We start from the raw sequence: 55,713 nt of genomic DNA on the forward strand, positions 1-55,713 counted from the left end.
CCCGCTCCAAGCCCGACGGGAAACTTGAAATTCAGGCCGACCCGGCCCGCCTTGGGCAGATCGACAGCGTAGTAGTCGTAATCCTCCGAGCCTGCACTCAACGCCGAACCCGAAACCGTGGACCCCAGCGGCACCACCGTCGCCGTCGCCATGGTGCCGTTGGGCTCAGCCTCCGCCGTCGCAGCCAGGGAGGGCGCAGCGGTTAGAAGTGATAGAAGCACCGCAAAGAGTGCTATGAGTGCTGTGCGTGCCGGACTGAAAATCCAACGTATGGCGCCGACCCTATTTGATGCCAATTAGTCCCCCTGAATTGTTTGTTCGCTCTGGTGCAGTCGACAAAGTACGTGAAAAATGTTGGCCCAAGATAATGAAAGCCCCCGAAGTGTCAAGCAGAATTGTTCTAACTGACCGGCCTCGTCGAGTCGAAACGGAATTTGTCAAGGCGCTTGAGGCACGGCTTGTTGGCTAGGTGTGTGCGGGGACCTAGCTCTTCTGGGGTCGGGCATCGCTATTCTTGGGGAGAAATGACGTCGTGGCATGCCGTTGGATGCGCTGCTTGCCACGACGCAACGGTAGGTTTTTAACCTGTACCTTTTCTTGGATTTCCCGTCGAGACCCGAGTGCTTTCTCGCACGATGGAGCGCCTGCGCAGAGAATGGCGTGGCGGCAACTCCGCCCTCCGCGAATTGGATAGCATCGATTTCAATCATCGACATCACTTCCAATTCAGCATCCTGCGAGTCTTCTCGCCCAGTGCACCCGCAGCTCAGGTGGATGCTGCCGAAGCCCACTTCAAGAAGGCTCTGCCCACTCGATCTCACCCTTGCGTCGGATGAGCTCCTGGCACTGGGGGTAGGGCGGCGCGGGCTGCGGATGAGCAGGGGCTGTAAGTCAGCCCGGGCTGCCGTCCGGCGCGGGGCCACGCGCCGCTTCTTCGCCGGCCCGGACGGTGGCCTCGATCATGGAGTTCATGAACCGGGTGACAATCTCCAGTTCCTCCGGCGTGAAGTTTTCGATCGCCGCGCCCATGTGGCGGGCCAGCGGAAGGAACATGGCGCCGCCGTCCCGGTAGGCCTTGGGCGTCATGCGCAGCTGCACCTGCCGACGGTCCGCGCCCTCGCGTTCGCGGACCACATGGCCGGAGCTGTGGAGCCGGTCGATCAGTGCGGTGGTGGCGGGCGAGCTGAGGTTCAGCTCCTTCCGGAGCACGCCCGGGGTAACGATCTGGTCCCGTGCCGTGTGCTGCATGATGACGGCCAGGGCGTTCAGATCAGTCCTGTGCATGTCGTTGCGGTCGCTGGCGGAGTCCACGTAGCGGTTGGCTTCGAGGTTGAATTCCTGCAGGAGCCGGACGAGCGGCGGCGGCCCGGCTGTTTCGGGCGGCCCTGCGTCTTCGGATGGGCCCCGGGATTCGACTGGCACGGCGGACCTCCTCTGTCTCTTGATGTGGCGTCCATTGGCGTGGCGTCCCTGAATGCGGCCGCGGCGGTCTGACCTCGGCCGGTCGGCGTCGTCGACGGCGCCTTCCGGAGCATACTGCAGTGCTTACCGCAGCGGCACGGCGACGGCTGCCCTTCCATTCTCCACCGGCACTGGGCGTTGTGGATTTATCTCCATCATAGAGATAGTCTACTATGGAGTTGATTCCTCGCCCCCTCCGAATCGCACCCTAGAAGGACACATGAAAACGACTTCGCCCCCGACGACGCGCGTACCGTTCTGGCTGCGTTGGCTGATTCCCGCGGTACTTGTCGTGGCCTGGCTGGCGATCGCCGGCGTCGGCGGTCCGACATTCGGCCGCTTGGGTGAGGTGTCATCCAACGACCAGGCATCGTTCCTTCCCGCCGGGGCGGAGGCCACCAAGGTCCAGGACTGGCAGGCCAAGTTCCGGGACTCCAGGGAGATCCCCGCCGTGATCGTGGTGGAGAGCGACTCCGCCTTCACGCCGGTCCAGCTCGGCGAGGCCGCGGCCCTCAAGGCCAAGCTGGAGGCCCTGCAGGCCGGGGTCACCGTGATTGGCCCCACCCCCTCCCAGGACGCGAAGGCAGTCCAGTTCGTGGTGCCCATTCCTTCCTCGGCGGAGGTGAAAGAGGTAGTCAAGGAACTGCGCAGCGAGGTCCAGGCGTCTGCGCCGGCGGGGATGCGGACCTTCGTGACCGGACCGGCCGGGCTGGCAGCGGACCTGGCAGGTGCCTTTGCGGGAATTGATGGCATCCTGCTGCTTGTGGCCCTCGGCGCCGTGTTCCTGATCCTGCTGATCGTCTACCGTTCCCTGCTGCTGCCCGTCATGGTCCTGTTCACCTCCGTGTTCGCGCTGTGCGCCGCGATCCTGCTGGTCTTCGGCATGGCCAAGGCCGGCTGGATCCAGCTGAACGGCCAAAGCCAGGGCATCCTGTCCATCCTGGTGATCGGCGCCGCCACCGACTACGCCCTGCTTTACGTGGCCCGTTTCCGCGAAGCCCTGACCCACACCACCGACCGGACGGCCGCCGCGCTCACTGCGTGGAAGGCGGCCTGGGAACCGATCCTGGCCTCCGGCGCCACCGTGATCATCGCGCTGCTTTGCCTGCTCTTCTCCGATCTGAACTCCAACAAGGCCCTCGGCCCCGTTGCGGCAGCGGGCATCCTCTGCGCGCTCTTCGCGGCACTGACCCTGCTGCCTGCCCTGATGGCGCTGCTGGGCCGGGCGGCGTTCTGGCCGTTCCGGCCCAGGCTGCTCCCGGAATCCCAGCGGGAACCGGAGCTGATGACCGGGCTGGAAGGCCAGAAGGGACTGTGGCGGGCCACCGGTTCCCTCGTTGCCCGCCGGCCGCGGACCGTCTGGGTCGCCTCGGTCCTGCTGCTCCTAGTGGCCGGTTCCGGCATCCTGCAGCTCAGGGCCAACGGTGTTGCCCAGACGGATGTCATCCTCACCGCCTCCAACGCCGTCGACGGCCAGGATGCCCTGGGCCGGCACTTCGATGCCGGCTCCGGCAGCCCGGCAGTGATCGTGGCCAGCGCGGCAAAGGCCGAAGAGGTGCTGGAGCGGGTCAAGGCGGGCAGCGGCGTCGGGGACGCCTACCTGCTGGCCGACGGCGGCGTCCCAATCAGGGCCGGCGCCGCGGCCAACCCTGGCGCCCCTGCCGCTCCGGCGGCCGGCCCCGCCGTCCGGGACGGGAAAGTCCTGATCAACGCGACGCTGGACTACGCCGCGGACTCCGGTGAAGCCGAAAACGTCGTGGTTGCCCTCCGGCAGGAACTGAAGAAGATTGACGACGGCGCACTCGTCGGCGGCGTCACGGCAACGGCGCTGGATACCAACACCACCGCCCAGCGCGACCTGGTCACCATCATCCCGGTGGTCCTGGGGGTGATCCTGGTGATCCTCATGCTGCTGCTGCGCTCGGTCCTCGCGCCGGTCCTGCTGGTCGCCTCGGTGGTCCTGTCCTACGGGGCGGCGATGGGTGTCTCCGCCGTCGTGTTCAACAACATTTTCGGCTTCCCCGGAGCGGACGCAACCGTGCCGCTGTTCGGCTTCGTCTTCCTTGTTGCCCTGGGCGTTGACTACAACATCTTCCTCATGAGCCGGGTCCGGGAGGAATCCCTCAAGCACGGCACGCGGCCCGGCATCCTGCGCGGCCTGAGCGTGACGGGCGGGGTCATTACCTCCGCCGGGGTGGTCCTCGCCGCCACTTTCGCGGCCCTGGGAGTCATTCCGATTATGTTCCTGGTGCAGCTGGCCTTCATCGTCGCCTTCGGTGTCCTGCTGGACACCGTGCTGGTCCGCTCGTTGCTGGTGCCCGCGCTGGCCTACGACCTTGGCCCGCGGCTCTGGTGGCCCGGCAAGGCCGGCCGTCCAGAGAACGACGCCGCGGCCCGCTTGCCGTCCTCCCGGCCGGCGGAAAATGAGGATGCCGGCGTCCGCTAGGCGGAACCAAAGGCGGCAGCCGCCGTCACCTCATCCCTGGTCCCCCCACCAGGCGACGGTGGCGGCGGCTGCTTCGTGCAGCGGGGTCGGCGTCAGCCCCAGGGCGGCCTGACTTGCTGCRGACTCCATCACGAACGGGCGCTGGAACTGGTACAGCGTTTCGGCGATTTCGCGCATGTCGGGGGAAAACACCCCCATCGCCTTCAGCGCCCAGCCGGGTACAGCCGTGACACGCGGGGCCCGGGCGCCGGCTGCCGTGGCGAAAGCCCCGGCGAGCTCGCGCTGGGTCGGGGCCGGCCCGGTGGGTGCGTGCCACACCCTGTTCCACAGCTGCGGCCTGTCTGCGGCCGCGATCATGGCGGCCGCGAGGTCCGGAACGTAGGTAAAGGAATGCGGCTGGTCGGCCCGTCCGACTACCTGCATTGGCCTGCCCGCCGTGACGGGGCGGAGCATGCGCTCGCCGGCGTGCGAAGTCCGGACCCGGGGCCCGAAGAAATCGCCGGCCACCACGCTGACTGTGGCCGTAGCGGAGGCCGCGCGGGCTGCGAGCAGTGCTGTCCGGACGCCACGTTTGCCGCCGTGCGCCTCCCGCGGCCCCTCCTCGGTCATTGGCCGTTCCGGCGCGCTGTAGGAATACAAGCTTTCGGGAAAGATAACGACGGCGCCGGCAGTGCCCGCCGCGGCCAGCACATTCTGCTCGGCGGCGGGAAGTTCCCTTGCCCAGACGTCGGCGTTGTACCGCGAGCCGTGGATGCAGTGGAAGACCGCGGTGGCGCCGCGGAAGGCATTGCCCAGCCGGGTGGGGTCCGAAACGTCGATGGATATTTTCTCGACCAGCGGGTGGTCCGGTCCGCTCCCGGACCTCGTGAGGATACGCACGCGGTGGCCCGCCGCTGCAAGCTGTTCCGCGACGGTCCAGCCCACCGGGCCGGCACCCGTGACGACGTAGAGCCGGGATGATTCGGGCCCAGGGGCCACAGGTTCGGACATTTCGATCTCCTTGTCAGATTGCGAGAGCAGTGCTCTCCAATTCAGGATGCAACCGAGGCCGGAGATTGTCAAGAGCAGTGCTCACATTTGTTGACAGTGCTCTTGATTGTGAAATGCTGGACCCATGCCAGAGGACAGGATCGAACCCGACGTAGACGCCGGCGGTGCAGGCGGGGCGACGGCGGGAGCCAGCCGCGGTGCCCACCGGCCCCGCACCCCGCGCGAGCGTGCCCGGGCCCAGACCGTTGCTGACATCCTCCGGCTGGGCCGGCAACACCTGGCGGTCCACGGGGCCGCCGCCCTGTCGCTCCGTGCCGTGGCACGCGATCTCGGCGTCGTCTCCTCCGCGGTCTACCGCTACGTGGAGAGCCGCGAGGAGCTGCTGACCCTTCTGCTGATCGACGCCTACAACGAGCTAGGCGACGAGGTGGATGCCACCGTCGGGGCGCTGCCGGAAGCCGACTTCGCTGGCCGCTTCGCGGCGCTGGGCCGCGCCGTGCGGGACTGGGCGCTGCGCGAACCCGCCCGCTACGCCCTGCTGTTCGGCAGCCCGGTGCCCGGCTACCAGGCCCCGGCCGAGCGGACCACCGGCCCCGGGACCAGGGTGATCACCAAGCTGATAGGAATCCTCGACGGCGCCTTCCGGGCAGGCAAGCTTTCCGCGGCCGGACGGCCGGGTCCCACCGTCGCCGCCGGCCTGGCCGGGGACCTGGCGAAAATCCGGGCGGAGTTCGGCCTGGCGGTACCGGATGACCTGTTGGCCCGCGGCACGCTGGCCTGGACCTCGCTGTTCGGAGCCATCAGTTTCGAAGTGTTCGGCCAGTACGGCGCCGAAACGTTCACTGCGCGCGAGGAGCTCTTTGCCCACCACCTCGCGGTGCTCGCCGACGTCGCCGGGCTTCCGGCGGCGGGCGCTGCCTCCTGATCCAGGCCCCTCTGTCGCCCCGCCGTGGCGCTCGATAGACTGCCCCTGCGCCCGCACGGGCGTACCCGATGCGTCCAAGGAAGGATCCATCCAATGTCCGAAGAAAACAGGCCTGAAGCGAATGTCCCTGCGGAAAACAGGGCCGACCGGGACCGGCCCGGAAGCGCGGCGCCCGAGAACGTTGACGCCGTCCCCGCGGAAAGCGAGCCGGAAGCCGGTGAGGCTGAGGGGCAGTACGTCGAGGGCGACTACGGCTCCGCCGGCGAGACGGGCGAGGTCCCGCCCACGGCCGTCGAGGGGGAGTACGCGACCGGGGACTACGGCGAGGCCGGCCTCGCCGGAGCGGCCGCCGTCGGAGAGGTTGAAGGCGACTATCCCGAAGGTGACTACGGCGAGGGGGGAGTTGCCGCCGAGCCGGCCGCCGTCGTCGAGGAGGCCGAGTATCCCGAGGGCGACTACGGGACCGCCGGGACGTCCCGTCCCGAATAACCCCCGCGGCGCCGACATGGCGGCGCGGACCCAACTGCACGGGCCTGGTGGCAGGTTCGCGCAGGGCGAAACGCTGCCCGGGAGTCGCTGGAGGGGCTGAAATCCGGGGAATTTCCGTGGACTGGGCCGACCGAGGATTGAACTTGAGGCCAAAGTTGAGTCGAGTGCGCTCAACTTGGATTGACTAATTTCCGGGTCTAGGTAAAGTTGAGTGTAGATCGCTCAATAACGGTCGGCCCGGCGGCTAGAGCCGCTGTGGTCCGCGGCCATCTCCGCAAGATTCCAAGGAAAGTAAGGAAACAATCCATGTCACGTGCAGTAGGTATTGACCTCGGAACCACCAACTCCGTCGTCTCCGTTCTCGAAGGTGGCGAGCCCACCGTCATTGCCAACGCCGAGGGTGGCCGCACCACGCCGTCGGTTGTTGCCTTCTCCAAGTCCGGCGAGGTCCTCGTCGGCGAGATCGCCAAGCGCCAGGCCGTCAACAACATTGACCGCACCATCGCTTCCGTCAAGCGCCACATGGGCACTGACTGGTCCGTCGCGATCGACGACAAGAAGTACACGGCGCAGGAAATTTCCGCCCGTATCCTCATGAAGCTCAAGAACGACGCCGAGTCCTACTTGGGCGAAAAGGTCACCGACGCCGTCGTCACCGTCCCGGCCTACTTCAACGACGCCCAGCGCCAGGCCACCAAGGAAGCCGGCGAAATCGCCGGCCTGAACGTCCTGCGCATCGTCAACGAGCCCACCGCGGCCGCCCTGGCCTACGGCCTGGACAAGGGCAAGGAAGACGAACTCATCCTGGTCTTCGACCTCGGCGGCGGAACCTTCGACGTCTCGCTCCTGGAAGTCGGCAAGGACGAGGACAACTTCTCCACCATCCAGGTCCGCGCCACCGCCGGTGACAACCACCTCGGCGGCGACGACTGGGACCAGCGCGTCGTGGAGTACCTGCTGAACCAGCTCAAGGTCAAGGGCATCGACCTGACCAAGGACAAGATCGCCCTGCAGCGTCTCCGCGAAGCCGCGGAGCAGGCCAAGAAGGAACTCTCCTCCTCCTCCAGCACCAACGTCTCCCTCCAGTACCTCTCCGTCACCCCCGACGGCCCGGTCCACCTGGACGAGCAGCTGACCCGCGCCAAGTTCCAGGACCTCACCAAGGACCTGCTGGACCGCACCAAGAAGCCGTTCCAGGACGTCATCAAGGAAGCCGGCATCAAGCTCTCCGAGATCGACCACATCGTGCTCGTCGGCGGTTCCACCCGCATGCCGGCCGTCTACGACCTCGTCAAGGAACTGGCCGGCGGCAAGGAGCCCAACAAGGGCGTCAACCCCGATGAGGTCGTCGCCGTCGGCGCCGCCCTGCAGGCCGGCGTCCTCAAGGGCGAACGCAAGGACGTGCTGCTGATCGACGTCACCCCGTTGTCCCTTGGCATCGAAACCAAGGGCGGCATCATGACGCACCTGATCGAACGCAACACCGCCATCCCCACCAAGCGCAGCGAGACCTTCACCACCGCGGATGACAACCAGCCGTCCGTGGCGATCCAGGTCTTCCAGGGCGAGCGTGAGTTCACCCGCGACAACAAGCCGCTGGGCACGTTCGAACTGACCGGCATCGCTCCGGCACCGCGCGGCGTCCCGCAGGTCGAGGTCACCTTCGACATCGACGCCAACGGCATCGTGCACGTCTCGGCGAAGGACAAGGGCACCGGCAAGGAACAGTCCATGACCATCACCGGCGGCACCGCGCTGTCCAAGGAAGACATCGACCGCATGGTCCACGACGCCGAGGAGCACGCAGCCGAGGACAAGGCCCGCCGCGAGGCTGCCGACACCCGCAACACGGCCGAGCAGCTCGCGTACTCCGTGGACAAGCTGATCGCCGACAACGCCGACAAGCTGCCCGAAGAGGTCAAGACCGAGGTCAAGGCCGACGTCGACGCCCTCAAGAAGGCGCTCGAAGGCACCGATGACGCGGCCGTGAAGACCGCGTTCGAGAAGCTGCAGGCGTCCCAGTCCAAGCTCGGCGAGGCCATCTACGCCCACGCCGGATCGCCCGACGGCGCCACCGGCGCGCACGGTGCCCCCGAAGGCGAGCAGGCAGCCGGCTCCGACGAGGACATCGTCGACGCCGAAATCGTTGACGAAGACGAGAAGAAGTAATCATGCCGCACCACGGTAACGAAGAAGAGCACGGTTCTTCCGCGGACCGGAGCCAGGGCGACGGGCAGGAGAACGATCCGCAGAAGCCGGTCATCCACGACAACCGCAAGGTTGACCCGAAGACCGGCCAGGCCCGCCACCCGGACCAGGAGCACACCGGCTCCCGGGACTCCGGTTCCGGGGACGCCCTGTCCCAGGCAGAGGACATCCTCAACAGCGTCGAGGTGCCGGCCGAGGAATCAGTGGCGCAGGGCGTTGACGCGGCCGCGGCGGAGGAGCTCAGGAATGACCTCCGCCGGCTGCAGGCCGAGTACGTCAACTACCGCAAGCGGGTCGAACGCGACCGCGCCGTGGCAGGGGAGATGGCCGTCATCGGCGTCCTGAACTCCCTGCTCCCGGTGCTGGACGACGTCGACGCCGCCCGCCAGCACGGCGACCTCGCGGACGGCCCCTTCGCCGCGATCGCCGCCAAGCTGGAGGCCGCGCTGAAGACGTATGGACTGGTCCGCATCGATGAGACCGGCGTGGAGTTCGATCCGACCATCCACGAGGCCCTCATCCAGCAGCCCGGCGAAGTCGAGCTCGACACGGTCAGCCAGGTCCTGCGCTCGGGCTACAAGACCGGCGACCGCGTCCTCCGCGCGGCCCAGGTGATTGTGGCTGTTCCGGCGTAGAGTTTCGCCCACGCCTTCGCGGATGAGGGGGCCCCGCCCCTACGCGTGGCGGCTCAGGTCCTGCGGACCATAGCCGCCACGCTCCGGCAGGCCCGATGCCACTCCCGGGCCCCCTCATTCGCTTCGGCGTTCCGCGGTAATCTCGCCTTAACTCTTTGTACTTTTGAAAGGAAACGCCATTGGCTAGCCAGGACTGGGTGGACAAGGACTTCTATAAGATCCTTGGTGTCGCCAAGGACGCTTCCGACGCCGATATCAAGAAGGCTTACCGGAAGCTTGCTCGGCAGCACCACCCGGATACGAATGCCGGTGACGCGGCGGCGGAGAAGAAGTTCAAGGACATCTCCGAGGCCTATTCGGTGCTCTCCGATCCGGACGAGCGCCAGCAGTACGACGCCATCCGTGCCATGGGCGGCGGCGCACGCTTTGCCCCCGGCGGTGCCGGCGGGACTGCCGGCGGCGCAGGATTCGAGGACCTCTTCGGCGGGCTCTTTACCGGCGGCGGAGGTCGCCACTCCGGTGGTTACAGCACATCCGGCGGCATTCCGCCCGAGTTCGCAGATCTCTTCGGCGGCGGCGGCGGATTCGGTGGCGGGGGCCAGACCTTCCAGCGGACTCCGCAGAAGGGCACGGACCGCACCGCGTCCACCTCGATCTCCTTTGCCGGGTCAATCCGCGGCACCACGATCGGCCTGCGCGAACCGGACGGCGAGGTGATCGACGTCCGCATCCCGGCCGGAATCAAGGACGGGCAAAAGGTCCGCGTCCGCGGCAAAGGCCAGTACGGCCCCGCCGGCAACGGTGACCTCATGGTCACCGTCTCCGTGAAGCCCCACGATTTCTACGTCCGCGACGGCGACAACCTCCGGATCCACGTTCCGGTCTCCTTCCCGGAGGCGGCACTGGGAGCGGATATCGAGGTCCCCACCATCGACGGCGACAAGGTCAAAGTCAGGGTTCCCGCCGGCACGCCCTCGGGCCGGACGCTGCGCGTCAAGGGCCGCGGCGTCAAGCACACGAAGGCCACCGGCGATCTGCTGGTGACAATCGACGTCGCCGTTCCCCGGAGGCTGAGCAAGGAAGCGGAGGAGGCCGTGAAGGCCTTCGCCACCGCAACTGCGGATGAGGACGTCCGCGCGGGCCTGGCAGCCAAGGCCCGGCTCTAGGAACGGAATCCAGCCATGGCCATCGACTTCGATCAGCCGATCTTCGTCATCTCCGTTGCCGCGGAACTCGCGGACATGCACCCGCAGACCCTGCGCCAGTACGACCGGATGGGCATCGTCTCGCCCAGCCGTGCCCCGGGCAAGTCGAGGCGCTATTCGCAGCGGGATGTGAACATGCTCCGCGAGGTCCAGCGGCTCTCCCAGGAGGGGGTCTCGCTGGAGGGCATCAAGCGGATCCTGCAGCTGGAGAACCAGGTGGCCGCGCTGCAGCGCCGGGTCGGCGAACTGACTGAGGAGCTGGGACGGCGCCGCCAGGGCGCCGACTCGCGGATCTTCGCCGCCGGAACGGCCGGCGACGTCGTCAGCCTGGCCCGCGGCAAGCGCCCCCAGGCGAGGTCGCAGGCGCTGGTCATATGGCGGCCGCGGGGCATCGACTAGGACAATCGGCCTGACAAATGGCTGTGCCCGGGACCAATTGGTCCCGGGCACTGTTGTTGTTGCGTGCGGGTTGCGTGCTGCCTTTGTGTCTACTTGCCGGCGGCGATGACCTTGTCGACGGCGGCGCGTTCGCGCCGGCCCCAGGTTTCCCGCGTGACGAGGGCCGCGATGAGCCCGATCGCCCGGCAAGTAGCCGCCGGAACAAACTGAGTACACCGGAACCCCGGCAGGTAACCGGCCATCCGATAGTCGGGTACCTGATTTGCGTGACTTCAGGCCGGTGCCGCGCGTTGAATTGGAATGTCAGAAAAGGCTGGCAGGACACGCTCACAGCTCCCCTTGGAAGCCCGGGCGCGGAGCCAGCGAAGCAGCGTAGACGCCGGGGGGCATCGCATGCATGATCCAGCCAAGTTTGATCCGTCCACTGCCGATTCTTCGCGGCTCGCAACGTTGGCGGGCACGCTGTGAGCCCGGGAATCCAGGCGGCCGTCCTGTTTGCCGGCTCCCTGCCGGGGCACATCCTGATGTCCCTGGGGCAGGCCCTCGTGGTCGTCTGCCTGTGCTTCGACTTCCTCCGGGCGGTGTCCGTTCCGCGATCCCACCGGCGGTACGTGGCCAACACCATGTTCCGCACACTGGCGCTGCCGTCGATCCTGATCATGGCGTTCAGTGTGCTCATGGATGCCGCTGCCGGTTCCTGGCAGGACGTCGGCGCCGGGGTCTTCATCCTGGTTGCCGTCATCTTCCGCTGGCACCATGGGGCCGACGAAGACAACTGGTGGAAGGGCAAAGGCAAGGCCCTTGGCCGATGGCTCCGGGACCGGGCGGCATCCGGGTCCATGGTTGCTCCGGCCGCGGCGTGAAAAAGCCCTTGCTGTCCGGGCGTCCCAGGGTGTCCAATCCTTACAAAGGGCCCTGCAAGGCTCGAGTGGATGCGACGCCAGGAGGTTTCCATGCCGTCGAAAGACGCCAAGACTCCGTCAAGGGGCCAGTCCAGGGGCCCGGCCCGGGGCACCTCTGACCTCCGGAGGCCAGATGCCAACGGCGCGCCACCGCCGAAGCAGCCGGACAGAATCCGCAACGTGGCGCTGGTGGGGCATTCCGGTTCCGGAAAAACGATGCTCACCGAGGCCCTGCTGGCCGCCACCGGAGCCATCACGCGCAAAGGTTCGATCGCGGAGGGCACCACGGTGGGAGACTCGGATCCCTCGGCCATCGCGCAGCAGCGTTCCGTGGCGCTGGCGGTGGTGCCGGTGACGGCCGGGGAGATCAAGATCAACCTGCTGGACACTCCGGGCTACACGGATTTCATCGGCGAGCTGCGTGCCGGGCTGCGTGCTGCGGATGCCGTACTGTTTGTCGTCTCGGCCACCGACGACATCGACGCCGCCACCACAGCCCTCTGGAGCGAGTGCCAACGGCTCGGCATGCCGCGGGCCGTGGCGATCAGCCGGCTGGACCACCCGCGCGCGGATTTCGACTCCGCCGTCGCCCGCTGCCATCTGGCTTTCGGTGACGCCATCCTGCCGCTCTACCTGCCGGTCCGCACTGGCGGTGCCATCACCGGGTTGCTGGGCCTGCTGACCGGGACGGTGTCCGAGTACGGCCCGGCCGAACCGGCGCCGTCCACGCGCGCCGCGACCGACGGCGAACTTGCCGCGGCGGAGTCCGCGCGGGGCGCGCTGATCGAAGGGATCATCGCCGAGAGCGAGGACGAGAGCCTGATGGACCGCTACCTCGAGGGTGACGACATCGCTCCCGAGGTCCTTATCGCCGATCTGGAGACGGCCGTGGCGCGCGGCTCATTCCACCCGGTGCTGCCCACCTCAGCCGAGTCCGGGCTCGGCCTCGCGGAACTGCTGGATGTCCTGGTGCGCGCCTTTCCCACGCCCGCGGAGCATGACGTCCCGGCGGCGACGGATCTCGACGGCGTGCCCGCCGGCCCGCTGGAGTGCGACCCCGACGGCCCGCTGCTCGGCGAGGTGGTCCGCACGACAATCGACCCGTTCCTCGGCAGGGTCTGCCTGGTCCGCGTCTTCTCCGGCGCAGTGCGTGAGGACGCCGCGATCCATGTGGGCGGCCGCGGAATGGCGGACCGCGGCCACGAGGACCACGACAGCGACGAGCGGGTCACCCACCTGTACTCGCCGCTAGGATCGGGGTTGCGGCCGGTGCCGTTCTGCGTGGCCGGGGATATCTGCGCACTGACCAAACTGGGCTCCGCCGAGACCGGCGACACGATTTCTGCCAAGGAGTTCCCGCTGCTGGTGGCCCCCTGGGATATGCCGGATCCGCTCATGCCGGTTGCCATCGAAGCGGCTACGCACGGTGATGAGGACGCCCTGGCCAGGAACCTCGGGAAGGTTACCGCCGGAGACCCGACGTTGCGGGTGGAGCGCAACGGCGAAACCCACCAGCTGATCCTGTGGTGCATGGGCGAGGCCCATGCCGACGTCGTCCTGGGCAGGCTGCGCGACCAGGGCGTGAACCTGCAGACCGTCCCGGTGGTCACACCGCTGCGCGAAACGTTTGCCGCGCCGGCGGCCGGACATGGACGGTATGTCAAACAATCCGGCGGCCATGGCCAGTACGCCGTGTGCGACATCGAGGTGGAACCCCTGGACCGCGGCACCGGGTTCGAGTTCGTCGACAAGACAGTGGGCGGAGTGATTCCCGGGCCGTTCATCACCTCGGTCGAGAAGGGCGTGCGGGCCCAGATGCAGAAGGGCGTCTCCGCGGGTTTCCCGGTGGTGGACATCAAGGTCACGCTGATCGGCGGCAAGACCCACAGTGTGGATTCCTCCGACGCTGCCTTCCAGGCGGCCGGCGCACTGGCCCTCCGGGAAGCGGCGGCAGCCACCCGCATTCAGTTCCTGGAACCCGTCTCGGCCGTGACCATCAGCGTCTCGGAGGACCACGTGGGCGCCGTGATGAGCGACCTGTCCTCCCGACGGGCGCGCCTGACCGGAACCACCTCCGCCGGGGCTGAGGGGACCGAGATCCTTGCCGAGGTTCCGGACCAGGAACTGTTGCGGTACTCGGTGGAGTTGCGGGCCCTGACCGCCGGCAGCGGCCGGTTCCGGCGCAGCTACCTGCGGCACGAACCCGTGCCGCAGGCGCTGCACTGATGACCCCTGGTGGGGGGGAGGGTCAGCCGTTGATGATTTGCGGGACGCCGAGGGCTTTGAGGCCTTCGGTGCCGAATTCGAGGCCGTAGCCGGATTGCTTGGCTCCGCCGAAGGGGATGCGGGGGTCCACGGCGCCGTGCTTGTTGATCCAGACGGTGCCGGCCTCGAGCCGGGCAGCGACCTTGCGGGCTTGTTCGGGGTTCGCGGACCAGACGGAGGCCCCGAGTCCGACGTCGAGCGCGTTCGCGTATCCGATGGCCTCATCGATGGTGCTGTAGCGGATGATCGGCAGGGCGGGGCCGAATTGTTCCTCGGCCACCAGCGGGTTGTCGTTGTCGATGTCGGCCACGAGGGTGGCGGGGTAGAAGTGGCCGGGCTGGTCCGGGTCCGGGTTTCCGCCGAGCAGGATCCGGGCACCGGAGTCCTTGGCCGCCTGCACCAGGGAGGCGACGATCTCGTACTGGGCCCTGTTCTGAAGCGGGCCGAGGACGTTGTTCTCGTCCAGGCCGTTGCCCATCGGCATGGCGGCGGCGACCTTGGTGAGTTCTTCGCAGACGTCGTCGTAGATGTCCTCGTGCACGTAGAGTCGCTTGAGCGCCGCGCAGGTCTGGCCTGTGTTGATGAAGGCCCCCCAGAAGAGGTCCTCGGCGATCGCCTTGGGGTCGGCGTCGGGCAGGACGATGCCGGCGTCGTTGCCGCCGAGTTCCAGGGTGAGGCGCTTGATGGTGTCCGCGGAGGATTTGATGATGGCCTTGCCGGTGGCGGTGGAGCCGGTGAACATGACCTTGCCGATTCCGGGGTGTTCGGCCAGCCGTGCACCGACCTCGCGGCCGCCGGAGACCACGGTCAACAGGCCTTCGGGGAGTTCCTGGTTGAGGATTTCGACCAGGGCCAGGACGGAGAGCGGGGTGTATTCGGAGGGTTTGACCACCACGGCGTTGCCCATCCGCAGGGCCGGGGCGAGCTGCCAGACGGTGATCATCATGGGCCAGTTCCACGGGCCGATCGCGCCGACGACGCCGATGGGCTTGTAGTGCAGTTCGGCGTAGGTTTCGCCGTCGTCCACCACGGTTTCCGCCTCCAGGGGTGTGGCGGCGGCGGTGCGGAGCCAGGCGGCGCAGGCGCCGACCTCGAAGCGGGCGTTGGGGCCGTTCAGGGGCTTGCCCTGCTCGCGGGAGAGCAGCCGGGCGAGTTCCTCGGCGGAGCGTTCGACGGCGTCGGCGGCCTTCAGCAGTGCGGCGGACCGGGCGTCGTGGCCCAGCGCGGCCCAGGCCGGCTGCGCTGCGGCTGCGGCGGTGATGGCGTGCTCGAGGTCCTCGATCCCGTGGACCGGGGCTTCACCGACCGGCTCGCCGGTGGCCGGGTCCAGGATGGTCCGGGTCGGGCCGGACGCCGGGGTGATCGAGGCAAGAAGGGCGTCGTAGGTTTCCATGGTTACTCCACATCGAGTAGTTGAGGCACTAAGAGGCTTGTGCACGGGCAGCTCTGTCATGTCCGAGTTTCCTCCGGCGCCGGACGCGCAGTCTTGTCTTTGCGCGAACTGCACTTGACCCAGTGCGAATGATCACCGCGGTCCCGGATGCCGCTGCGCCGGATGCCGCTGGCCTGGATGCCACTGCGCTGTGGAACAACAACCGGTCACTGATCGACAAAAGGGTGACGGGCATCACCTGCCATGCTGGTTTGCACGGTGCAAGGCACCTCCCATTTCACGGGCGCTTTTCCCAGACTGTTTTCCCCAGACTGTTTTTCCCAGACCGCAGGTCCCAGATCGCCATTTCCCAGCACTCATGACCGTTAAGAAGGATCCGATGAGTATTTCAAATTCCGAGTCCCGGACCGCGGAGGCCCGTCCCCGCGCGGAGCATTCCACTGCGCTGCGCGCCGGCAGCGTCGGCGTCATGGGCATTCTCTTTTTTGTCTTGTCCGCCCAGGCGCCATTGACCGGCATCGTCGGAGCGTCACCGCTGGCCGCGGCCCTCGGGAACGGGGCCGGGGCGCCCGGGGCATATCTGGTGGTGGGCATCGTCATCGTGATCTTCGCCGTCGGATTCGTCGCCATGAGCCGCAAGATCCAGGCCAATGGCGCCTTCTACGCCTACGTCACCGCCGCATTTGGGCGGAAGATTGGGGCAGGAGCTGCGTGGCTGGCGCTCCTCGCGTACAGCACGGTCCAGGCCGCGATGTACGGGCTGTACGGCGCCGCGTTCTCGGGTGTCCTGGGAACCGCCGGCATTGAGGTCCCCTGGTGGCTGCTGGCCGTGATCACCATGGCGGGAGTGCAGGTGCTGGGATCCCTCAACATCGAACTCGGGGCGCGGGTCCTGGCGGTGCTCGTGGGCCTGGAAGTCGCCATCCTGCTCATGTTCGGGTTGACAGTGCTGTTGCGCGGCGGTGGGCCGGAAGGAATCAGCCTGGCGGCATCCTTCTCTCCCGCGGCGATCGGCGCCGGGGCCCCGGGGGTGGCCATCATGTTCGCTGTCGCCTCGATGTTCGGCTTTGAATCCACGGCCATCTACTCGGCCGAAGCCAAGGATGCGCACCGCACGGTGGCCCGCGCCACGTATCTGTCGGTGGGGGTGATCTCGGTGTTCTTCTCCTTCATTTCCTGGATGCTGGTCAGCTACTACGGCCCCTCGCACGTCATTGATGCCGCGGGCGCGGCTCTCGAATCGGGCGATTCCACCGCCTTTGTGCTGACACCGATGGTGGAGCTGTTCGGGCCATGGGCCGGAACCGTCACCGGCATCCTGCTGGTGACGTCCCTGCTCGCCGGCATCATCGCCTTCCACAACGGCATCAACCGCTACCTCCACTCGCTGGCGCTGCGCGGATCGATGCCCGCCGCCTTGGCCCGGACCAACCGGCACAAGGCCCCCGCCGTCGCTGCCCGGATCCAGACCGTCATCGCGCTCCTGCTGGTGGCGCCGTTCGCCCTGCTATCCCTGGATCCCGTCCTGACCCTCTTTTCCTGGTTCAGCGGGCTGGCCGTGGCGGCGCTGCTGGTGCTGTACATGCTCTGCTCCCTGGCCGTCGTCGCGTACTTTCGGCGCGAACGGGAAGCCGGCCAGATCTGGCAGACTGCGGTGGCGCCCGTGCTCGCCACCCTGCTGCTTGGCTGGGTCCTGTTCCTCGTGATCAGCAACTTCACCGCGCTGATCGGCGGCAGTGCTGAAACGGCCGTGGGCCTGCTGATGACAGTCCCCGTTGTGTTTGCGGCCGGCGTGCTGGTGGAAATCGGCGTGGAACGCCGGGCAGCGAGGGCAGGGATCGCGGCGTAGCGAGGGGCCCTGCCCTAGGGCAGGGCCCCTGGCCCGCTCTGGATGTCTTATTTCGACACGTTTATCCTCGTAGCTGGAACTCGTTCCGTAACATTGGAGCAAATACAGGCCTCGGCTTGCCAAGCTAGCGCTAAAGGACTAATGCATTGTCACTCGAATCACTGCCCGTCCTGGACTTCTCCCGATTGACTGCAGGACCGGAGGAGGCCTCCCAGTTTCGGGACGACCTGCGTAACGCCATGCATGAAGTCGGGTTCCTCTATCTGGCCGGCCATGGCATTCCGCAGGAGCTCACTGACGCCATGCTCGAGGTCTCACGCCGCTTCTTCGAACTGCCCGAGGAGCAGAAACTCGCCATCGAGAACGTCCACAGCCCGCAGTTCCGCGGCTATACCCGCGTCGGCGGCGAACTCACGGACGGAGCTGTTGACTGGCGCGAGCAGATTGACATCGGCGTCGAGCGTGACGCGGTGAAGCCGGGCGCCGGTGTCGCCGACTACTGGCGCCTGGAAGGGCCCAACCTGTGGCCGGAGGCGCTGCCTGAAATGCGGGCGATTGTCTCTGAATGGACCGAGCGGCTGAGCGCCATCTCCCTCACCCTCCTGCGGGCCCTGGCCGTGTCCCTCGGAGCACCCGAGGACACCTTCGACGCGGCCTTTGCCGCACGGGCTTTCCCGCTGCTCAAGATTGTGCGCTATCCCGGGGAATCCAACCCGGAGCCGAAGCAGGGCGTCGGTTCCCACCGCGACGGCGGCGTCCTGACGCTCCTGCTGGTGGAACCCGGAAAGGGCGGCCTCCAGGTCGAGTACCAGGGGAAGTGGATCGACGCACCCCAGGTGCCCGGAACATTCGTGGTCAACATCGGCGAGATGCTCGAGCTGGCCACGAACGGCTACCTCAAGGCCACCCTGCACCGCGTGATCTCGCCCCTGCGCGGCACGGACAGGATCTCCCTGCCGTTCTTCTACAACCCCGCGCTGGACGCGACCATGCCCAAGCTTGCGGTGAGCCCGGAGTTTCAGGCCAAAGCCCGTGGGCTCTCCGTTGACCCGACCAACAGCCCGATTCTGGAAACCTACGGCGATAACGCCCTTCGCTACCGGCTCCGGGCCCACCCGAACGTTGCCGCAGACCACCATGCGGATCTGATCACGAGCTGACGTCCCCGCGGCCCTGGCGACGGCGGGTGCATTCGGCCGCCGGCGGCGGCGGGCAACGAAGGTCCTGCTCAGGCGCCGCGGCGCCAGTCGCTGGGGGATTCGCCGAAGGCATCGCGGAAGGACCGGCTGAAGTGGGCGGCATCCAGGAAGCCCCAGCGCCCGGCCACGGCCCCCACCGGCATCCCGGCCAGGAGCGGATCCCGCAGCTCGCGTCGGGCCCCTTCCAGCCGCTGGGTCCGGATCCAGCTCGCCACGGTGGTCCCGGACTCGTGGAAGACGTTGTGCAGGTGCCTGGTGGAGATGAAATGGGCCGCCGCGATGGAGGCTGGCGAGAGCAGCGGATCGGCCAGGTGGGCGTCGATGTACTCGCGGACAGAGGCCGCCAGGAGGGCCTGCGGCCGCATCCGGTCCGCGGACATGTCCAGCTCCGAATGCAGCATCGTGGAGACGAGATCGAGGGCATTCGTGGCCAGGCGGGACCCGCTCGGGCCGCCCAGCGCGTCCAGGTTCTCGGCAAGATGGGCGATGAAAGGCCCGACGATCGCGGCGAGGCCGCCGTCGGCGGCCATCCGCACGGCCGAGAGCTGGGCGATGCAGTCCGGCGGCAGGGACAGGGCGTCCCAGGGGAACATCACCACCATGAGCCGGGCGTCCTCCTCGAAGGCAAGCGTGTACGGGCGGCTGGTGTCGTAGATGGAGAGGTCGCCCGGGCGCAGGACGGCCTCGCGGTTGTCCTGGATGAGGAGACCGGTGCCCTGGAGCTGGAGATTGAGCTTGAAATAGCGCTGGTTGGACTGGGCGATCAGCGCCGGCGTGCGGTGCACTTCATGGCTTGTCGACGAGACTTCGACGATCGCCACCCGGTCCAGCTTGCGGGCCCGCATGCGGCCACGGAAATGGTCCGCATCGGCGCACGAGGCAGCCAGCGGAACGAAGGACTCCGCGACGAGGTGCCTCCAGTGCTCAAACGAGGCCGCTGTGCTGGTGTGGACGTCCTGTCCGGCGGCGATGGCGGCAATGGCGTCGCTGGCGGCACTGTGGGTTGGGCGGACTGCAACTGCGGTCATCGAAGATCCTGACGCCGTCGGAGGTGAAGGGACTGCACCGTTTCCGGGAACTGTGTCGTGGGACACAGTCCTTTCAGGGTAGCGGCGCGGCGCGCAGCTGTCATCTTTTTTCGACGTTCGGCGAAAAAAGATCTCCGGTCATCAAAGATAATCGGGTGCCTTTTCCAGTCCGAAGTAATCCTCCAGGGCGGCAATGCCGGTGTCTTTCATGTCCTGGGCGACGGCCCGTCCGACATAACGCATATGCCATGGCTCGTAGGTGTAGCCGGTAGTGCCCTCGGCGCCGGCCGGATATCGGATGATGAACCCGTACTCCCAGCCGTGCGTGGCCGCCCACTTCCCCGCGGGGGTATTTGCGAAGCAGGCCTGCAGGGCGCAGGTTCCGCTGGCATTGCCGATGTCCATGGCCAGGCCGGTCTGGTGTTCACTGTAGCCGGGCCTGGCGGCAAGCGTGTCCGCCGTCGCCTGTCCGTACTGGCGGACGTAGCTGTCGTAAAGGCTGGCCTGCTGGCTGAACGAGCGGTAGCCACTGATTGGCAGGATATTCACGCCGGCCGACTTGGCGGCTCTGGCAAACTGCTTGTAGGCGTCCGCGGCCTGCGCGCGCAAACGTTCCCCCTGGACTGCGACCAGCGACCCCGGCACGTACCCGGTCGGGTTCAGCTGCCGGTGCTTGTTGACTACCACCTGAAGGCTGGAGGCCGTGTCGAGGTCGTAACCCGCCGAGGCCACTGCCGTCACCGGCGGTGCGATCATGCCGAGCGAAAGCACCAGACCCGCCACGGCACCTGTCATCCTGCTGATTCTTCTAAGCATGATTGCCCCCAAGAAGTGTCCGGAACAAGATGGGGGAACAGTACCCGTCTGCAGGTGCGCCGTCGAGAGGGTCGCGGTCAAGAGCCGGCGGAGAGGGCAGTCGAGCGGGTGCCGCCGGACGGTACGCTCACGCGAGACTCATCCGCGCGGCACCCGCGCGCAGGGAAGGGGCCGGCTTCCGTCGGTCGGCCCGCCTAGCTTTCCAGCAGGGCCAGGAATCCCTCCAGCTGCCCTTTCAGGCCGAGCTCCATCTGGCCTTCGGGAGCCAGGGCCGCTGCGATCTGCGCGCCGAGGAGGAAGTTGAGCAGCTGCCCGGCCAGTACGGAATCGGCGACGGCTGTGGTGAAGGCGCCGGATTGCCGCGCCTCGGCAAGGTGCTGGCATATCTCCGCAAGCCATTGCTCCATCGAGTCCCGGTGGATCCGGGCCTTGCCGGGATCATTGATGGCTTTTTGCCAAAAGGGAATGACAATCCGGGCCTCGTTGATCCGCTCCTCATCCAGGGGCAGCACCTCGATGCAGAACGACCTCAGGGCTGTAAGTCCGGACTGCCCTGCGGTGACCTCCGCGATCCGTTCGTTGGTGCGGTTGAAGACGTGCCCGAACGCGAACGTCAGGAGGTCATCCTTCGTGGGGAAGTAGGGCTTGAGGGCCCCGTTCGCGAAGCCGGCCTCCAGGGCAATCTCCCGCATGGTGGCGCTTTCGATGCCGAGCCGGGCGATGGTCCGCCATGTCGCGTCGACGAGTTCAAGCCGCCGCTGGTCGTGGTCGACAATCTTTGGCACCGGGCTCCCCAATTTTTCTTGCGTCGGACTCCGTGGCACAGCTTACATTTCCGTATTCTCTGCAACTATAGAAAATAAAGTTCCGACCCGCCAGGGTCCCCGAACGGAGGCCGTGGCGGTGTGCCTGCCGTGCGCCGGGCACATCTGGCGCCGCGGCCGGGCCGGCGCCCTTCGCCAGGTCATGGCCGCGCGCTGGCGATGACCGGGGTGCTGCTGGCGGTCATCGCGCCGGAAATGACGACGGCGCTGCTCGCCGCGACGCTCTTGGCCCGGCTCCGGGCACGGCCCCACCCGGCCGAATGAGGGCAATCCAAGGTAAAAGTGCGGCCAACACGCGGCCACCGCAGCTGAGGCGGGTCAGTCGTTGAACAGCCCCGCCAGGTCCTCGGCCGTCAACGCCCCGCCGGTCAACGCGTCGCCTTCCATGACGTCGGCGAAGAGCTGGGATTTCTTCGCCTTGAGCGCCATGACCTTTTCCTCGATCGTGTCCTTGGCGACGAGCCGGTAGACCATGACGTTCCGGGCCTGGCCGATCCTGTGTGTGCGGTCCACGGCCTGGGCCTCGGACGCGGGGTTCCACCACGGGTCCAGCAGGAACACGTAGTCGGCCTCAGTCAGGTTCAGGCCGAAGCCGCCGGCCTTGAGGCTGATCAGGAACACCGGGGCGGCGCCGTTCTTGAACTCGTTCACGACGTCGGTGCGGTTGCGCGTGCCGCCGTCGAGGTAGCAGAACTCGATGTTTTCTTCGACGAGCCGCTCCCGGACCTTGCCCAGGAAGCCGGTGAACTGGCTGAAGATCAGGGCCCGGTGGCCTTCGGCCACGAGGTCCGCGAGCTGCTCGAACAGGACGTCGAGCTTGCTGGAGCGCACCCCGGACAGGGAGGGGTCGATCAGCGAGGGATCCAGGCTGAGCTGCCGGAGCAGGGTCAGCGACTGGAAGATGGTGAACCGGTTCTTGTTGACGTCCTCAATCAGGCCCAGGATCTTTTGCCGCTCCCGCTGCAGGTGCGTCTGGTAGACCTTCTGGTGCCGCGGATTCAGCACGACTTCCAGGATCTGCTCCTGCTTGGGCGGCAGGTCCTTGATGACCTGCTCCTTGGTGCGCCGCATCATGAGGGGCCGGACCCGCCGCCGGAGCTTATCCAGCTGCCCCCTGTCCCCGTTCTTCTCCACCGGCTTCTGGTAATACTCGGCGAACCGTTTGGGGCTGGAAAAGAGTCCGGGGGCCACGATCGAGGTCAGGGCCCAGAACTCCATCAGGTTGTTTTCCAGCGGGGTGCCCGTGATGGCGAGCTTGAAGCCGGCCGGCAGTTTGCGGGCGCACTGGTAGGCCTTGGACTGGTGGTTCTTGACGAACTGCGCCTCGTCCAGGACCAGGCCGGCCCAGGCCTGGGCGGCATAGGCCTCGTAGTCGATCCGGAACAGGGCGTAGGAGGTGATGATGATATCCGCGCCGGCCATCGCCTCGGACGGGTCCGAGCCGCTCTTGGCGAAGGTTTCGCCGATGGCGCGCACGCTCAGCCCCGGGGCGAACCGTGCGGTCTCCGCCTCCCAGTTGCCCACCACGCTGGTGGGGGCAACGACAAGGAACGGCGCGGTCCGGGCAGCGGGCGCCTCCGGCGTTGGGTCCGGAGTTGTGTCCGCGGTTGAATCGGAAGTTGAGTCCGGTGTTAAGTCCGCGGTTGAATCGGCGGAAACGACGGCGGCGGCGGCGTCTTTCGCGGCGCAGATCAGCGCCAGGGCCTGCACCGTCTTGCCCAGGCCCATGTCGTCGGCCAGCACGCCGCCGAGGCCGTGGCGGTACAGGAAGCTCAGCCAGTTGAAGCCCTCCAGCTGGTACGGGCGCAGCTCGGCGTTCAGTGTCGCAGGCAGGGGGAGGCCCTTGATGCCGCCTTCCAGCAGGCCGCCCACGGATTCGCGCCAGGCGGCGGCCTGTTCGTCCACGATGCCCAGGTGCGCGAGCTCGTCCCACAGTCCGGCCTGGAAGCGGCTGATCTGCAGGGGAGCGTCCTTGTCTCCGGGGTTGTCCTGCAGGGAACGCGCCTCGTCGATCAGGGCCCGGAGCTGGTGCAGTTCGGGCAGGTCCAGGGAGAAGTACGCCCCGCTGGGCAGCAGCATCCGGGTCTGGCCGGCGGCGAGGGCGGAAAACAGGGCGGCGAAGGAGACCGGCTGGCCCTCCAGAGTGATCACGATGCCAAGATCGAACCAGTCACGGCTGTCCGTCGCCTTCGTGGAGATCGCCACCACCGGCGCCTCTTCGGCCTCGCGGTAGTCCGCAATCTCGCCGGAGGTATCCACGGAGACGTCGGGGAGGTCCCGGAGCCGGGGCAGCACGTCCTCGGTGAACGCCAGGGTGTCCAGCCCGGCCAGTTCTGCCGTGGCGGCAAGGCGCGGCGTTCCCCAGCCGCCGGTCGCGGATTCGCCCAGCGCGGGCACCACGTCCCAGGGCTGCCCCACGCCCTCGAGGATCCGGGCCTCGGCGGGGTCGTCCCGGTAGCCGTGGTCGCCGGGGTGCCGCCACAGCGGCTGGGCCGTGACGAGGTTCCCGGACGTGTAGTGCCATTCCCAGTGCAGCCTGACCCGGTGGTCCGCACCGTAGTTGGCCAGCAGGGACAGGGTGGGCACGGCCAGCGAGGGCAGTTCCACGGATTCGTCGGAGGCCGTCACCCGGGCGGTCTGCTTGAGCTTGGGGTAAAAACCGGTCAGGAAGCGGCTTTCGTCCCGTGCAGGGATGTGCAGGGTGGTTCCGCCGGTGACGAAAGTCAGCAGTTCCTCGCTGAGCCCGCTTTCCAGCGGGGCCAGGGTGATGACGGGGTCGGCGGGGGCGACGCCGGGCAGGGCGTCGCCGTCGGTGGCCAGGAAGATTCCGTGTGCCGGGCGGCCGATGGTCCCGACCGTCGCCGGATCCACCACTTCGCCTTCGATCGTGATGGTCGGCGCGAGCGCGAGCCCGCCGTCCTCCCCGCCTGTGCCGAACCGCGCCAGGTTCAGTCCGACGGCGGCAGGCTGCTCGACGAACCGCACCGGCTCGGCGCCGCGGCTGTGCACCAGGGCGACGCCGATCTTCTGGGCCTGGGACAGCAGGCTCCACAGGTTCTTGCCGGCGTAGGTGTTCAGTCCCAGCCACAGTCCGGTGCCCGAGTGCTGGCGGTTCGCCACGGCGGTGTGGGAGGCGAGGAATTCCTGCATCCATTCCACGTGGGCCTCGTTGCATTCGCGCCGGTAGTTCAGGTAGCTCAGCGTGCTCCAGGAGACATCGCCGCGGATCCACTTGCCCTTGGCCCCCATGATCACGGGGCGTGCCTTGAGCTGCCGGACACTCCGGAGCGGATCTCGGCGGCCCGTGTAGGAAAAGTGCGGGGCGGGTTCCTCGACGTCGAACTGCAGCGCCAGCGGGGTGCCGTTGGCGGACGGCGCGATTCCCGGCCGGGCGATCAGGGGGCTCAGCGCCTGCTCCCAGTCGGCCATTTCCGGCGGCGCGCTCTGGCGCGACAGCCGCGTGGCCTCGGCAGGGGCCAACAGTTGCATGCGGGTCGCCGGGTTGTCTTCGGCGGCGAACAGCAGGGCCGCGACGTGCTTGCAGTCCTTGCGGACGGGGCAGCTGCAGACGCCCACCGTGCAGCTCCAGCCACTGGGCTTCCGGACAAGCTTCGCCGTCGTGGAGTACGGCACTTCGGATCCGCCGCGCACCTTCCCCAGCAGCAGGCCCGTGGCGGCGTCGAAGGACATGCCGGAAACACGGCTCCCCATGGCGTAGGCCAGCCCGGCCGCGAGGGAGCGGTCGTTAATCGCGGGAGTCTGTATTGCCAGTGCCGCACTCTCGTCCGGATGGGATGGCATGTGCGCGCTACTTTCGGCAGGTGGTCATCTGACCCATCTTACCGAGGCTTCGCGGGACCCGGAACTTCGCCGGTACCCGCGGAACCGCCGCCCAAACTTCGCCTGACGTTCAACTGGGGCTCGGCTGCCCGCCGTGAAGACCGACCTACCGTGGAGAGGTCCGGAGTATCAGCAGTGCCAGCAGTAAGGATTCCGAATGACCAACGGCGAGCCCACCATCCAGTCCGCCCCCAGCTACCCCACAGTGCTGACCACGGAGAGCCTCAAAGGCGGAAACGAGGACGTTGTCGACGCAAACGTCAACGTGGTCAACGCCATGTTCGAGGAATTGCTCGAAGCGGACGAGATCTCCCCGACCGCCCTGCGCAGCTACTACGTGGACTTCTACCTGACGCAGGCGCTGGCCGGCGGCTTCGCGCAGTACGTCTTCACGGTCCCCGAACGCGAGGATGTCGATCCCTACGTCCGGGAAGGCCTGGCGGCCATGGGTGCCGACGCGCACCTGGACCTCTTCAACCGCACCGTGGCCGCCTTCGGCGCCCTCACCGACACCGACGTCGACACCTACCTCGACGGCGGCAGTGGCTGGGCCGCCGACGGCGACGACACAACCGAAGACGACACAACTGAAGACGACACAGCCGAAGACGCTCCGGGGGACGGGGTTTCCGACGCCGTCCGGCGCATCGAAGAACTGGACGGGGAATTCGAGTCGCTCCTGGAAACCGAGGACATCGCGGCCCTGAACGCCGCCTGGCTGCGCGGCCAGGAGGACCTGCTGGTCCTTGCCGAGGACGACCTCGACGCCCACATTGCCGGTCGGGTGGCCCGGGTTCCAGACCTCGCGGAGCGCCAGGCGGCCGCCGCGGAGGAAGCCCTCCTGGACGCGCCGGAGTTCGAACAGATCATCCGGGAGCTGTGCGACATCGCGGGCCACACCCTGGAGCGGATCACCATGGGTGATCCCAACCATGAGCACAACGGGGAAACCACCCTGGCGTGGCACTTCACCACCGAACAGGGCGAATTCCTCATGCTGGAAGACGACGAGGAGGCCTTCATGCTGAACCCGCGCACCCAGGAGATCCTCGCCGCCGTCGAATTTGAAGAGGCGGAATTTGAAGAGGCGGACTTCGCAGAGGCCGGCGCCTAAGAAGCCGGCGCTTAAGCCACGTTCCCCGGTACGGCCGGCGCCTCCCCCCAAAGAGCAGGCGCCGGCCGTACGCCGGACCCGGCAGGCCTGGCCTGGCCAGCCGGAAGGGGCGGGCCGCCGGCCCTGGAGGAGCCTACGGAACCGGCGGCGCGGTGATCATCTCTCCGGAGGGTGCCACAAGGTACCAGACTCCGCCGACGCCCTGGCCGTTGGTGTCCCCCGCGGCCGCGTCCTTGGCGAAGTAGTAGATCGGCATCCCGTTGATGGTGATCTGCATCTTTCCGTCAGCCGTCGGAATGGTTCCGATCTTGCCGGTGACGCCCTCAACGGTGGGGGTCGCCGTCGTCGAAGTGACCGCGGGCCACGACGTCAGGCACCCGGCGGTGCAGGCACTGGTCCCGGAGTCCTTCGTGTTCTTGGTGAAGTAATAGACGCTCAGTCCTTGGCCGCCCACCACGATCTGTCCGTACTTGGACTGGGCCACCGTGAGCTCGGCAGCGGACGCCGGCGCGGAACTGGATGCGGCGGCGGACGACTCTGCAGGCATAGAAGAGGCGGCGGAGGTGGCCGGCGCCGCCGATGTCGGCGTCGTCGTGGTCGCACCGCCACCGCAGCCGGACAGTAGCGCGGCCAGGGCAAACGCGGACAAGCCAATGCTGAGGTGCTTCTTCATTGCTGCTCCTAGACTCGAGCCAGCCCAACTCGGAGGCCGGCGCTACCTGATAGGACGCCGTGGAGCGCGGAATGGTTCACGCCAGTGCCGTTTATGCCTCCGCCTTATATTCCTTCGCCGTTTATGTCTGGGCGCTCCTGCGGCACACTGAACTATTGGGGCCGCCCGTACGTCTTACAGGCGGAGAGGCGCAGGAAATCAGCTCGGAGGACAAAAACCCGCAGGAGGTGGGAAATGCCGCTGGACGAAGAAGTCGTGGCTGCCATCTACCGCGACCACGGGACGGCCTTGAAGCGTTTCGTCCTCAGCGCCTCCCGCGATCCCCAGCTCGCCGATGACGTCGTCCAGGAAACCGTGCTGCGGGTCTGGCAGCAGGCACCGCAGATCACCGGAAGCCTGCGAAGCTACCTGTTCAGGACGGCGCGCAACATCATGATCGACAACTACCGCAAGGCCCAGCGGCGGCCCCAGGAAGCCGGCGAACGCGATGTCCCGGACACCCCCGACGGCGCCGGGCGGATCGATGAACTGCTCAACAAGGTCCTGATGGAGGAGGCGCTGCTGCGGCTCAGCGCGGAACACCGCGAAGTCCTCGTAGCGCTCCATTACCGCCGCTACACAGTCCAGGAGGCATCCGCCCAATTGAAGATCCCCAGCGGCACGGTGAAGTCCCGGGCGTTCTACGCCGTGAGGGCCCTTCGGACCATCCTCGACGAGATGGGGGTGCAGCGGTGAACGACAGCGACCTGCATCAGCTCCTCGGCGCGTACCTGCTCGGCGGGCTCGAGCGGGACGAGGCCGAAACCTTCGAACGGCACCTGGCCGTGTGTGCAGAATGCCGGCAGGAGCTGGACGACCTCGCGAGCCTCCCCGCCCTGCTCGACGCCATCCCGGTGCCCGACGCGGTCGCACTCACCGTGGCGGCCGCGGCCGCCCGGGAGAGGGCGCTTGTTCCGCCGGAACCGGTCCCCGTCCCGCGCCGGCTCCTGGATGAGATCGCCGCCCGCCGCCGGAAGGTGCGGCGGCGCTGGACGGCGGCGGTAGCCGCCGCGGCAGCCGCGTGCCTGGGGGCCGGAATCATGGTCGGACCCTTGCTGAGCCAGCCCCCGAAACCGGACGCGAGCTATTCCGTGGCGGCCAGCAGCGGGCTGCAGGTCTCGGTGGGCCTCGTGAAGAAAACCTGGGGCACCGAGCTGGCGGTGGACGGCCGGAGCCTGCCCGTCGCCGGGACCCTCTCGCTGTGGGTCAAGGACCGCGACGGCGGCGAGGACCGCGCCTGCGCGTGGACTGCGACACCCACCGGCAGGGTCCGGATCACCGGGGCGACGCCGGTGCAGCTGGCCAGGATCGCCAGTGTGGAGATGCGCGACGAGCAGCAGCAGACCGTGGCAGTCATTGCCGTCCCGCAGGGGTAGCGTCCGCGGGGCCTACATCTTCGCGAGCTTGGCCCGCATGGCCATGTAGATGCCGTAGCAGATCAGGCCGACACCGACGGCGGCCAGCAAGTACACGCCGAACGGCTGCTCGCGCAGGGCCTTCAGGCTGCCGTCGAGTCCGGTTGACTCTTCGGGGTGTGCCTTCACGGTGGCGATGATGATGAGCAGGCCCACCAGCAGCAGGGCGAAGCCTTTGGCGACGTAGCCCACCACGCCGGTGACCGTCACCGCGGTGCGCGCCTGCGGCTGGGACGGCATGCGCAGGTACTTGATGAATGACTTCTTGAAGCCGCGGATCGCGTAGACGATCCCCGTGACTGCTATCGCGGCGCCGATGACCACCAGGAGCGCAACGCCGCCCGGTGCCTTCATGAGGTTGATTGTCAAATCCCTGGTTGACTCGCGGTTGTCGGAGCCGGCCCCAGTGGCGACCGACGCGAGCGTCAGGGCGAACAGGGCGTACACCACGGCTTGGACGGCTGCCTTGAGCTTCTTGGCGACCTTTTTCTGGGTCGGCAGGTGCTCGAAGTCGAAGATCGCGTCGGACGTCTGCCAGATGGCCAGCGCTACGCAGGCGGCAAACGAGGTCCAGAGCAGCAACGGCCCGGCCGGCTGGGCGGCGAGCTGTTGCACCGCGCCGCTGACGTCGGCCTGGCCTTGGCCGCCCAAGGCAAGCCGGATCGCGACCAGCCCGATGAGGAAGTGCAGCAGCCCGGACACGGCGAAGCCGGCCCGTGCCACCACTTCGAGGGGCTTCGAATTCGTGACGTCCTCGGCGACGTCGGCGACGTCCTTCATTTCATCTTTGATGATCGTGTCCTTAGTGCTACCCAGCGCGGTTCGTTCCGCAATGGTGTCACGCGAAGCCGTTCAGGAACAGATCCCCGTGTACCGGGGGCGCCTAGATTCTGCGGTAGCTGAGGTCGAAGATCAGGCGCCCGGCTTCGTGTGCCTTGTTCTCGAAGCTGGTCAGGATCCGGCCCTCAAACCGCGGCGCCCAGCCGCCGGTCCCGTCCACGCCTTCGTTGGGCCCGGTGTGTTCGGTGCTGACCGGTGCCCGGCCCTCCTTGACGGGCGCTCCGCCCACGAGGGACTCGACGCCGGATTCCCACACCTGGGTCAGGGGGCTCTCCGCGCCGGCGCGCTCGCCCTCATGCAGGTTCTCGAAATCCGCGGACCCGGCCATGACTTCGCGGACGTGGACGGCGTAGTTGGACCAGTCGGTCGCGATCCGGAAGGTGCCGCCGGGCTTGAGGGCCCGGGCCGCAAGATCGGCGAAGGCCGGCTGAATGAGGCGGCGTTTGTGGTGCCGGGACTTGTGCCACGGGTCCGGGAAGAACACCCACAGTTCGGTGACGGAGCCAGCCGGCAGCATGGTCGCGAGCACCTCGGGGGCGTTCGCCTCCACCACGCGGACGTTGCTCAGTTTGCGGCTGTTGATCTTGATCAGCGTGTTGGCCAGGCCCGGGGTGTAGACCTCCACGGCCAGGAAATCCCTGTCCGGGTTTTCCTCCGCCGCGTGGCACACGGCGTCGCCCAGCCCGGAGCCGATCTCCACAATCAGCGGCGCCGTCCGGCCGAATTCGGCTTCCGCGTCGAAGACGAAGTCCGGGTGCACGGAGGTGTTGGCGACGTGGCGGGGGACCTCAACGGCCCAGCGGTCGGAGTGCTCCTCCCAGGCTGCCTGGCGGCGGCCCTGCAACCGCGTGCCGCGGCGCACGAAGCTCACCGGACGGCCCCCGTACGTGCCGAACGAGGCCTGGCTGCCGGGGGTCACGGGGCGCGGCAGTTGTGTCTCTTCCGGGGCGCCGGACTCCGGGGTTGCCGGCGTGCCGGGGGATTCTGGGGATTCGCTCATCCCTTCCAGAATAGTTGAGTCTGCGGGGCCGGCCCGCCCCGCAACCATCCGGAGGCGGGAGACCGCGGCGGTCCGGCGGGGAGACCGCGGGGGCGGGCGGCAGCATGAGCGACTGCAAGAATAGGGCGGATGAGCCCAGCAGGAAAAACTGACCAGCAGGAACACCTGGCAAGCCTCCCTGTCCGGAACGACCCCGCCGGAGCGCCGCGCGCCGCCGGCCGGCGCACGCTCGCGTACCTGGGCGTCTGCCTGGTCCTCATCGGGCTGAACCTCCGCACCGTCTTTTCGAGTTTCGCTGCGGTACTGCCCGAGGTGACGGCCGACGCCGGGCTTCCGGCCTGGGCGGTCATGGTGCTCACCACGGTGCCCGTGACGCTGCTGGGCGTGTTCGCCCTGCTCGCCCCTGGGCTTGCCCGCCGGTTCGGGGCCGAGCGGGTGCTGCTCGGCGCCATGGCGGTGCTTACTGCCGGGCTGCTGCTGCGGCCCGTGGAGCTGCCGGCGGCCGGCCATCTTCCGGCCCTGCTCGCGGGAACCGCCGCCTGCGGCGCGGCGATTTCATTGTGCAACGTGCTGCTGCCCGGTGTCGTCAAGCGCGACTTCCCCCACCGTCTGGGCCTCATGGGCGGCCTCTACACCACGGCAATCTGCGCCTCGGCCGCCCTCGGTGCTGGCTTCACGTTCCCGGTCTTCCGCGCGACCGGGGAGTGGAGCGCGGCGCTCTGGTTCTGGGCGCTGCCGGCCGGCGTCGTGCTTCTGCTGTTCCTGCCGTCAGCGCTCCGGGCCCGTCCCGGCGGCCCGGCCCCGGCGGGCGGCAGCGTCAATGTCTGGCGTTCCGCCGTGGCGTGGCAGGTGACGGCCTTCATGGCGCTGCAGGCCATGATGTCCTTCAGCGTCTTCGCCTGGCTGGCCCCGATCCTGCGCGAACGCGGCGTGGACGGCGGCACGGCCGGCCTGATCGTCTCGGCCTCGATTGTGCTGCAGATGCTGGGCTCGCTGTTCGCGCCGGCCCTGGCCACACGGTTCCGGGACCAGCGCGCCATCAACACGGTGGTGGCCCTCATGACCGGCGGAGGCTTCGCGCTGAGCATCTTTGGGCCCGCCGATTTGCTCTGGCTGTGGACCGGGCTGCTCGGCCTGGGCCAGGGGAGCCTGACGGCCGCGGCACTGACCCTGATCATGGTCCGCACCCGCGACGGGCACACCGCGGCCCACCTCTCCGGGATGATGCAGGGCGTGGGCTACGGACTGGGCTCCAGCGGCACGCTCCTGGTCGGCCAGTTACACCAGTCCACCGGGTCCTTCGCCGCGGCGGGGGTGCTGTTCCTGGTGGTGGGCTCGCTCGCCGCCGTGTTCGGGTACCGGGCCGGCCGGAACCGCTACGTCGGCGGCTGACGCCTTAACTGCGATGAGCTACCAGTTGTAGCTGTCTGGAGCCCTCCATGACAGCTACAACTGATAGCTCAACCGGGACCGCGGGACCGCGGGACCGCAGGGCCGGGCAGGACGGGATCAGAGGGTGAGGTCCTTGCCCTTCGTTTCCGGGATGGTGAAGACGAAGACCGCGGAGATGGCCAGGAGAATCACGGCGTACACGTTGAACAGCTGCGGCATTTGCACGGTAGTGCCGAGCCACTGCTGCAGGTAGGGCGCGGTTCCGCCGAACACCGCTACGCAGATGGAGTAGGGGACGCCGACGCCCACCGTGCGGATGCTCGTGGGGAACAGCTCGGCGTAGACGGCCGGGACGATCGCCGCGCTGGCCGCGATGAAGATGAGCATCACGGACATGCTGACGGCCAGCTGCCACGCGGCGTCCTTCAGCAGCCAGGTCATCGGAAAGTGCATGACCCCTGCGCCGATCGCGCCGGCCCACAGCACCTTCTTGCGTCCGATCCGGTCGGAGAGTTTGCCCCAGAACGGCAGCGCCGCGATGAACACGATGTTGCCGATCACCCCGGCCCACAGGGCCTCCCCACGGTCGATCTTCAGGGCGGTGGTGGCGTAGCTGGGGGCGACGACACCCCAGATGTAGTAGATCACCGTCAGGCCCACGGTCAGGCCGATCACCTGCAGGGCCTGCTTGCGGTGGCGCACGATCTGGGGCCAGATCGGGGCGCGCTTTTCGGCAGTGGCCTCGCCCTCGAAGACGTCCGTTTCGTGCAGCCGGGACCGCATGATCAGCGCGTAGAGTCCCATGGCCGCGCCGATCAGGAACGGGATGCGCCAGCCCCACGCGTTCATGACCTCGGTGCTCAGCGCCATGTTCAGGACGGCGCCCAGCAGGGTCCCGAACAGGATTCCCACGGTGCCGGAGGTGTAGATCAGGGTGGCCCAGAAGCCGCGGTGTTCCTTCGGTGCCATTTCGGACAGGTAGGTCTGCGACGACGGCAGCTCACCGCCATGCGCCAGGCCCTGGACCAGGCGCGCCACCAGGAGCGTGAGCGATGCCCATACACCCACCGCCGCGAAGGTCGGCGCGATGCCGATCATCAGGCTGCCCACCGACGCGAGCCCCACGGCCAGGGTCATGGAGGCCTTGCGGCCGATCCGGTCACCGATCCACCCGAACAGGAAGCCGCCGAAAGGACGGGCAACGAAGCCGACGGCGAAAATCGCCAGGGTGGACAGCACCGCGGACGCCGGATCCGACTTGCTGAAAAGCTGGCTGGCGATGAACGGCGTGAAGGTGGCGTAGATGGCCCAGTCGTACCATTCGACGGCGTTTCCAATGCCGGTGCCGATGATTGTCTTGCGGGTTGATGTCCGGGGCGCCAGTTGGGTGCTTGCAATTGCAGTCATGGTCTTCTCCCTCAGGGGGTGGGCTAGGAAAGGGTGGAGGCGGCGGTGGCGGATACGGGAGCGTCGGCCGCCGCCAGCGCAGCCAGCCTCGAAATGGCGAGCTCCGCGTAGAGCGCGGCGCCGTCGGCCAGCACGCCGTCGTCGAACGTGGCGTACGGGGAGTGGTTGAACGCGGACGTGGCGTGGTCGGAGCCCCGGGGGACGGCGCTCAGCCCGATGAACGTGCCGGGGACCTCGGCGAGAACCCGCGAGAAATCCTCGGAGCCGCTGAGCGGCGTGGCCCAGCGGGAGAGCCGGGAATCGCCGAACAGGCCCTCAATGACGGTCTCCGCGGTGTGCGTTTCGTCCTCGTCGGTGATGGTGAGCGGATACTCCTGCTGGTAGTCGACGTCGACGTCGAGGCCGTGCGCCGCCGCGATTCCCTTCAGCAGGCGCGGCACGGCGTCCATCATTTTCTGCCGGGATTCCTCGGAGAAGGTCCTGATGGTCGCCTCGATGCGTGCCGTTTCAGGGATGATGTTTCGCTTGGTGCCGGCCTGGAGGACCCCCACGGAGAGGACCACGGGATCGAACATGTTGAACTGGCGGGTGACCATGACCTGGAGGGCGGTGACCATTTCCGCGGCCACTGTCACGGGATCCTTGGCCGAATGGGGGGCCGAACCGTGGCCGCCGGCACCAAGCACGGTGACCATGAGGCCGTCGGATGAGCTGAGCATGACGCCGGGTTTGGTGCAGAACGTCCCGTGCGGCTCCAGGGCGGAAAATACGTGCATGCCGTAGGCGGCGTCCACGCGCCGGCCGGCGGCATCCAGCACGCCCTCGCGGATCATGTGGCTGGCACCGTCGAAGCCTTCTTCGCCGGGCTGGAACATCAGGACGACGTCGCCGGCCAGGTTGTGCCGGCGTTCGGCCAGGAGGGTGGCGGCCCCTGCCAGCATGGACGTGTGCAGGTCATGGCCGCAGGCGTGCATGGCGCCGTCGATCCTGGACGTGTAGTCCACGCCTGTTTTTTCCTGCACCGGCAGGCCGTCCATGTCCGCGCGCAGCAGCACGGCCGGGCGGGAGCCGGCGCCGGACCCGGATGCCTGGCCGCGCAAAACCGCGGTGACCGAGGTGGTGTCCTTGCCCAGGTTGATCTCATAGGGCAGACCGTCCAGGGCTTTGAGCACCTTCTCCTGGGTGCGGGGCAGGCTCAGGCCGATCTCGGGCTCCCGGTGCAGTTCATGGCGGAACCGGGCGAGGTCCGCCTGCATTTCCCGGGCGTCTTCGGTGATCGGCACGTGTTGCTCCTCGTTTGTCGCGTGGTTGGTGATGTGGCCTGGCTGACTGGCTTTGTTCGGTCCGCGCGGGGACTTACTGCGTCTATTCTGAAGTGACATGATTCACATGCGGCCGAAGCCCTGAAAAAATGCAAAAAGGGACTGCTGTTGCAGGTTTCATGCATTAACGAAGGGAAAAGTGATGGAACTCAGCGAGGACGACCTCGCCCTGATCAATGTCCTGCAGATTGCGCCGCGCCTGAGCTGGGCGGACGCGGCCCAGGTGTTGGGCGTCCACGCCACCACCCTCGCCGCCCGGTGGGAACGGTTGCTGGCCTCCGGCGTTTCCTGGATCACCGCCCACCTGATCGGCGACCCCCATCAGATGTGCCTGGCGTTCGTGGCTGTGGACTGCGAAATGAACCGGCGCGAGGAAGTCACCGCCAGGCTCGCCGGGATGCCGGAAATCGTCACTGTGGAGGAGGCCGCCAGCAACCGGGACCTCATGCTGACCGTCATCACGCCCTCCCTGGACGACTTCAGCCTGAAGGTCGTCTCGCGGCTCAAGGAGATCGACGGCCTGCTCAAATATCAGACCGCGCTGTGCACCCGGCTGCACGCGAGCGGCGGCTCCTGGCGGCTCAATGTGTTGAGCCGGGCCCAGCAGGCCGCCGTGCGGGCACTGGCCGGCCCCGAGGCAACCGGGGTTGCCCCGGCTGCCGCCCGGGACGCGTTGCCGAAGAGCCATCTGGCGCTCCTGCCGTTCCTGGCCAGGGATGGGCGGGCCACGGCGGCGGACATTGCCCGGGGGCTGGGCAGGCACCCTGCCACGGTCCAGCGGCAGCTCAACCGGGTGCTCGCCAGCGGCATCCTGTCATTCCGGTGCGAGGTGGCCCAGAAGTTCTCGGCCTTCCCCGTGACCTGCCAATGGTTCGTCAACGTCCCGGCCGGGCGGCACGAGGCAGCCGCGGCCGAATTGAGGACCATGCGGAACGTGCGGCTCAGCGCTTCCACCACGGGGCCCACGAACTTCGTGATCATCATGTGGCTGCAGTCCCTGGCGGACGTCATGAGCATTGAACTGGCGCTGCAGCAGAAAGTGCCCGGGATCGTCCTCGTGGAAAGCGTAGTCATGCTGAGCACCGTGAAACGCGTGGGCTGGATGCTGAACCCGGACTCACGGGCGAGCGGCGCCGTCGTGGTTCCGGCCCAGGGGCTCGATGCGATGGTCTGACCTCGACGGCTAACCGCGACCGACTGACCTCCACGGACTGACCACCTCACGTCCACTGCTGACGAGCAGCCCGCGGCGTGCCCGGCTTTCAAAGCTGTGGCATGCTTCCCCTAGGCGCCCTTCACCTGCTTCATCCTCCGGGTGGCCAGGCCAGGAGCCGCGCCACTGGTCCCCGCCCGCCCGGACCTGCCTTGGCCTCATCGTTGAGTTGAGGATTCCTGGGCTGCGTCCCTCATTACTGATCAGGCCCCGCTCGTGCCCCGAACTGACCCGCCCGCCCGCCAAAGAGCCGTCCCCGAATCGGCCGGAATCTTCCACCGCAGCTACCTGCTGGTGACGCTCGGCGCGTGCGCGCTGGTGTTCCTGGCGGCATTCGAGTCCCTGGCGGTGACCACCATCATGCCGCTCGTCAGCCGGGAACTCGATGGCGCGGGCCTGTATGCCTTGGCCTTCGCCGGGCCGCTCGCCACCGGGGTGATCGGCATGGTGGCGGCCGGTAGCTGGTCGGACCGCAAAGGCCCCGTGGCGCCCCTCCTGGCCGCCGTGGGCATGTTCGTGCTCGGCCTGCTGATCGCCGGTACCGCCGGAACCATGCCGGTTCTGGTATCCGGACGGCTGGTGCAGGGCCTCGGCGGAGGCGGGCTGACGGTGGCCCTGTATGTCGTCATCGCGCGGGTCTACCCGCAGGTGCTGCACCCGAAAATCTTCGCCGCCTTCTCCGCGGCCTGGGTCATCCCGTCCCTCGTGGGCCCGTTCGCGGCGGGCGCCGTGGCGGAACTGGCCGGCTGGCAGTGGGTGTTTCTGGGCGTCGTGGGACTCGTGGTTCCGGCCCTGCTCCTGACGGCCCCGGCCCTGCGGGGCTTGAATGGCAGCCCGGACGACGCCGGGGAGCCGCGGGCAAGCGCGGAGCCCGCCGTCGGCCGCGGTCCGGGCGGCCTCGCCAAGTTGGCGCTGGCGGCGCTGGCAGCGCTCGCGGTGCTGGGCCTGAACCTGTCCGCCACGGTGCCGGGCGCCGGGGGCGTGCTGGCGGCGGCCGCCGTCGCCGTCTCGGTCCTGGCCGTGCGTCCGCTCATGCCCCGCGGAACCCTGACCGCCCGGCGCGGCCTGCCCAGCGTGATCCTCACCCGGGGGCTCGCGTCCGCGGCGTTCTTCGGGGCGGAGGTCTACCTGCCGTACCTGCTGGTCGAGCGCTACGCCTTCGCCCCGACCTTTGCGGGCCTCACGCTCACCGGCGGCGCCATCGCCTGGGCGGCGGCGTCGGCCATCCAGGGCAGGCTGGGCAACCGCCTGGAGCACCGCAGGGCTGTGCGGATCGGCTCGGCCCTGGTCCTCGGCGCCATCGTCCTGGCCCTCGTGACAACGGTCTTGGCCTGGCCGGCCGCCGTCGCGATCGCGGGATGGATCTTCGCCGGCGGCGGGATGGGCCTGATGTATCCGCGGCTGAGCGTCATGACTCTGGCCCTTTCCACCCGGGACACCGAGGGCTTCAACAGTTCGGCGATGTCCATTTCGGACTCGCTCGGCGGCGCCCTGGCCCTGGCCGGCACGGGGATCGTGTTCGCCGCGTTCGCGACGGCGACGCCGTCGGCACCCTTTGCAGGGGTCTTTGCGCTGACGGCGGCGATCGGGGTCGCCGCCGTGGCCGTCGCGCCGCGCGTCGCTGTCGTCCCGGCCCTCAGGAAGCCCGCCTAGCGGCCCGTGACGCATAGAAGCCCCGAACTGCAGGAGCCCCGGCCGGAAAGTCCGGCCGGGGCTCCTGCGCGTCACGCTTGAGGATCAAACAGCCGCGCGGGCTTCCTCCTCAGAGCGGACGGCCTTCCATTCGACAATCCGGGCCTGCTGCAGCGGGGTCTTCCGGTTGAAGTGCCAGGCCGCGCCCAGCAGCAGGAACCACACCGGTGCCACCACGAGCGCCAGGCGGGTGTCATCGGCCTGCGCCAGCGCCACCAGCATGAAGACGAAGAACGCGAGCACGACGTACGGCATGAAGGCCGAGCCGGGCATCTTGAAGGCCGAAGCCTCGTGCAGGTCCGGCCGGCGGCGGCGGAAGACGATGTAGCTGATCAGGATCATGGACCACACGAACATGGTCAGCACGGAGGCCACGGAGGTCACGATCGTGAACGCGCCGATCACGGAATCGCCGGAGTAGAGCAGGACAAGTCCGGCCAGCAGGAAGATGCAGGAGAACAGCAGGGCGTTCTGCGGCACCTTGCGGACGCTGAGCTTGCCGAACGCCTTGGGCGCGTTCCCGTCCTGAGCCAGGCCGTAGATCATCCGGGAGGTTGAGTAGATTCCGGAGTTGGCGCTGGAGGCGGCGGAGGTCAGGACTACAAGGTTGATGACCACTGCGGCGATCCCCAGCCCGGCCAGGGTGAACATGCCGATGAACGGGCTGCTTGCGGGATCGATGGTGCGCCATGGGTTGACCGCCATGATGACCACCAGGGCGCCGACGTAGAAGAGCAGGACGCGCACCGGGATGGAGTTGATGGCACGCGGCAGGTTCTTCTCCGGGTCCTTGGTTTCGGCGGCGGCGGTGCCCACCAGTTCGATGCCGGCGAAGGCGAAGATGGCGATCTGGAAGCCCAGGATGAAGCCGAACATGCCGTGCGGGAACATGCCGCCGTCGTTCCACATGTTGGCAAGGTTCGCTTCCGCGCCGCTCGGGGACGTGAAGTGGGTGGCGATCATGACCGCGCCGGTGATGATCAGGGCCACGATGGCCACCACCTTGATGATGGCAAACCAGAACTCTGCCTCACCGAACGCCTTCACGGTGGGGAGGTTCAGGAGGATCAGCACCACGGGCGTGAGCAGCGCCGGGATCCACAGGGGCGTGCCGGGTGCCAGCTTGTCAACGTAGCCGGAGATGGCGACGATGTCCGCCACGCCGGTGACTACCCAGAAGAACCAGTAGGACCAGCCGGTGAAGAACCCGGCCCAGGGGCCGAGCAGGTCGCCGGCGAAGTCGCTGAAGGACTTGTAGTTCAGGTTGGAGAGCAGGATCTCGCCCATCGCCCGCATCACGAAGAACAGCATGAAGCCGATGATCATGTAAACGAAGATGACGGACGGGCCGGCGAGCGAGATGGTCTTGCCGGAGCCCATGAACAGGCCGGTGCCAATAGCACCGCCGATGGCCAGCAATTGGATGTGGCGGTTGCCGAGGGCGCGGGCGAGGTGCGGTTCGCGGCTCCCGGCGCCGGAGTCACTGTTGGTGGAGGCGGCAGTGTCAGATTCTGCAATGGCCGGAGCGGCCGAGGTGGTGCGTTCAGACATGAGGCTTCTTCCTTGTCACGGGCGGTCGCAGCGGGCGGGGGTTCCGCAGTGCGGGCCGCGCAGGTCCGTCAGGGTGTGACGGAGGTAACAGTTTTAGCGGGTAGATCCAGATTAGGGCCGATATTTCGCGGCCCCTGTTGTCGCCGTGGTCCGTGCAGGTGGGCCGGCCGTCCGGTGATGTGCCGTGGTTCTGCCGGTGGCATGGTGATTCCGCACGGTGCGGAAGCGGCTCCGGAACCCGCATCTATCGCGGGCTCAAGGGAAAATTCGACGCCGGCACGGCAGTCCGGTGCGGCCGCCTGCGCCGCCTTCTCCGCGAACCACCCGCGCACGGGCCTGTTCGACAACTGTCGACCATCTTAGCTTCAGTTGTCGTCCGCTGTCTTTTGTCACATTTTTTGCGCGCTGAAGGCGGACCGGGGCTCCTCGTGGCCTATCTGGGCGATGCCGACCTGGACCGTCACCCGGTGGTGGCCCAGATGCTGCCGCACCGCCGCGGCAACGGCCCGGGCCACGTCCGGCGACGGGTGCGCCCCGCTCACCCCGATGCGCGTCCTGACCGCTACGGCGGCGCCGGTGGCGGAAACGTCAACCGGCGGTTCCGGCTCTCCCGTCACGGCCGACCGTGCCGCGCCCGCGATTGTCTGCCACAGCGGGCCTGCCGGATAGACCGCCGTTACGCCGTCGACGGCCTGGATGACCACTTGCAGTTCGACGGCCAGTCCGGCGGGGAGTCCGGCGGGGAGTTCGGCGGTCGGCCCGGCCGGGTCTTGCCCGGTGACGCCGTCCAGGGGAGGCAATGGCTCGGTCATGGTTTCTCCTGCGGGTTCCGTGCTTCCAGGACGTCGGTGATGGTGACATCGATTGCGGTGATGTTCAGCTCCGTCTGCCGCGCCAGGACTGTGGCCAGCTTCCGGCGCAGTGTGGCGGCGCGTTCCTCCATCGGGTGCCCGTACACGACGGCGAGATCGACGCCCACGGTGATGGGCGCCCCGGGCTGGGTGACGTCCCCGTGCAGGCGGCATTTCCCGGCGGCCGTGCCCGGAAGGGAATCCGCCACTGAACGGATCAGCGCCGCAATGGAACCCTCCGTCTCGGTGAGGATGTCGCCGGGTGTGTCGGCCCGCAGGGGAATGTTCCGCCCCGGCCGCAGTTCCAGGCGCAGGTTGCCCAGGATGGTTTTCATCCAGTCGTCGCTGCCGCTGCCGGCAGCAGCGGTGTCGGCGTCGAGCAATTCATTGCTCAGGGCCGCGAGGCTGCGCAAGGATGCCAGTCCTGACTGGCATTCGGGACAGTCCGCCAGGTGGCCGGGATCGCCGATCCTGCCGGTGTCGAGGTATTCGCCCAGATCTGCCAGGCTGCGCCCGCAGCCGAGCATGTCGCCGGTGGTGGTCATCGCCAGTCCTCCATTTCGCGGGCGAGCGTGATGCGGGCCCGGGCAAGGCGGCCGCGGACGCTGGCCGTGCTGATGTTCAACGTTTGCGCGATTTCCTCATAGCTTTGGTCATTGAACGCCTTCAGCACCCAGCAGCGGCGCTGTTCCTCCGGCAGGGCGGCCAGGGCAGTCCTGAGGGCGTCCATCCGGGAGCCGCTGACGGCGGCGTCTTCGGGGCGGTCCGTGCCCGCACCAGCCGGCACCTTGTGGTCCAGTTCGCCGAGGTCCGCATGGGTTTTTCGCCTGCGCAGATGGTCGATGCTGCGGCTGCCGGTAATGCGCAGCAGCCAGCCCCGCACGGCGTCGCCGTCCCGCAGGGTGTTGAGCTGCTTCCAGGCCTGCATCAGCGATTCCTGCACGACGTCGTCCGCGTCGGCGAGGGAACCGGTCAGGCGGCGGGCGCAGGCACGCATGACGGGGCCGTGCCGGCGGGCCAGTGCCTCGAAGGCCGCGGTGTCGCCGTCCGCGGCCCGTCCGGCCAGCAGGGCGTCCGGCACGAGGTCAAGTTGATGCGGCGGCGGGGGTAAACCAGTCACGTGTCCGTCGCTTTCCTCTGCTTTCACCACGGGTTGGTGTGGGCTTTTTGGCGTGGGCTTTCGGCCCGCACTGATCCGCGCTGATCTGGCCTGCACTGATCTGCGCCGGTCCGGCATGCACCCGTCGCTGCGGCCGGAACGGCCCCGCCGTGGGCGCGGGGCCGTTCCGTTGCGCAGTTCTTGGACTTGGATCGGGGCCGAAGCCCGGCGCGGACGCTATTCCTTGCTGAAGCCGTCCCTGAGCTTCCGGGCGGCGTCCTGGATGTTCCCGCCGATGTCGGCCGCGGCGTCCTTGACGCGCTCGCCGGCCTCCTGCAGTTTCGCCTGCGCCTGTTCGTGCTGGCCTTCGCGCCGGAGGTCCTGATTGCCCGTCATCCTTCCGGCACCTTCTTTGGCTGTGCCGATGTGGTGGATGACCGTGAGGTTGGCCTTGTCGTCGGTTCCCATGATGTTTCCCTTTCGTTTTCCTACTTCGTGAAGCCGTATAGCGGTGCGTCTGCCCGGGTCAGCGGGCGCGATCGGGTGCCGCCACCTTGCTCCTGGCGCCACTGGTGATTCGGACCAGAACCGGAAGTGGATGGCCCAGCAATGTGTCGATGCCCCGGACCAGTTCGTCGGCGGTGTCCGCGATCTCCCGGGGGGATGCTCCCTGTCGGGCCTGAAGCCCCAGCCGCAGTCCCGTCCCGCCCATCGTGTGCCAGGCGGAGACCGATGTCCCGAGCACCTGGCGGTTGCCGGCCAGGGCCTGTTGGACGGCGGCCGAGACGAGTCCGGCTTCGATCACGGTGGTGCCGCGGCCGCCGTCCTCTTCCCGGCCGACGTGCGTTGTGCGGCCGCCGCCCTGTGATGCCAGCCAGGCGATGCTGAGCCCGGCCGCCAGGATCAGCGCGACGACTCCGGCCACGGCCCACCAGCTGCGGGCCGGGCCCGGGAGGGGTGCCGCGGAGAAGAGGCGGCCTGCCCAGTCCATGAGCGCGGATCTTGTGGCTGCCCAGGCAGCCGCAACATCGGGCAGGATCCCCGCGGCAGCTGTCGCCGTGCCGGCTGCGAGCAGCCCGAGCCCGGCCAGTGCCAGCAGGATCCGGTTCAGCGCCCTGTTGGTGTGATTCATTGCCCCAGCGCTCCTTCCCTCAGGATGTGGATTTTCAGTGCGATGCGGTGGTCCAGGGAGTAGGCGGCCAGTTCGTCGCCCACGGCGGCGTCGATCGCGTCCCGGTCCACGGGAACGCCCGACGTCGGTCGGACCTGGACGCGGACGGCGCGCCGGCTCACCGTGGTGGTTACCTGCCCGGGGGCCAGTCCCGCCGTGAGGCGCGCCCGCCGGGACAGGGCCGCGGCGAGGACCTCGTCGTCGGCCACCACTGCGCTACGGTTGCTGTGCAAGGCGTGCCGGGGCCGGCGGCCGCGCGTCACTGCGGCCCAGAGCAATACCAGGCCAAGAATGGCCAGTCCGGCTCCACCGGCTACCAGCCCCGCGGGGACCGTGTTGGCCGGCACGTCGACGACCCAACGGCCAAGGTGGTCGGGGCTGACCAGGAGCGGGTGTTCCTGGAGCAGCGCCAGCACGGATTCGAGCGCAAGCCAGAGCCAGAGGCCGGCCAGCGCGCCGGCCGTCAGGACGGACGCGGCGGCCCGGGACGAATGGGTTTCCCTGCGGACCAGGCGCCCGATGGTTCGGTCCGGTCTCACGTGACGCTCCTCTCCGCGGGGTTCGTGCTCGGCTGGTTCGTGTTCGCCGGGTTCCTGTTCGGCCGGTTCCTGTTCACCTGACCGGCCCGGGCGTCCGCCTTGGCGGGGCCGGGGGACGGCTTTGCCCCGGTGAGCCGGATATTCACCCTGCCCAGCGTCCGGCCCGTGAGGTCCAGGCCGCGGGTGATGATGTCTTCCCGGGCTGCCCGTGACCGCTCGAAGACGGTGCCGCCGGCCGAGTCCTCGCGTGGGCCCAGCAGGGACGGGAGCGCCAACTGCACGCTGACTGTTGCGCCGAGCCGGCCCGAATCGTCTTCCAGCACTGCTGTGACGTTGGACCCCGGAACGCCGAAGGCGCGGGCGGCGATGGTTTCAACCGTGTGCCGGAGGGCCGCCGGGGTGACCCGGGTGTGCCCCGCCCGCATCACGAGGAGGAGCGCTTGCCGCGCAGGGCGTCCAGGACTCCGCCGGGATCCAGCCTGCCCTCGGCGGCGCGGCCCATCGCGGCCCCTGCCCCCATGAAGAGCGCCGTGAGCAGGAATCCCCAGAATCCGAACGCCAGGGCGGCTCCGGCGAGGACCGCTCCGATGGCCAGCCCGCCCGCGGTGGGACTCAAGCGACCCTCGGCTCGGGGCGGCCGGCGTCGGCGTCCTCGTCGTCGGAAGGCACGTGAATGTCGGTGATGGTGATGTTGACCTCCGTCACTTCCATGCCGACGAGGTTCTCGATGGCCATGTACACGGCCTCGCGGGCATTGTCAGCGACCTGTTGGAGCGGGTGCGGGTACTCGACTACCAGGGTGATGTCGACCGCCACTTGCGTCTGTCCGACTTCCACGTGGACGCCCTGGGTGAGGTCCTTCTGGCCGACCTTGTCCCGCAGGGATCCGAGCGCGCGGGCCGCTCCGCCACCGAGGGCGTGCACTCCATCGATTTCCTGGATCGCGATGCCTGCGATCTTTGCCACGACGCCGTCTGCGACCGTGGTGGCGCCGCGGCCGTCGTTGCCGGCGGGAAGGGCGTGGGGCGTAAGGCCTGGCGTCTTGGCGGCTGGCGCCTTTGCAGCGGGCGTCTTGCTGGCGGGGGTTGTTGCGGTGCCCGGTCCGGCCTGGCCCTGGACGTCTGCCGGGGTGTGAGTCTGGGTGGTCAATGCAATCACTCCTGATCGGTTGAGGACGCGCTCCGTGGCGCTGTCTCAACTAAGACGGGCCCGGAGCGGAAATCCTCACGGTCAAATCAGGGTGAGCTGCATCACATGCAGCCTTGGCGCTTGCCCGGCGGCCTACTGGGCGGCCAGGCGCGTGGCCCGCAGCACGGCATCCGTGAGGGGCGCCGTCCCGCCGTCGGGCCCGACCATGCTGCGGTGCCGGCTGTCCAGGACATCGACCCGCCACTGTGGTTCTTCGAGGGGGAGTTCCCGGGCTATGTCCTCGGCAGTGAAGAACTTCTCCGGAGTATGGTGCGCGCCCCACGGCGGCAGCCCGTCGGGGTGATGGCCGACGATCAGCAGCGTCCCGCCGGTCCGCACCGCGCCGGCGGCGAGCTGCAACGCCTGCTGCCACGGCATCTGGGTGGAATGCAGGAACTGTGCCGAGACGAGGTCGAACAACCGGTCCGGGACCCACGTGGCAAGATCCTGCTGCACCCACGTGATGGTGGCCCCCTGGCCGCGGTCCCGGGCGTGCGCGGCGGCACGTTCAAGGGCGACGGCGGAAACGTCCAGGCCGGTCACGGCCCAGCCGCGGGCGGCGAGCCAAATGGCGTCCGCGCCCTCGCCGCACCCCAGGTCCAGGGCATCGCCGGGAGGCAGGTCCGCGGCCTCGGCGACGAGTTGCGGATTCGGCTCCCCGCTCCACATCCGGGTTCGGCTGCCGTACTTTTCATCCCACACCTGCGCCGCAGTGCCGGGCACCTGATCGGCGGCGTGCTCGTGGCTGTGTGTTGTCATGGCTTCTCCTCGTCGCCTTGCCCGCCCACCATGCTCCTCCGGGACGCGGCGGCGGTCAATACATCCCCTGGCCTGCAGCAATGCGTCGAATAAATCTGCGAAGGCAGGGGGGACACATGAAAATCACGCTCCGGAAACGCTCTCGAAACCTGTGTCGTGAATGCTGGGCACATGAGGTTGAATGCTGGGGAAGGACAATGATCATGGACGTTGACACAGCACGGCACATCCGCAGTTCCACCGAGCTGAACGTGGGGGACGAGATCGAGGCCTGGCACAACGGGAAGCTCTTCCACCGGGGCACGGTAACGCAGACCGTCACGGCCGTGGACCTGTTCTGGATCCTGGATGCCAGGACGGGAACCCGCCGCCTAATCGACGCCGAGGCGCTCGTGATCCTGCGGGCGGCGGCCCCGCCCGCAGGCAAGTCGCCGTCGCCGTCGCAGTCGCAGGCGTCCGTCCGCACACCCTCCTCCCACACACCCTCAGGACCCTCCCACATGCCACTGTTCCAAGCCCCTGTCCTGGCGGGCTAGGGGCTGTGACTTCGGCCACGGATACGGGGCCCGGCCCTGCCGGATGGTAGGCTAGTGGAACTTGATGTGCAGTGATGCCCACTTTTGATTCGGTTTACCGGCTTCGGTCCACCAACCGGATCCCTGCCAGATTCCCTCGGGAATCCGTACGCAGGCAGTGGGATTTTTTCATGTGAGAGGCACATCCTGCGTCGATGAACGCGTTCCATTTGGTCCCGGCGGCCGCTTGCTGAAGTTTGGCAACAGCCCGGTTGATCACCTGACTTTTCTTCGGCGAACCCTTGAGCCAACCGGCATCGGGGGCCGATATCCGCACGGATACCGCCTGAAAGACCTTGAAACACATGACTACATTTGCTGCCCTCGGCACGCCCAAAGCACTCGCCGACACGCTGACCGCCCAGGGAATCGTTGAGCCGTTCCCCATCCAGGTCAAGACCCTGCCGGACACCCTGGCCGGACGCGACGTCCTGGGCCGCGGCCGCACCGGCTCCGGCAAGACCATCGCTTTCGCCATCCCGCTTGTGGCACGACTCGCCGAGCGGGAAGCCAAGCACTTCCGCAAGCCCGGCCGCCCGATGGGCCTGGTCCTGGCCCCCACCCGTGAGCTGGCCACCCAGATCAACGCGACCATCGAGCCGATGGCCAAGGCCCTGGGCCTGACCACCACCGTGATCTACGGCGGCATCTCCCAGGCCCGCCAGGAAAAGGCCCTCCGCGCCGGCGTCGACATCGTCATCGCCTGCCCGGGCCGCCTGGAGGACCTGATCCGCCAGCGCATCCTGACCCTTGAAGCCGTCGAGATCACCGTCTTGGACGAGGCCGACCACATGGCCGACCTCGGATTCCTGCCGGTGGTCAAGAAGCTCATGGACATGACGCCCACCCAGGGCCAGCGCCTGCTGTTCTCCGCCACCCTGGACAATGGCGTGGACAAGATCGTCCAGCGCTACCTGTCCAACCCGCTGACCCACTCCGTGGACGACCCGCAGGCCGCGGTGACCACCATGGAACACCACGTCCTGGTGGTCAACGACCAGACCGTCAAGAAGCAGCTGATCGTCGAGCTCGCCTCCGGAGCCGGCCGCCGCGTGCTCTTCATGCGCACCAAGCACCACGCCCGCAAGCTGGCCAAGACCCTGACCGACGCCGGCATCCCCGCCGTCGACCTCCACGGCAACCTCTCGCAGAACGCCCGTGACCGCAACCTGGCCGAGTTCTCCTCCGGTGACGTCCGCGTCCTGGTGGCCACCGACGTCGCCGCCCGCGGCGTCCACGTCGACGACGTCGAACTGGTCATCCACGTGGATCCGCCCACGGAGCACAAGGCGTACCTGCACCGCTCAGGCCGTACGGCCCGCGCCGGTTCCGACGGAACCGTGGTCACGCTGACCCTGCCCGAGCAGCAGTCCGACGTCAAGAAGCTGATGAAGGCCGCCGGCGTCGAGGTCAACTTCGAGCGCGTCACCGCCAACTCCCCGCTGGTTGCAGAACTGGTTGGCGAAATGGCCGACAAGATCGATCCGCGGACCCGTGCGGCACTGCTGGCAGCCAAGGCCGCCCAGCACGGCGGCGGCACCTCCACCGGTGCCAACGCCGAGCGTAAGCGCGCACGCCGCACCACCCAGGCTGCACCCACCGCCGGTGGCCGTGGCGGCCGTGGCGGACGCGGACGCGTCGGAGCCGAGGCTCCCCGCACCGATCTGCCGCGCGCCGAGCGCCGCGCCGTCGCCTACGAAGGCAAGGCTGCTGCCCGCAACGCTGCCGACCGTGTCGCCGAGCAGAACCAGGACCGCGCCGATGCCGAGCGCGCCGAGCGCCGGAACGCCCGTGGCCGTGGCCGCACCACCGCCTACGCGCACCACAACGACGTTCCGGCCGCCGGCGGCCGTGCCGCGGCTGGCCGCGGTTCGGACGGACGCGCAGCCGAGGGACGCAGCGACGCCCGGGGCGCTTCGGCTCCCCGCAGTGGCGCACCCCGGACCGGTGGAGCTCCCCGCACGGGTGGCGCACCGCGCACCGGCGGCGCACCCCGCACGGGTGCCACGGCCGGCGGCCAGCGCAACGGACGCCCGGCAACCGGCCAGCGTGCAGCTGCCGGCGCCAAGTCCGGAGGCAGCGCCGCTGTCTGGTCCTCGAACACCGGCGGCACCTCGGGCGGATCCTACGCAGGCGGCGGCAACGGCCGCTCCAGCGAAGGCCGTCCTGCCCGCAGCGGCGGCCCCCGCCGCGCGTCGGCTCCGGCCTCGAACGAACGCCGCAGCCGCTAGAGTCCCACCTGCCCGCTACCTAAAGTAGCTGGCGAGGCACGAAATGCCGGTCGCTACGGGAATTCCCGCAGCGACCGGCATTGTGCGCAGCGCGAACCATGAAGTGCAGCGCAATCCACACAGCGCAGCGCCGGTTACCAGCCGCGGGCGCGCCACTCTTCCAGGTGCGGGCGTTCCGCGCCCAGCGTGGTGGGCTTGCCATGGCCCGGGTGGACTACGGTGTCATCCGGATACACGTCGAACAGCCGCTCGCTCACATCGGTGATGAGCTGGTTGAACCGCGCCGGATCCTTCTGCGTGTTGCCCACTCCGCCCGGAAACAGCGAGTCGCCGGAAAAGATGTGGGCCGGGCCTTCCGGGTCCTGGTACACGAGGGCGATCGAACCGGGAGTGTGCCCGCGCAGGTGCACTGCCGTCACGTCGAACCCGTCGAAGTTGCCGACGTCCCCGTGATCCAGCAGCACATCGACCTTCACCGGCAGTTCCGGGGCGTCTTCGGTCCCGGCCGCCGTTTTCGCCCCCGTGGCTTCCACCAGGCCCGGCAGCGCCCGGACGTGGTCCCAGTGTTGGTGGGTGGTGGCAATCAGCGCGAGCTTCGGCGTCGCGGTGGTATCTGCGGCGGCGTCCGCGAGCAGTCCCTGGATGGCGGCCAGATCATCGGCCGCATCGATCAGGAGCTGCGCGCCGGACGCCTTGGCCGTGAGCAGATACACGTTGTTGTCCACCTCGCTGACCGAAATCCGGCGGATGGTGATGTCACGTAAGGAGTGAATGAGCGAGTCCATGGACTTCAGTCTACGGAGGCGCTATTCACGGCCCTGGGACACCCAGTTGGGATCCGCGGAGCGGGAGCCGACGACGGCGTCTGCGGCGGCGTCGAGCGTTTTCAGTTGCGCTGCGGTGAAGTCCAGTGCCAGGGCACCCAGGTTCTCGTCGATCCGGTCCGCCTTGCGCGTGCCGGGGATGGGGACCACGGGCAGTCCCAGCTTCCGGCCCTGCGCGAGCAGCCAGGCCAGGGCCACCTGGGCAGGAGTTGCGGGCCGCCCGGCAACGCTCAGTTCCGCAGCGACTGCCCGTACGGCGGCCACCACGCCCTGGTTGGCGTCGGCGGCGTCCGCGGCGAAACGCGGGATGTTGCGGCGGAAGTCGTTACTGCCCAGCGTTGACGCGTCCACGGTGCCGGTGAGGAATCCCCGGCCCAGCGGCGAATAGGGCACAAAGCCCACCCCGAGGCCTGCCGCGGCCGGAACCACGTTGCGTTCCACGTCGCGGCTCCAGATGGACCATTCGCTCTGGACCGCGGCGATCGGGTGGACGCGGCTGGCCTCACGCAGCTCCTCGGCCGTCACTTCTGACAGGCCAAGGTGCCGCACCTTGCCGGCCTGCACCAGCCCCGCCATGGCCTCCACGGTTTCCACTATCGGAACGCGGAGGTCACGGCGGTGCAGGTAATACAGGTCGATCGAGTCGGTGCCGAGCCGTTGCAGGCTGCGGTCCACCGCCTGTTTCACGTAAGCCGCATCTCCGCGGATGTCCGTGTAGCCGGCCGAGGGGTTGCCCACGAGGCCGAACTTGGTGGCCAGTTGGACCTCGCCGCGGCGTTCCTTGAGCAGCCGCGCAATCAGTTCCTCGTTGCTGCCCCCGCCGTAGATGTCCGCCGTGTCGATGAAGCTGACGCCGGCGTCGACGGCGTGGTGCAGGGTCTTGAGGGCCTCGGCCGGGTCCACGTCGCCGTAGACAGGGGTCAGGGCCATGCCGCCGAACCCGAGGGGGCTGACCGTGAGGCCGTCGCCGAGCTGGACTGTTGCTGCCGTCATCTGGGTCTCCATTCGCGCACGCAGTAGTTCCGAAGTAGTTCCGTCCCTGCCAAGAACCTTTCCCTGCTAAGAACCCTTGAGCGCGCGCGGCTATTCCGGCCCGCGCTTGTTGGCCGGTCTGTTCGCCGGCGGACAATTCTCCCCACCTTTGACCGTGGCACGGCCAGCACGACGGCGCGCCGCGGGGACACGCCGTCGTACTGCCTTAAACGTGGGGAGTTTCCGCGGAGGAGGGCCGCTGCTGTGCCCCGGTGGCCGGTTTGGTCGCCGGTCCCGCGTCCCGCTCTTCGGCCGGCAGGAGCTTCAGGCCCGCGGCGCAGCCGACAATCCCGGCGATGAACAGCAGCCTGAGCGGGCTGGCAGGTTCGACGCCGGTGGCCATCGCCCAGCCCACGGTCAGTGCGGCGCCGATCCCCACCCAGACGGCGTAGGCGGTGCCGAGCGGGATGCGCTTCACGGCCATCCCAAGCCCCACCATGCTGAGAGTGGCCGTCACCGCGAAGACGATGGTGGGCAGCGGGCGGGTGAACCCGTTGGACAGGCCCAGGGCAGTGGCCCAGACCGCCTCCAGCACAGCGGAGGCGAGCAGGATCAACCAGGTAAGGGCAGGAGTTGACCGGTTATCGCGGCGTTGGTTGGCAGCTTTCATCACGCCACCAGCTTCAGGCCCACGACGCTCGCGGCAATCCCGCCAAGCAGCAGGATCCGGGCCGCGGTGGCGCGCTCAACTTTGGCGATCATCGCGTACCCGGATGTCAGCACGACGCCGACCCCCACCCAAACGGCGTAGGCCGTTCCGGTGGGGATGGACTGCATGGCGACGGCCAGCCCGCCCGTGCTTGCAATGACGGAAACGAGGAAAACCAGGCCCGGGACCAGCCGGCGCCGGCCGGTGGCCTGCGACGTGCGGTGCAGCGCGGCGGCCCAGACCGCTTCCAGCGCTCCGGAAAGAATGAGTATTAACCATGACATGACGGCTCCTGTGGCCAGTCTTGTCGCGTGCCGGGTACTGAACCGTCGTCCGGAGGCCCGCAAAGGGGGGCCTTGGCCTCCAAGTTTAGCAAATCCGGTTGCCCCCAGGCGGGCGTCACCGCCGGACGGCGTCGCTCCAGACCGTGAACGTGCGCCCCACAGGGTAGTGGGCGCATGCCTCGCCCGGGGCGGTGAGGTCGCCGGCGTCGATATCGGATGCCGCCGACACCACGGCCCGGCCGTCGGCGGTGGCCAGGGTGGCCCGGGCGCCGATCCGCCGCAGCGCCGGCATGGCCCCACGTTCCAGGCGCTGGACCGTGACGTCGATGCCCACGATTCCCGCGACCGGACCATCCGGGCGGGTGAATACCGGGTGAGTGAAGGTCAGGACGTATTCGTCGGTGCAGAGGAAATCCACGTAGGGCCCCGTGACATGCGCCTGGCCCGTTTCCACGGGGATCCGGAACCATTCGGCCTTGACGTAGCGGCTGATGGAATTGGGGCTGAAGTTGGCCAGGGCATCGACGGGCTCCAGATCCGGGCCCTGCCACCAGGCGATATAGCTGCGTTCGGGTCCGAGCAGCCCGGCGTTGGCGATGAACCCTGCGCCGGCCGCGTAGCCATCAGGCAGCTGCACCAGTTCCTCGACTACCGGCCTGATGAGCTTGTCCACGGCCGTGCCCGTGACTTTCCCGGACATGGCGGCCAGGGCTGCCCCGGTGTCGGCGGCCCACACCGTCAGGCGGCGCTCGATGCCGGCGATGGTGGCATCGAGTTCGGCGGGCGCCCGCTCGGCAGGACCGGGTCCGGCGGCCGCCGCGGGAGGAGCAGCGGGGCGCCCATCGGTGGGCTCTGCGGAGGCGACTGCCGGGGCGGCAGCGTTTTGGCCTGCGGTCGACGTTGTTTCGGTCATGGTTGCTGCCTTTAGCTCGAAGGGGCCGGGACATGTGTGGTCAATAGCGTTTGGCCTGTTCGGTCAGCAGCCAGTCGGCAGTGGCGGAGATGAGGGCCTTGACCCCGGTTTCGGCCGCCCCCGGATCGTGGGCCTCGATGGCGGCCGCCACGTCCTCGAGGATTACTGTGGTGCGTTCACGGTAACCGGTATCGGCGCACGGGAGCAGGGTGAGCGTGCCGAGGTCGGCCTGCAGCCTGATGAGCTCCCGGGCGAGCCGGGCGGAGCGGGCTATGGCCGCGACTTCCAGCAGGAACTCCGAGAGGGCCAGCCGCCAGCTCAGAGAGTCATCGTCCGCAGCGGGGATGAACGAGCGCAGCGTGGCGACGTCGGCCGCGTCCGAGCGCCGGGCTGCGACGCCCGCGCAGGCCGCGGCGATCGCCTGGTAGTGCAGGGCGAGGTCCCTGATCTGCAGCCGGCTCAACTCATGCAGCTGCTCTAGGGCCCGTTCCCGGGAGGGCAGCACGTTGTCCGCGATGAAGCTCCCGCCGCTGCGTCCACGGGCCGTCCGGATGATTCCCGAGGCCCGCAGTTGGGAAAGGGCCTCCCGTGCCGTCACCGCAGACACGCCGAGGGCCGCGGCCAGCTCGGTTTCGTTCGGCAGCCGCTGGCCGCTGGTCAGCAGCCCGGTCTCCACGGCCTGTTCGATCCGGCCGCACACTTCATCCACCAGTCCGCGTGATTTGATCGGCGTGAACACCGCGGCGAGGCTCCGGGAGGCGCCCTTGGGCGACAACAACATCCGGGCCTCCCTTCCCTCCGGCGGTATCCGGCCGCCTTGGCCGGGGCATTCCTGCAGCGTCCGCGAGCGGCGCCGCCGTGCGTCGTCCGGGCTGATGTCATCCTAATCCGGGCTTTGCCGGAGGGTCTATACATAAAACCTATGAAGTAATAGCATTTGGGCCAGCAGCCCAGTGTGCACTGGATCACATTCCGCTGCGTGGCTTTCCCGTGGACGATCCGGCAACGACGTAAGGCGCACCGCATGACCGAAACATTGGCCGCCGGCACCTCGACCGGAACCGAAGAGGTTCCGGCGATCCGCCTGCGCAAGCTCACCAAGGTCTTCGGCGACACCACCGCGGTCAACGGGGTGGACCTGGACATCCGCCATGGGGAGTTCTTCTCCATGCTGGGCCCGTCCGGCTCCGGCAAGACCACGGTCCTGCGCTTGATCGCAGGCTTTGAACTGCCGACCTCCGGCAGCGTTGAACTCGAGGGCAAGGATGTCACGGCGATGGCGCCCTTCCAGCGGGACGTCAACACCGTCTTCCAGGACTACGCGCTGTTCCCGCACATGTCCCTCGTGGACAACGTCGCCTACGGGCTGCGGGTGCGCGGCATGCCCGGGAACCAGCGGCGGGAGCGGGCCAGGGAGGCCCTGGACCGTGTCCAGCTCGGAAAGTTCCTGGGCCGCAAACCCGCCCAGCTCTCCGGCGGCCAGCGGCAGCGGGTTGCCCTGGCCCGGGCGCTCGTTGTCGAACCAAAAGTGCTGTTGCTGGACGAGCCGCTCGGCGCCCTGGACCTGAAGCTCCGGCAGCAGATGCAGGTCGAACTCAAGGAATTGCAGCGCTCGCTGGGCATCACCTTCATCTTCGTCACCCACGACCAGGAGGAGGCCCTGACCATGAGCGACAGGATCGGGGTCTTCAACAACGGCAGCATCGAACAGATCGGGACCGCGCACGAAATCTACGAACGCCCCGGCGACATTTTCGTGGCCAACTTCGTCGGCACGTCCAACATTTTCGACGCCGGCCAGGCGCAGGCGCTCTACGGCCGGCCGGATCCCCTGTGCATCCGTCCGGAGCGGCTGCGCGTGGCTTGGACCGGGCAGCCGGAGGGCCGTGCCGGCACCACCTCCCGGCCCGGGACGGTGACGTCGTTCGTGTACGTCGGGCACGCCACCCAGGTGCGCGTGCAGCTCGACGACGGGCCCGCCGTCGTCGCGCTCTTTCCCGAAAAGCTTCCCGGCAACGACGCGGAACTGGTGAACGGGCCGGTAACCGTCAGCTGGGACGACGACGCCGTCGTCTGGCTTCCGGCCGGCGGCTCCGGCACCGATGCACCACCCCACTCCGATTCTCCACACATCGAAAGGTAAGAATCATGGCACCAAGAACAAAGGCCTCCCTGGTGGTCGGCGTGGTGGCGGCGGCAGCCCTCGCGCTGTCAGCCTGCGGAACCAGCGGCGGATCGGGCGCCTCAGCGTCGACGCAGCCGGCGAAGACCGAGATCGGCGCCGGTGAAGGCCAGATTTCCATCCTCGGCTGGCCCGGGTATGTCGAGGACGGCAGCAACGACCCCGCGGTGGACTGGGTGCATCCGTTCGAAAAAGAGACCGGGTGCAAGGTCAGCTTCAAGCCGTTCGGCACCTCGGACGAGGCCGTGACCCTCATGCGCACCGGGCAGTACGACGTCATTTCCGCCTCCGGGGACGCGTCGCTGCGCCTGGTCGCAGGCCATGACGTCCAGCCGGTCAACATGAGCCTGCTGAAGAACTACCCGGACATCTATCCGTTCCTGAAGGACAAGGCCTGGAACACCGTCAACGGCGTGAACTACGGTATGCCGCACGGCTGGGGCGCCAATCTGCTGATGTACTCCACGGACAAGGTCACCCCTGCGCCCGCCTCCTGGAGCGCAGTGTTTGACGACGCCGCCAAGCACACCGGCAAGGTCACGGCCTACGATTCGCCCATCTACATCGCCGATGCCGCCGTCTACCTCATGGCCCACAAGCCGGAGCTGGGCATCAAGAACCCGTATGCCCTAGACAAGGACCAGCTGGCCGCCGCCGTCGACCTGCTCAAGCAGCAGCGCACGCACATCGGCGAGTACTGGAGCGATGTCGTCAAGGAAGTCCAGGCCTTCACCTCCGGGAGCACCGTGGTCGGCACCACCTGGCAGGTGGGTGCCAACATCGCGACGGCGGGCGGCGCCAAGGTCGCAACCCTCCTCCCTGAGGAGGGTGCCACCGGCTGGTCGGATACGTGGATGATCGGGTCCAAGACCAAGAACCCGAACTGTGCCTACAAATGGCTCGACTACATCGCCAGCCCCAAGCCCAATGCCCAAGTGGCGGAGTACTTCGGCGAATCCCCGGCCAACGCGAAAGCCTGCGCGCTGACCACTGATCCCAAGCACTGCGAGACGTACCACTCCGGTGATACGGCTTACGCCGAAAAGATCTGGTACTGGACCACCCCGGTGGCTGACTGCCTCGATGGCCGCAAGGACGTCAAGTGCACGGACTATTCGGAATGGACCAAGGCCTGGACGGAAATCAAGGGCTGATCCCGGCACCGCCGCACCAATACCCGCAAGAAAAAGCCGGCCCCGGCGGCCGGCAGAGATTAAGGCGAGATGGCACAACAGACGCAACAGCTGCCGCCCGGCCCACCCCGTGATGCCGGCGCTGTACCCCGGGCGAAAAGCAACGCCTTCTCGGCGTTGCTTCACCGCTCACCCCGGCTGAGGCTGGTCGGGCTGCTCACGGCCCCGGCGGCCTGGCTGGTGCTGGTGTACATTGCCGCCCTTGCGGCACTGCTGATCACCGCGTTCTGGACCGTGGACACCTTCACGGGTGAGGTGTCCACGGTCTGGACCACGGAGAACATCGTCACGGTCCTGACCGATCCGGTGTATCAGCGGATCACCCTGCGGACGTTGTGGATCGCGGTGGCGGTCACGGTGATCGACATGATCCTTGCCCTGCCCATCGCGTTCTTCATCGCCAAGGTGGCCAGCGCCCGATGGGAAAAACTGCTCGTGGTGGCCGTGCTGATGCCCCTGTGGGCCAGCTACCTCGTCAAGGCCTACGCCTGGCGGAATGTCCTGGCCGAGGGCGGCCTGCTGGAGTGGCTGGGGGCTCCGATCGGCCTTTCGTCCCCCGGCTACGGCGAGACCGCCGTCATCCTGACCCTGTCCTACATCTGGCTGCCCTACATGATCCTGCCGATCTACGCGGGCTTTGACCGGGTGCCCGACTCCCTGCTGGAAGCCTCCGGGGATCTGGGCGCGAAACCGCTGACCACCATGCGCCTGGTGATGCTTCCGCTGCTGGTCCCCTCCATTATCGCGGGCACGATCTTTACGTTCTCCCTGTCCCTGGGCGACTACATCACCGCGCAGATTGTCGGCGGGACCACCCAGATGCTCGGCACCGTGGTCTACGCAAACGTCGGGTCCGCGAACAACCTGCCCTTTGCCGCCGCGGTGTCGCTGGTTCCGATCGCCATCATCATGTTCTACCTCTTCATCGTCCGCCGAACCGGCGCCCTGAATAACCTGTAGCGAAAGGCGCATCATGAGGCTTTCCCGTAGCGCCAAAGTGGTCCTGGGCATCGTTACCGCGCTGGTGCTGCTGTTCATCTACACCCCGCTCATGCTCGTGGTGGTGAACTCGTTCAACGCGGACCGGACGTTCGGCTGGCCGCCCAAGGGCTTCACGCTGGAATGGTGGGGCAAGGCTTTTGACTCGCCCGGCGTCCGCGAGGCCGTCTTGTCCTCGCTGTGGGTGGCGGTGGTCGCGACTGTCATCTCGCTGCTGCTGGGGACGTTGCTGGCATTGTCATTGCAGCGGTACGCGTTCTTCGGCCGCGACGTCATCAACCTCCTGGTGATCTTGCCGATCGCGCTGCCCGGAGTTGTCACGGGCATCGCCCTGAACAACATGTTCACCACCATCATGGGCATCCCGCTCAGCCTGTGGACGGTGGTGATCGCCCACGCAACGTTTTGCATGGTGACCGTGTTCAACAACGTCATCGCCCGGCTCCGCCGCATGAGCCCCGGCCTGGAGGAAGCCTCCTCCGATCTCGGCGCCGGCGTTTTCACCACGTTCAACCTGGTGACGTTTCCCCAACTGCGCTCTGCCCTGCTGGCCGGCGGGCTGCTTTCCTTCGCGCTGAGCTTCGACGAAATCATCGTCACCACGTTCACGATCGGTGCCGGTGAGACCACGCTGCCGATCTGGATCCTGCAGAACCTCTTCCGTCCCAACCAGGCGCCCGTGGTCAACGTTG

At 67.9% G+C, this 55,713-nt stretch carries 54 protein-coding genes and 1 riboswitch (1 of these 55 only partly in view); of the genes, 23 read left to right on the top strand and 31 right to left on the bottom strand.

Annotation, left to right across the window (positions count from 1 at the left end):
- The coding region (locus AC1DDO_RS17350) for a hypothetical protein (RefSeq protein ID WP_476972399.1) at positions 1-221 on the bottom strand (221 nt) is incomplete at its 3' end.
- A gap of 670 nt (positions 222-891) precedes the next feature.
- Positions 892-1,422 (bottom strand): MarR family winged helix-turn-helix transcriptional regulator, encoded by a 531-nt coding sequence (locus tag AC1DDO_RS17355; RefSeq protein WP_476867971.1) that lies wholly within the window; start codon positions 1,420-1,422, stop codon positions 892-894.
- Between the two features lie 259 nt (positions 1,423-1,681).
- On the opposite strand from AC1DDO_RS17355, the gene AC1DDO_RS17360 reads away from it, so the two are divergent.
- On the top strand, positions 1,682-3,907 hold the full coding sequence (locus tag AC1DDO_RS17360) for an MMPL family transporter (RefSeq protein WP_476867972.1): 2,226 nt from the start codon (positions 1,682-1,684) through the stop codon (positions 3,905-3,907).
- A gap of 30 nt (positions 3,908-3,937) precedes the next feature.
- On the opposite strand, the gene AC1DDO_RS17365 is transcribed toward AC1DDO_RS17360, so the two are convergent.
- Positions 3,938-4,897 carry an NAD-dependent epimerase/dehydratase family protein gene (locus tag AC1DDO_RS17365; RefSeq protein ID WP_476867973.1) on the bottom strand — a complete coding sequence of 320 codons (960 nt, stop codon included), beginning with the start codon at positions 4,895-4,897 and terminating at the stop codon, positions 3,938-3,940.
- Between the two features lie 124 nt (positions 4,898-5,021).
- On the opposite strand from AC1DDO_RS17365, the gene AC1DDO_RS17370 reads away from it, so the two are divergent.
- The 6 genes from AC1DDO_RS17370 (at position 5,022) to AC1DDO_RS17395 (ending at position 10,758) form a co-directional block, all read left to right on the top strand.
- Positions 5,022-5,822 (top strand): TetR/AcrR family transcriptional regulator, encoded by an 801-nt coding sequence (locus AC1DDO_RS17370; protein ID WP_476867974.1) that lies wholly within the window; start codon positions 5,022-5,024, stop codon positions 5,820-5,822.
- Between the two features lie 93 nt (positions 5,823-5,915).
- Positions 5,916-6,311, top strand: coding sequence for a hypothetical protein (locus tag AC1DDO_RS17375; RefSeq protein ID WP_476867975.1), 396 nt, complete (start codon positions 5,916-5,918; stop codon positions 6,309-6,311).
- Between the two features lie 306 nt (positions 6,312-6,617).
- The gene (dnaK, locus tag AC1DDO_RS17380) at positions 6,618-8,480 is read left to right on the top strand and encodes a molecular chaperone DnaK (RefSeq protein ID WP_441409547.1); all 1,863 of its coding nucleotides are present in this window, start codon (positions 6,618-6,620) and stop codon (positions 8,478-8,480) included.
- 2 nt (positions 8,481-8,482) lie between these two features.
- Positions 8,483-9,154, top strand: a complete 672-nt coding sequence (locus AC1DDO_RS17385; RefSeq protein ID WP_476867976.1) for a nucleotide exchange factor GrpE — start codon at positions 8,483-8,485, stop codon at positions 9,152-9,154.
- A 179-nt stretch (positions 9,155-9,333) separates the two neighbouring features.
- Complete coding sequence (locus AC1DDO_RS17390; protein ID WP_476867977.1) at positions 9,334-10,320, top strand: DnaJ C-terminal domain-containing protein; 987 nt, start codon at positions 9,334-9,336, stop codon at positions 10,318-10,320.
- Between the two features lie 15 nt (positions 10,321-10,335).
- Positions 10,336-10,758, top strand: a complete 423-nt coding sequence (locus tag AC1DDO_RS17395) for a heat shock protein transcriptional repressor HspR (RefSeq protein ID WP_441409550.1) — start codon at positions 10,336-10,338, stop codon at positions 10,756-10,758.
- Between the two features lie 89 nt (positions 10,759-10,847).
- Here AC1DDO_RS17395 and AC1DDO_RS17400 read toward each other — a convergent pair whose 3' ends face one another.
- Entirely contained in the window at positions 10,848-11,000 is a 153-nt protein-coding gene (locus tag AC1DDO_RS17400; protein WP_476972400.1) for a hypothetical protein, read from the bottom strand.
- A 222-nt stretch (positions 11,001-11,222) separates the two neighbouring features.
- Between AC1DDO_RS17400 and AC1DDO_RS17405 the strand changes: the two genes are divergently transcribed.
- Together AC1DDO_RS17405 and AC1DDO_RS17410 are read left to right on the top strand one after the other, a co-directional pair.
- Complete coding sequence (locus tag AC1DDO_RS17405) at positions 11,223-11,621, top strand: hypothetical protein (RefSeq protein WP_476972401.1); 399 nt, start codon at positions 11,223-11,225, stop codon at positions 11,619-11,621.
- Positions 11,622-11,711: 90 nt separating this feature from the next.
- A complete protein-coding gene (locus AC1DDO_RS17410; protein WP_476972402.1) occupies positions 11,712-13,886 on the top strand; it encodes an elongation factor G-like protein EF-G2 in 2,175 nt (724 codons plus the stop codon).
- A gap of 22 nt (positions 13,887-13,908) precedes the next feature.
- On the opposite strand, the gene AC1DDO_RS17415 is transcribed toward AC1DDO_RS17410, so the two are convergent.
- Entirely contained in the window at positions 13,909-15,318 is a 1,410-nt protein-coding gene (locus tag AC1DDO_RS17415) for an aldehyde dehydrogenase family protein (RefSeq protein ID WP_476972403.1), read from the bottom strand.
- A gap of 379 nt (positions 15,319-15,697) precedes the next feature.
- Here AC1DDO_RS17415 and AC1DDO_RS17420 point away from each other — a divergent pair, with 379 nt between their 5' ends.
- Together AC1DDO_RS17420 and AC1DDO_RS17425 are read left to right on the top strand one after the other, a co-directional pair.
- The gene (locus tag AC1DDO_RS17420; protein WP_476868850.1) at positions 15,698-17,167 is read left to right on the top strand and encodes an APC family permease; all 1,470 of its coding nucleotides are present in this window, start codon (positions 15,698-15,700) and stop codon (positions 17,165-17,167) included.
- A 146-nt stretch (positions 17,168-17,313) separates the two neighbouring features.
- A complete protein-coding gene (locus tag AC1DDO_RS17425; RefSeq protein ID WP_476868851.1) occupies positions 17,314-18,327 on the top strand; it encodes an isopenicillin N synthase family dioxygenase in 1,014 nt (337 codons plus the stop codon).
- A 68-nt stretch (positions 18,328-18,395) separates the two neighbouring features.
- Here AC1DDO_RS17425 and AC1DDO_RS17430 read toward each other — a convergent pair whose 3' ends face one another.
- From AC1DDO_RS17430 to AC1DDO_RS17445, 4 genes are all read right to left on the bottom strand, one after another.
- The gene (locus AC1DDO_RS17430; protein ID WP_476868852.1) at positions 18,396-19,394 is read right to left on the bottom strand and encodes an AraC-like ligand-binding domain-containing protein; all 999 of its coding nucleotides are present in this window, start codon (positions 19,392-19,394) and stop codon (positions 18,396-18,398) included.
- A 141-nt stretch (positions 19,395-19,535) separates the two neighbouring features.
- Complete coding sequence (locus AC1DDO_RS17435) at positions 19,536-20,189, bottom strand: M15 family metallopeptidase (protein WP_476868853.1); 654 nt, start codon at positions 20,187-20,189, stop codon at positions 19,536-19,538.
- Positions 20,190-20,404: 215 nt separating this feature from the next.
- Entirely contained in the window at positions 20,405-20,995 is a 591-nt protein-coding gene (locus tag AC1DDO_RS17440) for a TetR/AcrR family transcriptional regulator (protein ID WP_476868854.1), read from the bottom strand.
- 357 nt (positions 20,996-21,352) lie between these two features.
- Positions 21,353-24,835, bottom strand: a complete 3,483-nt coding sequence (locus tag AC1DDO_RS17445) for a DEAD/DEAH box helicase (RefSeq protein WP_476972404.1) — start codon at positions 24,833-24,835, stop codon at positions 21,353-21,355.
- Between the two features lie 196 nt (positions 24,836-25,031).
- Between AC1DDO_RS17445 and AC1DDO_RS17450 the strand changes: the two genes are divergently transcribed.
- Positions 25,032-25,988, top strand: coding sequence for a DMP19 family protein (locus tag AC1DDO_RS17450; RefSeq protein ID WP_476972405.1), 957 nt, complete (start codon positions 25,032-25,034; stop codon positions 25,986-25,988).
- Between the two features lie 133 nt (positions 25,989-26,121).
- Here AC1DDO_RS17450 and AC1DDO_RS17455 read toward each other — a convergent pair whose 3' ends face one another.
- Complete coding sequence (locus AC1DDO_RS17455; protein WP_476972406.1) at positions 26,122-26,661, bottom strand: COG4315 family predicted lipoprotein; 540 nt, start codon at positions 26,659-26,661, stop codon at positions 26,122-26,124.
- Positions 26,662-26,895: 234 nt separating this feature from the next.
- Here AC1DDO_RS17455 and AC1DDO_RS17460 point away from each other — a divergent pair, with 234 nt between their 5' ends.
- Positions 26,896-27,396, top strand: coding sequence for a sigma-70 family RNA polymerase sigma factor (locus AC1DDO_RS17460; protein ID WP_476972407.1), 501 nt, complete (start codon positions 26,896-26,898; stop codon positions 27,394-27,396).
- Complete coding sequence (locus AC1DDO_RS17465) at positions 27,393-28,076, top strand: zf-HC2 domain-containing protein (protein ID WP_476972408.1); 684 nt, start codon at positions 27,393-27,395, stop codon at positions 28,074-28,076. Before AC1DDO_RS17460 ends, AC1DDO_RS17465 begins: the two co-directional genes overlap by 4 nt.
- Before the next feature lie 12 nt (positions 28,077-28,088).
- Here the strand turns inward: AC1DDO_RS17465 and AC1DDO_RS17470 are convergent, their stop codons facing one another.
- Entirely contained in the window at positions 28,089-28,895 is an 807-nt protein-coding gene (locus AC1DDO_RS17470) for a DUF1206 domain-containing protein (RefSeq protein ID WP_476972409.1), read from the bottom strand.
- A 103-nt stretch (positions 28,896-28,998) separates the two neighbouring features.
- Positions 28,999-29,955, bottom strand: a complete 957-nt coding sequence (gene trmB / locus AC1DDO_RS17475) for a tRNA (guanosine(46)-N7)-methyltransferase TrmB (RefSeq protein ID WP_476972410.1) — start codon at positions 29,953-29,955, stop codon at positions 28,999-29,001.
- 129 nt (positions 29,956-30,084) lie between these two features.
- Between trmB and AC1DDO_RS17480 the strand changes: the two genes are divergently transcribed.
- Positions 30,085-31,347, top strand: coding sequence for an MFS transporter (locus AC1DDO_RS17480; RefSeq protein ID WP_476972411.1), 1,263 nt, complete (start codon positions 30,085-30,087; stop codon positions 31,345-31,347).
- 117 nt (positions 31,348-31,464) lie between these two features.
- Here AC1DDO_RS17480 and AC1DDO_RS17485 read toward each other — a convergent pair whose 3' ends face one another.
- The gene (locus AC1DDO_RS17485; protein WP_476972412.1) at positions 31,465-32,754 is read right to left on the bottom strand and encodes an MFS transporter; all 1,290 of its coding nucleotides are present in this window, start codon (positions 32,752-32,754) and stop codon (positions 31,465-31,467) included.
- A 23-nt stretch (positions 32,755-32,777) separates the two neighbouring features.
- Positions 32,778-34,037: a M20 metallopeptidase family protein gene (locus AC1DDO_RS17490; RefSeq protein WP_476972413.1), complete on the bottom strand. Its 1,260-nt coding sequence runs from the start codon at positions 34,035-34,037 to the stop codon at positions 32,778-32,780.
- A 181-nt stretch (positions 34,038-34,218) separates the two neighbouring features.
- On the opposite strand from AC1DDO_RS17490, the gene AC1DDO_RS17495 reads away from it, so the two are divergent.
- The gene (locus AC1DDO_RS17495) at positions 34,219-35,250 is read left to right on the top strand and encodes an Lrp/AsnC family transcriptional regulator (RefSeq protein ID WP_476868864.1); all 1,032 of its coding nucleotides are present in this window, start codon (positions 34,219-34,221) and stop codon (positions 35,248-35,250) included.
- Positions 35,251-35,505: 255 nt separating this feature from the next.
- Positions 35,506-36,942 carry an MFS transporter gene (locus AC1DDO_RS17500; protein ID WP_476868865.1) on the top strand — a complete coding sequence of 479 codons (1,437 nt, stop codon included), beginning with the start codon at positions 35,506-35,508 and terminating at the stop codon, positions 36,940-36,942.
- Positions 36,943-37,026: 84 nt separating this feature from the next.
- On the opposite strand, the gene cycA is transcribed toward AC1DDO_RS17500, so the two are convergent.
- The 11 genes from cycA to AC1DDO_RS17555 form a co-directional block, all read right to left on the bottom strand.
- Complete coding sequence (cycA, locus tag AC1DDO_RS17505; protein ID WP_476868866.1) at positions 37,027-38,532, bottom strand: D-serine/D-alanine/glycine transporter; 1,506 nt, start codon at positions 38,530-38,532, stop codon at positions 37,027-37,029.
- A 389-nt stretch (positions 38,533-38,921) separates the two neighbouring features.
- Entirely contained in the window at positions 38,922-39,344 is a 423-nt protein-coding gene (locus AC1DDO_RS17510; protein WP_476868867.1) for a hypothetical protein, read from the bottom strand.
- Complete coding sequence (locus tag AC1DDO_RS17515; RefSeq protein ID WP_476868868.1) at positions 39,341-39,928, bottom strand: Asp23/Gls24 family envelope stress response protein; 588 nt, start codon at positions 39,926-39,928, stop codon at positions 39,341-39,343. Before AC1DDO_RS17515 ends, AC1DDO_RS17510 begins: the two co-directional genes overlap by 4 nt.
- Positions 39,925-40,503 (bottom strand): RNA polymerase sigma factor, encoded by a 579-nt coding sequence (locus tag AC1DDO_RS17520; RefSeq protein WP_476868869.1) that lies wholly within the window; start codon positions 40,501-40,503, stop codon positions 39,925-39,927. Before AC1DDO_RS17520 ends, AC1DDO_RS17515 begins: the two co-directional genes overlap by 4 nt.
- Before the next feature lie 216 nt (positions 40,504-40,719).
- Positions 40,720-40,950 (bottom strand): CsbD family protein, encoded by a 231-nt coding sequence (locus tag AC1DDO_RS17525; RefSeq protein WP_476868870.1) that lies wholly within the window; start codon positions 40,948-40,950, stop codon positions 40,720-40,722.
- A gap of 58 nt (positions 40,951-41,008) precedes the next feature.
- Positions 41,009-41,614, bottom strand: coding sequence for a hypothetical protein (locus tag AC1DDO_RS17530; RefSeq protein WP_476868871.1), 606 nt, complete (start codon positions 41,612-41,614; stop codon positions 41,009-41,011).
- Complete coding sequence (locus AC1DDO_RS17535; protein WP_476868872.1) at positions 41,611-42,192, bottom strand: hypothetical protein; 582 nt, start codon at positions 42,190-42,192, stop codon at positions 41,611-41,613. Before AC1DDO_RS17535 ends, AC1DDO_RS17530 begins: the two co-directional genes overlap by 4 nt.
- Positions 42,189-42,617, bottom strand: a complete 429-nt coding sequence (locus AC1DDO_RS17540; protein WP_476868873.1) for a hypothetical protein — start codon at positions 42,615-42,617, stop codon at positions 42,189-42,191. The genes AC1DDO_RS17535 and AC1DDO_RS17540 overlap by 4 nt, the downstream gene beginning before the upstream one ends.
- Positions 42,617-42,808, bottom strand: coding sequence for a hypothetical protein (locus AC1DDO_RS17545; protein ID WP_476868874.1), 192 nt, complete (start codon positions 42,806-42,808; stop codon positions 42,617-42,619). Before AC1DDO_RS17545 ends, AC1DDO_RS17540 begins: the two co-directional genes overlap by 1 nt.
- On the bottom strand, positions 42,805-43,341 hold the full coding sequence (locus AC1DDO_RS17550) for an Asp23/Gls24 family envelope stress response protein (protein WP_476868875.1): 537 nt from the start codon (positions 43,339-43,341) through the stop codon (positions 42,805-42,807). Before AC1DDO_RS17550 ends, AC1DDO_RS17545 begins: the two co-directional genes overlap by 4 nt.
- Positions 43,342-43,473: 132 nt before the next feature.
- Complete coding sequence (locus tag AC1DDO_RS17555; protein WP_476868876.1) at positions 43,474-44,139, bottom strand: SAM-dependent methyltransferase; 666 nt, start codon at positions 44,137-44,139, stop codon at positions 43,474-43,476.
- 203 nt (positions 44,140-44,342) lie between these two features.
- Here AC1DDO_RS17555 and AC1DDO_RS17560 point away from each other — a divergent pair, with 203 nt between their 5' ends.
- Positions 44,343-44,675 (top strand): hypothetical protein, encoded by a 333-nt coding sequence (locus tag AC1DDO_RS17560; RefSeq protein ID WP_476868877.1) that lies wholly within the window; start codon positions 44,343-44,345, stop codon positions 44,673-44,675.
- A gap of 344 nt (positions 44,676-45,019) precedes the next feature.
- A complete protein-coding gene (locus AC1DDO_RS17565; protein ID WP_441409585.1) occupies positions 45,020-46,945 on the top strand; it encodes a DEAD/DEAH box helicase in 1,926 nt (641 codons plus the stop codon).
- A gap of 134 nt (positions 46,946-47,079) precedes the next feature.
- Here AC1DDO_RS17565 and AC1DDO_RS17570 read toward each other — a convergent pair whose 3' ends face one another.
- From AC1DDO_RS17570 to AC1DDO_RS17595, 6 genes are all read right to left on the bottom strand, one after another.
- A complete protein-coding gene (locus AC1DDO_RS17570; RefSeq protein ID WP_476868878.1) occupies positions 47,080-47,730 on the bottom strand; it encodes an MBL fold metallo-hydrolase in 651 nt (216 codons plus the stop codon).
- Between the two features lie 21 nt (positions 47,731-47,751).
- A complete protein-coding gene (locus AC1DDO_RS17575) occupies positions 47,752-48,762 on the bottom strand; it encodes an aldo/keto reductase (protein ID WP_476868879.1) in 1,011 nt (336 codons plus the stop codon).
- A gap of 205 nt (positions 48,763-48,967) precedes the next feature.
- A complete protein-coding gene (locus AC1DDO_RS17580) occupies positions 48,968-49,411 on the bottom strand; it encodes a DMT family transporter (protein WP_476868907.1) in 444 nt (147 codons plus the stop codon).
- Positions 49,411-49,734, bottom strand: coding sequence for a DMT family transporter (locus tag AC1DDO_RS17585; RefSeq protein ID WP_229994079.1), 324 nt, complete (start codon positions 49,732-49,734; stop codon positions 49,411-49,413). Before AC1DDO_RS17585 ends, AC1DDO_RS17580 begins: the two co-directional genes overlap by 1 nt.
- A gap of 9 nt (positions 49,735-49,743) precedes the next feature.
- A riboswitch (guanidine-III (ykkC-III) riboswitch) is annotated at positions 49,744-49,811 on the bottom strand.
- A gap of 38 nt (positions 49,812-49,849) precedes the next feature.
- Positions 49,850-50,647, bottom strand: a complete 798-nt coding sequence (locus AC1DDO_RS17590) for a cache domain-containing protein (RefSeq protein WP_476868880.1) — start codon at positions 50,645-50,647, stop codon at positions 49,850-49,852.
- Positions 50,648-50,687: 40 nt separating this feature from the next.
- Entirely contained in the window at positions 50,688-51,428 is a 741-nt protein-coding gene (locus AC1DDO_RS17595; protein WP_476868881.1) for a FadR/GntR family transcriptional regulator, read from the bottom strand.
- A 243-nt stretch (positions 51,429-51,671) separates the two neighbouring features.
- Here AC1DDO_RS17595 and AC1DDO_RS17600 point away from each other — a divergent pair, with 243 nt between their 5' ends.
- From AC1DDO_RS17600 to AC1DDO_RS17615, 4 genes are all read left to right on the top strand, one after another.
- Positions 51,672-52,790 (top strand): ABC transporter ATP-binding protein, encoded by a 1,119-nt coding sequence (locus AC1DDO_RS17600; protein WP_476868882.1) that lies wholly within the window; start codon positions 51,672-51,674, stop codon positions 52,788-52,790.
- Between the two features lie 5 nt (positions 52,791-52,795).
- Positions 52,796-53,983 (top strand): ABC transporter substrate-binding protein, encoded by a 1,188-nt coding sequence (locus AC1DDO_RS17605; protein ID WP_476868883.1) that lies wholly within the window; start codon positions 52,796-52,798, stop codon positions 53,981-53,983.
- A gap of 69 nt (positions 53,984-54,052) precedes the next feature.
- Positions 54,053-54,982 carry an ABC transporter permease gene (locus tag AC1DDO_RS17610; protein ID WP_476868884.1) on the top strand — a complete coding sequence of 310 codons (930 nt, stop codon included), beginning with the start codon at positions 54,053-54,055 and terminating at the stop codon, positions 54,980-54,982.
- Positions 54,983-54,995: 13 nt separating this feature from the next.
- On the top strand, positions 54,996-55,713 hold the 5' portion of the coding sequence (locus tag AC1DDO_RS17615) for an ABC transporter permease (RefSeq protein WP_476868885.1). Its footprint extends 110 nt past the window's final position; the window shows 718 of its 828 coding nt (coding positions 1-718); it begins with the start codon at positions 54,996-54,998; the stop codon falls past the right edge of the window.

Source organism: Arthrobacter sp. 10N43 (genome assembly GCF_056394525.1).

Coding starts and splice junctions, on each gene's coding strand:
- AC1DDO_RS17585 (WP_229994079.1), bottom strand. CDS start 49,734: ATGTCATGGTTAATACTCATTCTTTCCGGAGCGCTGGAAGCGGTCTGG.
- AC1DDO_RS17485 (WP_476972412.1), bottom strand. CDS start 32,754: ATGACTGCAATTGCAAGCACCCAACTGGCGCCCCGGACATCAACCCGC.
- AC1DDO_RS17460 (WP_476972407.1), top strand. CDS start 26,896: ATGCCGCTGGACGAAGAAGTCGTGGCTGCCATCTACCGCGACCACGGG.
- AC1DDO_RS17495 (WP_476868864.1), top strand. CDS start 34,219: ATGGAACTCAGCGAGGACGACCTCGCCCTGATCAATGTCCTGCAGATT.
- AC1DDO_RS17395 (WP_441409550.1), top strand. CDS start 10,336: ATGGCCATCGACTTCGATCAGCCGATCTTCGTCATCTCCGTTGCCGCG.
- AC1DDO_RS17565 (WP_441409585.1), top strand. CDS start 45,020: ATGACTACATTTGCTGCCCTCGGCACGCCCAAAGCACTCGCCGACACG.
- AC1DDO_RS17510 (WP_476868867.1), bottom strand. CDS start 39,344: ATGACCGAGCCATTGCCTCCCCTGGACGGCGTCACCGGGCAAGACCCG.
- AC1DDO_RS17375 (WP_476867975.1), top strand. CDS start 5,916: ATGTCCGAAGAAAACAGGCCTGAAGCGAATGTCCCTGCGGAAAACAGG.
- AC1DDO_RS17525 (WP_476868870.1), bottom strand. CDS start 40,950: ATGGGAACCGACGACAAGGCCAACCTCACGGTCATCCACCACATCGGC.
- AC1DDO_RS17605 (WP_476868883.1), top strand. CDS start 52,796: ATGGCACCAAGAACAAAGGCCTCCCTGGTGGTCGGCGTGGTGGCGGCG.
- AC1DDO_RS17480 (WP_476972411.1), top strand. CDS start 30,085: ATGAGCCCAGCAGGAAAAACTGACCAGCAGGAACACCTGGCAAGCCTC.
- AC1DDO_RS17400 (WP_476972400.1), bottom strand. CDS start 11,000: ATGGCCGGTTACCTGCCGGGGTTCCGGTGTACTCAGTTTGTTCCGGCG.
- AC1DDO_RS17560 (WP_476868877.1), top strand. CDS start 44,343: ATGGACGTTGACACAGCACGGCACATCCGCAGTTCCACCGAGCTGAAC.
- AC1DDO_RS17435 (WP_476868853.1), bottom strand. CDS start 20,189: ATGACAGGTGCCGTGGCGGGTCTGGTGCTTTCGCTCGGCATGATCGCA.
- AC1DDO_RS17385 (WP_476867976.1), top strand. CDS start 8,483: ATGCCGCACCACGGTAACGAAGAAGAGCACGGTTCTTCCGCGGACCGG.
- cycA (WP_476868866.1), bottom strand. CDS start 38,532: ATGTCTGAACGCACCACCTCGGCCGCTCCGGCCATTGCAGAATCTGAC.
- AC1DDO_RS17455 (WP_476972406.1), bottom strand. CDS start 26,661: ATGAAGAAGCACCTCAGCATTGGCTTGTCCGCGTTTGCCCTGGCCGCG.
- AC1DDO_RS17575 (WP_476868879.1), bottom strand. CDS start 48,762: ATGACGGCAGCAACAGTCCAGCTCGGCGACGGCCTCACGGTCAGCCCC.
- AC1DDO_RS17540 (WP_476868873.1), bottom strand. CDS start 42,617: ATGCGGGCGGGGCACACCCGGGTCACCCCGGCGGCCCTCCGGCACACG.
- AC1DDO_RS17420 (WP_476868850.1), top strand. CDS start 15,698: ATGAGTATTTCAAATTCCGAGTCCCGGACCGCGGAGGCCCGTCCCCGC.
- AC1DDO_RS17370 (WP_476867974.1), top strand. CDS start 5,022: ATGCCAGAGGACAGGATCGAACCCGACGTAGACGCCGGCGGTGCAGGC.
- trmB (WP_476972410.1), bottom strand. CDS start 29,955: ATGAGCGAATCCCCAGAATCCCCCGGCACGCCGGCAACCCCGGAGTCC.
- AC1DDO_RS17580 (WP_476868907.1), bottom strand. CDS start 49,411: ATGAAAGCTGCCAACCAACGCCGCGATAACCGGTCAACTCCTGCCCTT.
- AC1DDO_RS17450 (WP_476972405.1), top strand. CDS start 25,032: ATGACCAACGGCGAGCCCACCATCCAGTCCGCCCCCAGCTACCCCACA.
- AC1DDO_RS17595 (WP_476868881.1), bottom strand. CDS start 51,428: ATGTTGTTGTCGCCCAAGGGCGCCTCCCGGAGCCTCGCCGCGGTGTTC.
- AC1DDO_RS17600 (WP_476868882.1), top strand. CDS start 51,672: ATGACCGAAACATTGGCCGCCGGCACCTCGACCGGAACCGAAGAGGTT.
- dnaK (WP_441409547.1), top strand. CDS start 6,618: ATGTCACGTGCAGTAGGTATTGACCTCGGAACCACCAACTCCGTCGTC.
- AC1DDO_RS17470 (WP_476972409.1), bottom strand. CDS start 28,895: ATGAAGGACGTCGCCGACGTCGCCGAGGACGTCACGAATTCGAAGCCC.
- AC1DDO_RS17360 (WP_476867972.1), top strand. CDS start 1,682: ATGAAAACGACTTCGCCCCCGACGACGCGCGTACCGTTCTGGCTGCGT.
- AC1DDO_RS17530 (WP_476868871.1), bottom strand. CDS start 41,614: ATGAATCACACCAACAGGGCGCTGAACCGGATCCTGCTGGCACTGGCC.
- AC1DDO_RS17515 (WP_476868868.1), bottom strand. CDS start 39,928: ATGACCACCACCGGCGACATGCTCGGCTGCGGGCGCAGCCTGGCAGAT.
- AC1DDO_RS17555 (WP_476868876.1), bottom strand. CDS start 44,139: ATGACAACACACAGCCACGAGCACGCCGCCGATCAGGTGCCCGGCACT.
- AC1DDO_RS17415 (WP_476972403.1), bottom strand. CDS start 15,318: ATGGAAACCTACGACGCCCTTCTTGCCTCGATCACCCCGGCGTCCGGC.
- AC1DDO_RS17445 (WP_476972404.1), bottom strand. CDS start 24,835: ATGCCATCCCATCCGGACGAGAGTGCGGCACTGGCAATACAGACTCCC.
- AC1DDO_RS17590 (WP_476868880.1), bottom strand. CDS start 50,647: ATGACCGAAACAACGTCGACCGCAGGCCAAAACGCTGCCGCCCCGGCA.
- AC1DDO_RS17610 (WP_476868884.1), top strand. CDS start 54,053: ATGGCACAACAGACGCAACAGCTGCCGCCCGGCCCACCCCGTGATGCC.
- AC1DDO_RS17430 (WP_476868852.1), bottom strand. CDS start 19,394: ATGACCGCAGTTGCAGTCCGCCCAACCCACAGTGCCGCCAGCGACGCC.
- AC1DDO_RS17570 (WP_476868878.1), bottom strand. CDS start 47,730: ATGGACTCGCTCATTCACTCCTTACGTGACATCACCATCCGCCGGATT.
- AC1DDO_RS17410 (WP_476972402.1), top strand. CDS start 11,712: ATGCCGTCGAAAGACGCCAAGACTCCGTCAAGGGGCCAGTCCAGGGGC.